This window comes from Tumidithrix elongata BACA0141 (genome assembly GCF_036349135.1).
GTDB lineage: Bacteria > Cyanobacteriota > Cyanobacteriia > Pseudanabaenales > Pseudanabaenaceae > Tumidithrix > Tumidithrix elongata.
The window spans coordinates 1-44,598 of the sequence record NZ_JAZBJZ010000034.1; the positions used below are offsets into that span (position 1 = coordinate 1).

44 protein-coding genes are annotated in these 44,598 nt (G+C 45.0%); 14 read left to right on the forward strand and 30 right to left on the reverse strand.

Annotation, left to right across the window (positions count from 1 at the left end; all coding sequences use genetic code 11):
- Positions 1 to 307: 307 nt before the first annotated feature.
- The gene (locus tag V2H45_RS10415; RefSeq protein ID WP_330483576.1) at positions 308 to 1,096 is read right to left on the reverse strand and encodes a transporter substrate-binding domain-containing protein; all 789 of its coding nucleotides are present in this window, start codon (positions 1,094 to 1,096) and stop codon (positions 308 to 310) included.
- 96 nt (positions 1,097 to 1,192) lie between these two features.
- Between V2H45_RS10415 and V2H45_RS10420 the strand changes: the two genes are divergently transcribed.
- Entirely contained in the window at positions 1,193 to 1,630 is a 438-nt protein-coding gene (locus V2H45_RS10420) for a hypothetical protein (protein ID WP_330483577.1), read from the forward strand.
- 71 nt (positions 1,631 to 1,701) lie between these two features.
- Here the strand turns inward: V2H45_RS10420 and rplT are convergent, their stop codons facing one another.
- The 6 genes from rplT to V2H45_RS10450 all read right to left on the reverse strand — a co-directional run bounded on the left by rplT (position 1,702) and on the right by V2H45_RS10450 (position 8,798).
- Positions 1,702 to 2,055, reverse strand: a complete 354-nt coding sequence (rplT, locus tag V2H45_RS10425) for a 50S ribosomal protein L20 (RefSeq protein ID WP_330483578.1) — start codon at positions 2,053 to 2,055, stop codon at positions 1,702 to 1,704.
- 161 nt (positions 2,056 to 2,216) lie between these two features.
- A complete protein-coding gene (gene rpmI / locus V2H45_RS10430) occupies positions 2,217 to 2,414 on the reverse strand; it encodes a 50S ribosomal protein L35 (RefSeq protein WP_330483579.1) in 198 nt (65 codons plus the stop codon).
- Positions 2,415 to 2,472: 58 nt separating this feature from the next.
- Positions 2,473 to 3,606 (reverse strand): Hpt domain-containing protein, encoded by a 1,134-nt coding sequence (locus V2H45_RS10435; RefSeq protein ID WP_330483580.1) that lies wholly within the window; start codon positions 3,604 to 3,606, stop codon positions 2,473 to 2,475.
- 106 nt (positions 3,607 to 3,712) lie between these two features.
- Positions 3,713 to 4,300: a GUN4 domain-containing protein gene (locus tag V2H45_RS10440; protein ID WP_330483581.1), complete on the reverse strand. Its 588-nt coding sequence runs from the start codon at positions 4,298 to 4,300 to the stop codon at positions 3,713 to 3,715.
- Positions 4,297 to 6,348, reverse strand: a complete 2,052-nt coding sequence (locus V2H45_RS10445) for a chloride channel protein (protein ID WP_330483582.1) — start codon at positions 6,346 to 6,348, stop codon at positions 4,297 to 4,299. The genes V2H45_RS10440 and V2H45_RS10445 overlap by 4 nt, the downstream gene beginning before the upstream one ends.
- Positions 6,349 to 6,479: 131 nt before the next feature.
- The gene (locus V2H45_RS10450; protein WP_330483583.1) at positions 6,480 to 8,798 is read right to left on the reverse strand and encodes a ribonuclease R family protein; all 2,319 of its coding nucleotides are present in this window, start codon (positions 8,796 to 8,798) and stop codon (positions 6,480 to 6,482) included.
- A 941-nt stretch (positions 8,799 to 9,739) separates the two neighbouring features.
- Between V2H45_RS10450 and V2H45_RS10455 the strand changes: the two genes are divergently transcribed.
- Complete coding sequence (locus V2H45_RS10455; RefSeq protein WP_330483584.1) at positions 9,740 to 11,506, forward strand: iron uptake porin; 1,767 nt, start codon at positions 9,740 to 9,742, stop codon at positions 11,504 to 11,506.
- Positions 11,507 to 11,677: 171 nt separating this feature from the next.
- Here the strand turns inward: V2H45_RS10455 and V2H45_RS10460 are convergent, their stop codons facing one another.
- Positions 11,678 to 12,148, reverse strand: coding sequence for a glutathione peroxidase (locus tag V2H45_RS10460; protein WP_330483585.1), 471 nt, complete (start codon positions 12,146 to 12,148; stop codon positions 11,678 to 11,680).
- A gap of 70 nt (positions 12,149 to 12,218) precedes the next feature.
- Between V2H45_RS10460 and V2H45_RS10465 the strand changes: the two genes are divergently transcribed.
- Positions 12,219 to 12,716, forward strand: coding sequence for an AAA family ATPase (locus tag V2H45_RS10465; RefSeq protein WP_330483586.1), 498 nt, complete (start codon positions 12,219 to 12,221; stop codon positions 12,714 to 12,716).
- A 56-nt stretch (positions 12,717 to 12,772) separates the two neighbouring features.
- Positions 12,773 to 13,954 carry an o-succinylbenzoate synthase gene (gene menC / locus V2H45_RS10470; RefSeq protein WP_330483587.1) on the forward strand — a complete coding sequence of 394 codons (1,182 nt, stop codon included), beginning with the start codon at positions 12,773 to 12,775 and terminating at the stop codon, positions 13,952 to 13,954.
- A 94-nt stretch (positions 13,955 to 14,048) separates the two neighbouring features.
- Here menC and petE read toward each other — a convergent pair whose 3' ends face one another.
- The 4 genes from petE to V2H45_RS10490 form a co-directional block, all read right to left on the reverse strand.
- A complete protein-coding gene (petE, locus tag V2H45_RS10475) occupies positions 14,049 to 14,426 on the reverse strand; it encodes a plastocyanin (protein ID WP_330483588.1) in 378 nt (125 codons plus the stop codon).
- Between the two features lie 70 nt (positions 14,427 to 14,496).
- Positions 14,497 to 14,997, reverse strand: coding sequence for a photosystem II cytochrome c-550 (psbV, locus tag V2H45_RS10480; protein WP_330483589.1), 501 nt, complete (start codon positions 14,995 to 14,997; stop codon positions 14,497 to 14,499).
- Between the two features lie 25 nt (positions 14,998 to 15,022).
- Entirely contained in the window at positions 15,023 to 15,202 is a 180-nt protein-coding gene (locus V2H45_RS10485) for a translation initiation factor IF-2 (RefSeq protein ID WP_408648765.1), read from the reverse strand.
- A gap of 141 nt (positions 15,203 to 15,343) precedes the next feature.
- Positions 15,344 to 15,730, reverse strand: a complete 387-nt coding sequence (locus V2H45_RS10490) for a winged helix-turn-helix transcriptional regulator (protein ID WP_330483591.1) — start codon at positions 15,728 to 15,730, stop codon at positions 15,344 to 15,346.
- A 116-nt stretch (positions 15,731 to 15,846) separates the two neighbouring features.
- Between V2H45_RS10490 and V2H45_RS10495 the strand changes: the two genes are divergently transcribed.
- From V2H45_RS10495 to V2H45_RS10520, 6 genes are all read left to right on the forward strand, one after another.
- The gene (locus V2H45_RS10495; RefSeq protein ID WP_330483592.1) at positions 15,847 to 16,083 is read left to right on the forward strand and encodes a CDGSH iron-sulfur domain-containing protein; all 237 of its coding nucleotides are present in this window, start codon (positions 15,847 to 15,849) and stop codon (positions 16,081 to 16,083) included.
- A gap of 99 nt (positions 16,084 to 16,182) precedes the next feature.
- The gene (locus V2H45_RS10500) at positions 16,183 to 16,884 is read left to right on the forward strand and encodes a pirin family protein (protein WP_330483593.1); all 702 of its coding nucleotides are present in this window, start codon (positions 16,183 to 16,185) and stop codon (positions 16,882 to 16,884) included.
- A 193-nt stretch (positions 16,885 to 17,077) separates the two neighbouring features.
- On the forward strand, positions 17,078 to 18,175 hold the full coding sequence (locus tag V2H45_RS10505; RefSeq protein ID WP_330483594.1) for an undecaprenyldiphospho-muramoylpentapeptide beta-N-acetylglucosaminyltransferase: 1,098 nt from the start codon (positions 17,078 to 17,080) through the stop codon (positions 18,173 to 18,175).
- A 94-nt stretch (positions 18,176 to 18,269) separates the two neighbouring features.
- Positions 18,270 to 19,610: a hypothetical protein gene (locus V2H45_RS10510; protein ID WP_330483595.1), complete on the forward strand. Its 1,341-nt coding sequence runs from the start codon at positions 18,270 to 18,272 to the stop codon at positions 19,608 to 19,610.
- Between the two features lie 152 nt (positions 19,611 to 19,762).
- Positions 19,763 to 20,425, forward strand: a complete 663-nt coding sequence (locus V2H45_RS10515) for a pentapeptide repeat-containing protein (protein WP_330483596.1) — start codon at positions 19,763 to 19,765, stop codon at positions 20,423 to 20,425.
- 23 nt (positions 20,426 to 20,448) lie between these two features.
- On the forward strand, positions 20,449 to 21,360 hold the full coding sequence (locus V2H45_RS10520) for an aminoglycoside phosphotransferase family protein (RefSeq protein ID WP_330483597.1): 912 nt from the start codon (positions 20,449 to 20,451) through the stop codon (positions 21,358 to 21,360).
- Between the two features lie 48 nt (positions 21,361 to 21,408).
- Here the strand turns inward: V2H45_RS10520 and V2H45_RS10525 are convergent, their stop codons facing one another.
- Positions 21,409 to 22,668 carry a site-2 protease family protein gene (locus V2H45_RS10525; protein WP_330483598.1) on the reverse strand — a complete coding sequence of 420 codons (1,260 nt, stop codon included), beginning with the start codon at positions 22,666 to 22,668 and terminating at the stop codon, positions 21,409 to 21,411.
- Positions 22,669 to 22,817: 149 nt separating this feature from the next.
- On the opposite strand from V2H45_RS10525, the gene V2H45_RS10530 reads away from it, so the two are divergent.
- Both V2H45_RS10530 and nadA read left to right on the forward strand, forming a co-directional pair.
- Entirely contained in the window at positions 22,818 to 23,639 is an 822-nt protein-coding gene (locus V2H45_RS10530; RefSeq protein WP_330483599.1) for a creatininase family protein, read from the forward strand.
- A gap of 175 nt (positions 23,640 to 23,814) precedes the next feature.
- Positions 23,815 to 24,798, forward strand: coding sequence for a quinolinate synthase NadA (gene nadA, locus V2H45_RS10535; protein ID WP_330483600.1), 984 nt, complete (start codon positions 23,815 to 23,817; stop codon positions 24,796 to 24,798).
- A gap of 36 nt (positions 24,799 to 24,834) precedes the next feature.
- Here the strand turns inward: nadA and V2H45_RS10540 are convergent, their stop codons facing one another.
- The 3 genes from V2H45_RS10540 to V2H45_RS10550 all read right to left on the reverse strand — a co-directional run bounded on the left by V2H45_RS10540 (position 24,835) and on the right by V2H45_RS10550 (position 26,994).
- Positions 24,835 to 25,410, reverse strand: a complete 576-nt coding sequence (locus V2H45_RS10540; protein ID WP_330483601.1) for a PT domain-containing protein — start codon at positions 25,408 to 25,410, stop codon at positions 24,835 to 24,837.
- 129 nt (positions 25,411 to 25,539) lie between these two features.
- Positions 25,540 to 26,421 carry an acetylglutamate kinase gene (gene argB, locus V2H45_RS10545; protein WP_330483602.1) on the reverse strand — a complete coding sequence of 294 codons (882 nt, stop codon included), beginning with the start codon at positions 26,419 to 26,421 and terminating at the stop codon, positions 25,540 to 25,542.
- A gap of 126 nt (positions 26,422 to 26,547) precedes the next feature.
- Complete coding sequence (locus V2H45_RS10550; protein ID WP_330483603.1) at positions 26,548 to 26,994, reverse strand: hypothetical protein; 447 nt, start codon at positions 26,992 to 26,994, stop codon at positions 26,548 to 26,550.
- Positions 26,995 to 27,205: 211 nt separating this feature from the next.
- On the opposite strand from V2H45_RS10550, the gene V2H45_RS10555 reads away from it, so the two are divergent.
- Positions 27,206 to 28,234, forward strand: coding sequence for an RluA family pseudouridine synthase (locus V2H45_RS10555; RefSeq protein ID WP_408648766.1), 1,029 nt, complete (start codon positions 27,206 to 27,208; stop codon positions 28,232 to 28,234).
- 75 nt (positions 28,235 to 28,309) lie between these two features.
- Here the strand turns inward: V2H45_RS10555 and V2H45_RS10560 are convergent, their stop codons facing one another.
- From V2H45_RS10560 to V2H45_RS10625, 14 genes are all read right to left on the reverse strand, one after another.
- The gene (locus V2H45_RS10560; RefSeq protein ID WP_330483605.1) at positions 28,310 to 28,693 is read right to left on the reverse strand and encodes a pentapeptide repeat-containing protein; all 384 of its coding nucleotides are present in this window, start codon (positions 28,691 to 28,693) and stop codon (positions 28,310 to 28,312) included.
- 826 nt (positions 28,694 to 29,519) lie between these two features.
- Positions 29,520 to 30,401 carry a ferritin-like domain-containing protein gene (locus V2H45_RS10565; protein ID WP_330483606.1) on the reverse strand — a complete coding sequence of 294 codons (882 nt, stop codon included), beginning with the start codon at positions 30,399 to 30,401 and terminating at the stop codon, positions 29,520 to 29,522.
- Between the two features lie 132 nt (positions 30,402 to 30,533).
- Positions 30,534 to 31,901: an adenylate/guanylate cyclase domain-containing protein gene (locus V2H45_RS10570; protein WP_330483607.1), complete on the reverse strand. Its 1,368-nt coding sequence runs from the start codon at positions 31,899 to 31,901 to the stop codon at positions 30,534 to 30,536.
- A gap of 85 nt (positions 31,902 to 31,986) precedes the next feature.
- Complete coding sequence (locus V2H45_RS10575) at positions 31,987 to 32,544, reverse strand: hypothetical protein (RefSeq protein WP_330483608.1); 558 nt, start codon at positions 32,542 to 32,544, stop codon at positions 31,987 to 31,989.
- A 286-nt stretch (positions 32,545 to 32,830) separates the two neighbouring features.
- Positions 32,831 to 34,381, reverse strand: a complete 1,551-nt coding sequence (locus V2H45_RS10580; RefSeq protein ID WP_330483609.1) for a GGDEF domain-containing protein — start codon at positions 34,379 to 34,381, stop codon at positions 32,831 to 32,833.
- 52 nt (positions 34,382 to 34,433) lie between these two features.
- Positions 34,434 to 35,819: a helix-hairpin-helix domain-containing protein gene (locus tag V2H45_RS10585; protein WP_330483610.1), complete on the reverse strand. Its 1,386-nt coding sequence runs from the start codon at positions 35,817 to 35,819 to the stop codon at positions 34,434 to 34,436.
- A gap of 129 nt (positions 35,820 to 35,948) precedes the next feature.
- The gene (locus tag V2H45_RS10590; RefSeq protein ID WP_330483611.1) at positions 35,949 to 36,299 is read right to left on the reverse strand and encodes an STAS domain-containing protein; all 351 of its coding nucleotides are present in this window, start codon (positions 36,297 to 36,299) and stop codon (positions 35,949 to 35,951) included.
- Positions 36,296 to 36,748 (reverse strand): ATP-binding protein, encoded by a 453-nt coding sequence (locus V2H45_RS10595; protein ID WP_330483612.1) that lies wholly within the window; start codon positions 36,746 to 36,748, stop codon positions 36,296 to 36,298. Before V2H45_RS10595 ends, V2H45_RS10590 begins: the two co-directional genes overlap by 4 nt.
- 144 nt (positions 36,749 to 36,892) lie before the next feature.
- Positions 36,893 to 37,690 (reverse strand): ABC transporter permease, encoded by a 798-nt coding sequence (locus V2H45_RS10600; RefSeq protein ID WP_330483613.1) that lies wholly within the window; start codon positions 37,688 to 37,690, stop codon positions 36,893 to 36,895.
- Entirely contained in the window at positions 37,683 to 38,573 is an 891-nt protein-coding gene (locus tag V2H45_RS10605) for an ABC transporter permease (protein WP_330483614.1), read from the reverse strand. The genes V2H45_RS10600 and V2H45_RS10605 overlap by 8 nt, the downstream gene beginning before the upstream one ends.
- A gap of 130 nt (positions 38,574 to 38,703) precedes the next feature.
- Positions 38,704 to 39,771, reverse strand: coding sequence for a hypothetical protein (locus V2H45_RS10610; protein ID WP_330483615.1), 1,068 nt, complete (start codon positions 39,769 to 39,771; stop codon positions 38,704 to 38,706).
- Between the two features lie 608 nt (positions 39,772 to 40,379).
- On the reverse strand, positions 40,380 to 40,754 hold the full coding sequence (locus tag V2H45_RS10615; RefSeq protein ID WP_330483616.1) for a DUF1257 domain-containing protein: 375 nt from the start codon (positions 40,752 to 40,754) through the stop codon (positions 40,380 to 40,382).
- A gap of 49 nt (positions 40,755 to 40,803) precedes the next feature.
- Positions 40,804 to 42,414 (reverse strand): AAA family ATPase, encoded by a 1,611-nt coding sequence (locus tag V2H45_RS10620; protein WP_330483617.1) that lies wholly within the window; start codon positions 42,412 to 42,414, stop codon positions 40,804 to 40,806.
- A 37-nt stretch (positions 42,415 to 42,451) separates the two neighbouring features.
- Positions 42,452 to 43,288: a leucine-rich repeat domain-containing protein gene (locus V2H45_RS10625; protein ID WP_330483618.1), complete on the reverse strand. Its 837-nt coding sequence runs from the start codon at positions 43,286 to 43,288 to the stop codon at positions 42,452 to 42,454.
- An 80-nt stretch (positions 43,289 to 43,368) separates the two neighbouring features.
- Between V2H45_RS10625 and V2H45_RS10630 the strand changes: the two genes are divergently transcribed.
- Positions 43,369 to 44,466 carry a S66 peptidase family protein gene (locus tag V2H45_RS10630; protein ID WP_330483619.1) on the forward strand — a complete coding sequence of 366 codons (1,098 nt, stop codon included), beginning with the start codon at positions 43,369 to 43,371 and terminating at the stop codon, positions 44,464 to 44,466.
- Positions 44,467 to 44,598: the final 132 nt, after the last annotated feature.

Below are 44,598 nucleotides of genomic sequence, written 5' to 3' on the forward strand. Positions count from 1 at the left end.
TTACTTTATCAGCTTTGCTGCTTTTGTCAATTTACCTAGGTTGAGCAATTACCATCTCCCATACCTCCCCCACCTAAATGTTTGTCAATGCGATACCGTTTGCGATCGCCGACGGATCGTCCAACCCAAGAATCAGATGGAGAATAGGAGTTCATGGAGCAGATCCTATGTTCTAGATTTTGATGAGATAGAAGCTGTTAAGAAAATTACTCAGCTTGAGTTTTAGTATAACGTTGCGCTCGGTGCGATCGAAAGTTGGTAACAGAGCACTGAGAAAGAAATCGAAAAATCCCCTTAACTTTCTCTGTCAGGGTAAACCCCAGTATGTCGCCCGATCGCGTAACCAGCCATTTTTGCGCCACCGTTCCATTGTTTTTAAAACCCTTTCTCTTAGTTCGATATATTGGAGTCCTTTGGGAAGTGCGATCGCTAGACTATGGTGAGATAGAAATCGATCGATGGACTCATAGTCGGGGTTCTCTTTGAGCCATTGCACGAGGGCACTACTATCACCAGCAAAGGCTTGGACTTTTCCCTCTTTAAGTGCAGCTAAACCCTCCTGATAGGAATTAACCCCAATCAGAGAAATATTTGGAAAGTGATATTGTAAGACTGCGATCGTTGCAGAGTTTTTGATTACCGCAATGCCTTTAGTTTGACTAAAATCCTGTTTGCGAATTCCACGTGCCACCACTAAAGCAGTTCCATCGGTGTAGTAGGGTAGGGTAAAGTCCACCAAACGGGTGCGGTTATGGGTGACTGAGATTTGAGCGATCGCAAGATCTACCCGATCGTTCCATAGCGCAGGTAAGCGATCGCGATTCGTTAAGGGCACAAATTCCACCGATTGTTCGCTGCCCAAAAGCTCTTTTGCGAGTTCCTTGGCAATATCAATCTCAAATCCCTTCCATTGCCCTGAAGCGTCTCGAAAACTCAGGGGAGGTGCGTAATCCTTAACACCAACCAACAATCGTCCTCGCGTTTGTACAGTTGCCCAATCTGAAGCGATCGCCTCAGGTAAAAATATAGTGGGAATTCCTCCCAACAGTAGGGGCAAAGAAACGAACAGCGTGATTAGGCGAGACCTGTTTTTCACGGATGTTGCAAGAATACTTCGCATTTGGATTGTGATTGAGGGATACACTTCCCCATAATACAATACGGGAACAAGCTACATTCTTCTTGAAATAGTATGGCGATCGATAACAAGGACAAGCATCTGCAATGGTTGCGAATTTTCTTGCTGGCAAGCATAATTTCAACCGCAATCCACTACACCGATAACTATGTTTTCATTGCAGATTATCCACAGCCTGATTGGATTACCCTACCTTCAATCTATATTTCATGGATCGTTTTAACTGGGATTGGAATATTAGGCTATTGGCTCTACCAACAAGACAAGTTTTGGCTTGCCTATAGTTGCCTCTCGATCTACTCATTAACGGGTTTAAGTAGTGTTGCCCATTATTTCTACGGTTCTATATCTCAATTTTCTCTAAAAATGCACTTTTTTATTTGGACAGACTGGCTCACAGGTTTCTCTATTTTAGGCTTTACCCTTTGGTCAACATTCCTGGCAAAATCTTGGCTCCGCAAATCGAATGCTGAGCCTAACGAGCAAAGCTGATACCCATAAAACACAAGAGGATAGATATTGTATCTACCCTCTTTAAAACCAAACTTTAGAATATGTTTATATTACTTTGCAGCCTTTGCTACTTCTACAACCTTGTTAAATGCACTAGGGTCGAGAATTGCTAGCTGTGCCAGCATTTTACGGTTAATCCCAATATTGGCTTTTTTGAGCAAGCCAGTGAATTGGCTGTAGCTTATGCCTTGCAGGCGAGATGCAGCATTAATCCGCGTAATCCATAGACGGCGAAAATCACGCTTTTTCTTGCGGCGATCGCGATAGGCATTCCGCAATGCCTTCATCACTTGCTGATTGGCAGTACGGAAAAGTTTGGAATGTGAGCCACGAAAGCCCTTAGCTAGTTTTAATACTTTATTGCGGCGTTTTCTAGCAACATTACCGCGCTTTACTCTGGTCATATCAGTTATGAATTATCAGTTAACGTTTGTCAAACATCAATCGCCAGTTTTTCACTGTTTGCTTTTCATGATTTGAAATCGCAACGACTGACGAAAGACGAAATATAGGAGAAATACAATTTATGTTTTTGAAATACTCTGCGTTAGTTTAGAAAATTAAACTAAGCGTAGGGCATCATGGCTCTGACTCTATCCGTATCGGTTTCGTCAACCACAGCCATTTTGGATAGTCTACTTTTTTGGCAAGTAGTTTTATGCTCTAAAAGGTGATTTTTAGAAGCATGGCGACGCATGATCTTACCACTGCCGGTAACCCTGAATCGCTTAGCGGCAGATTTACGAGTTTTAAGTTTAGGCACAGTTGTTGCTAAAAAATTGACCTTTACAAGAATAGCACAAGCCAAAAGCTTATTTACACTAAATATTACAATCAGATAGTTTGGCAATTAACGCCGCATACTGAGTCTTCAAGTCCTCGCCTTGGCTGCTTTTGGGTTTTTCCCAAGCCGAGAGCCAGATCGGAGCAGGTAGGTGTCCCTCAGGTGCAGCATTGGAAAATTGCAGGGCAGCAGTTGAGATCCAGGCGCCCTGTTTGCGCCATCCTAAGCGATCGCCCAGATTCTGCCATTGTTTTGTGGCTTTATCTTCTACAGGTGGTGCTGTAACCACAGATGGAGCGGCAGCAAAGAAGTCACTGAGATCGTCTACGCTAGGCTCGCTGCGAAGAGGCACTTCAGGGGCAGGAATGAGTTCTCGCAGTTGAGCAGAGATGGCAATTTCCTGCGGACGTTGTCGTAAAACGAGTTCTTGCGCTTGCTTAACTTCTTTAATCACAATTGGCGCAAGCACGCGAAATTGATTATTTGGGTTGCTAACAACCGAACGAACCGCATCGATCATTTCACACCACTTGCTTAATTTAAACTGGTTGCCTGTGTTGATGAGTTGAGTACAAATGGTTTGCAAGTTTTGGCGAGTATTAGGACTGTCTGGTTGTTTAAACAGTTGCAACATATCTCTCAGCTTGACAGGAATATCAGACTGAAATGCAGCTTCCATTGCCTTGAGATCGAGTTTTGGTGTTTCTGGTACTCGAATGCTAGTGTCCGGTACAGTGGTAGTCTGACCGTTCAAAAGGCGCTCAAAATGTGCTTTTAGTTGGGCAAAAATTGGATCGGATTCTTTTACCACAGCTTCTCCAGCATCTTTTGTGAGCCCAAAAGGGCCTTGAAGCAGATCTAACAATTCCTGTAACTTGTCAAAACCTTTGAGAAAAAGGGTCTGCAGCTCTTGATCGACTGAGATTTTAGAGCTTTCTCGCAGTACTTTAAAGTGATCTTCAAGAATGTGAGCGAGGTGCTGAATGCTGGTAAAGCCCAACATAGCAGCGCCACCTTTAATCGAGTGGGCAGCTCGAAAAACCTCATTAATCGTTTCTGGATCTTCGAGCATTGACTCAAGGTCGAGCAGACCTGCCTCAATGGTTTGCAAGTGCTCCTTTGCTTCCTCGATGAAATACATCGTAATCTGCTTCTGCTTCTCTGGATCCATGGCTCAGCCTCTGAAAATGTTTAAAGGGTAATTGATTGCATGCAACTTGATATTGGCTAAATTATCGATCTCAAACGGCGCGTTTCAGATAATTTGCCTGTGACGATTAACCAGATATAGAATCTTTGTAGAGTCGATTTTGAACGCTAAAGCCAAATCTGCCTTGGCTATATTCTTGCCAGAGTCGATCGATCATACTGAAGTCTTGGCAGGGAATTTTATTGATGTCTTCAGGGGATAAGTGGGTTCCCTTTGCCTTATGGAGCGCTTGGCACATAACATTCCATGTTTCTTGGTTTGCTTCTTGCCATTTTCCTGCGGCTAGGAGATGTTGCAAATTGCTATAGTCAACACCAATCTTGGAGATATAATTTGGTGCTTTCTGAGCAACTGGAGCGATTTTTCCCTGATTACCCTTAGCCGATCGCCGAAAGTGTAGCGTCATCATGCCAGTAGTTTGACCACTCAGTAAAACGACTTCTCCTTTTTCAGTGATCTTAACTGACACAGATACTTCATCTAGCTCTAGTTCGCCTGTTTGATCTGGCTCTAGGGCAAATTGCTGCACTAAGTTGGCTAGTTTACGCACATTGGCTTTGATTGCTTGTGCGTCAATTGCTTTAATTTCTGTGCGTGGAATATTCGCAGATCCATCTTGTGCAACGAACTCAATCAAAAATTCTTCACTACTCATGGCGTTTCAGCTAGTTGATGTGGCGATGTTACGTCTTGGGAGGGGACATGGGCGTCAGGTACTTCAACTTCAAGAATGCTAGGCATCTCTGATTGTTTTTTGAGCCGCTCTGAATTGTTAATTACTGGATGAACAATTAAATCTTCTACTTTTTCATTCAGTTTACTCTCTGGTTTATCTAATTTGTTGTCTAATTTATTTGTAGAGGTATTTGCGATTTTATTCGCAGTAATTCTATCAGCGATCGCTTGTTTTGTAAGTGCTGTATTATAAGCCGTTGTAATTGCTTGGCGATCGACCAAACCGATTACCCGCTTGACTGCGTTACGATCCACCACGGGTAGTTGTCGTAGATCTCTCGCCGCCATTCGGCGTAGTGCCTCTGAGAGGGACTCATCTACATAGGTATGGACAACTTCTTTGGTGCAAACTTGCTCGACCGTTAGTTTGTCCAGTTGACTATCGGCATCAGGTAAAGACAAAACTCGTTTCACATCTTGTGTTGTCAGAATTCCGATCAGGTGATTTGCCTCATCTACGACGACAGCACTGTGGTAATAGCCACTTGTAATGATTTGGGCCGCCTGAAGTAAAGACATAGAATATCTTACAGAAGGGGGGTTAAGGGTCATTACCTCCGCAATTTTGATTTTCGCTAATACATCAATGGCTTCCTGCGATTCGCTTAATTGAGCGCTAAAGCTATAGGGTGGAGATGTTTGCATCATTTGCTCGCTCAGCCAAGCACATAACCCTACAGATGCCATGAGCGGTAAAACAATACGATAGTCGCGAGTCATTTCAAACAGCAATAACACCGATGTGAGCGGTGCTTTGACACTGCCTGCTAAAACCGCTGCCATCCCCACAAGAGCATAGGCTGGAGATGCAGCTACGGGGATCGATGCGGGCATAATCGCCGCCATAATTTGACCGTAGGCACTGCCTAGGACTGCCCCTAAAAAAATGGATGGGGCAAAGATGCCACCCACAAAACCACTGCCTAAGCTAATTGCTGTTAACCCTAGTTTGGTAACCAACAAAATCAGTAGGAGCGGTACGGTAAAGGGGGCATCCTGCAAGATCGATTCCACGGTTTCGTAACCAATGCCGATCGCCTCGGGGAAAAATAAGGCAACCAACCCAACTATCAGGCCGCCCAACACGAGTTTGCTTGGCACAGACCAAGCTGCCATAAATTCAAATTTGGCAACTTCACCTGCAAAAATGCGTTTGGCAAATTTGAGGGAACGGGTATAGGCGATCGCGACCAAACTTGCCAATACCCCTAATCCCATATATAGAGGCAGTTCCCAATAACTTCGCACCTCATAAACAGGCAAGCTAAAGGCAGGCTGTTCGCCTAAGCCAATCTGGGCAACCAGCGCCGAGACAACCGCAGCAATAACGACAACACTGATATCTGAGTTAAGGCTTGATTTTGTGCCAAACGAATCGCGTAATAAAACCTCTAGGGCGAAAAATACTCCCGCGATCGGTGCATTAAACCCAGCAGAAAGACCCGCTGCGCCGCCTGCGCTCAAAAGCAAGCGCGTGCGTTCGCTGGAAAATTTTAGGGATTGTCCCAGCATTGAACCAATGTTACTGCCAAGCTCTACACTGGGGCCTTCTGGACCTAGGGAAGCACCTGCACCTAAAGAAAAAGCCGCTGCGATCGTTTTAAGCGGAGCTTGAATGAAGGGCAATTTTCGTGTTTCTTGCTTGGCAGAATGATCGGATTTACTCGCATCTTTATGAGTTTCAGATCCGCCTGCAACCTTTTCCACCTGTTCGAGTTGCAGGCGTAATAAGCTGACAACCAGTGCACCTAAAATAGGCACTAGCACGATCGCAATGGGGCTATAGGCTGAAACAACGACTGCTAAGTCATGCCAGTAGATCTGTTGGGCAAACAAGATCAACTTCCTAAATAATGTTACGCCTGTCCCGCTCAAGAGACCTACGACAATCGCCAAGACTAGCATTACCGTTTCGGCAGAGGGCTGAAAACGGTTAAGCAGTAATACCAGTGGGCGAGAGAGTTGCATAAGCGATGAGTTGGGGAGGAGCAGGAAACAAGCGATCGCACCAACTAGGTGATTCTATACAAGCACAGAGCATTCACTGAGATTTATTAGATAAACCTCTACTTATTCGTAGTTCGTTCGCGCAGCAGGTATTATTCTGCCTCAAAGTCATTGAGCGTGGCTGTATAAACATCTTCAAGTTCTTCAGAAATCTCTCCTTGAACTTGATTGTCACCTTCTTGCTCATTCTCGACGCTAACAACTGCGACTAGATCGACTTGCTGACGATAGTAATCTACCCCTTTGACCTGTACTTCAACCCGATCTCCTAAGCTATATTGACGACCACTACGGCGGCCTACCAACATCGTCGAGGCACGACTTTTGCCTCTGCCATTGTTCTGCGGGAATTCGTACCAATCATCCTTGAGCGAGCTGACATGAACGAGTCCTTCAACCAAAAGCGACTCAATCTCTACAAAAAATCCGTAGGACTGCACGCTAGTAATCACACCAAAAAAATTATCCCCAATGCGGACGCGCATGTACTCCGCCTTACGCAAGCCCTCTAAATCAGAGGTTACCTTCTGAAATAAGGCATCATGGGCAGTGAGCTTAGGCAAAATCAGCTCTAAATCCTCTTGCAATTGACGCTCAACTTCGGGAGGGAGTACACTCCAGTTGACCTGACCGTGACAGCTCGAGCTTTTCAAATTAATGCCATCTTTGATTCGACTGCTGCGGCGATCGCGCCCCTCTTGAAAGATCAAGTGCAAAGTGCGCTGTACCAATAGATCGGCATAGCGATGCTGTGGCGATACGGCATGAACATAGGGTGTGGCATCCGTAAATGCTAGTCCAAAATGCGAACTTGGCTTGAGACTATATTCACAGGGCTTAAGCATCGACAAAAGCAAATATCTTAGAATCTCACGGCTTGTCGTCGGTTCTAATCGATCGATTTTATCTAGCAGATCGTGCAAGTCCTTAGGTTGCAATTGTTCGGGATCGGGCAATCCTGCTGTGATGCCCATACTATCTAAAAGCTTCAGCCAGTCAACAATTTTGCTGACATCAGGGGGAGTTTGGAAGCGATAGGGAGTTGGTAGCGAAAAGGCATGTAGATGTGATGCGATCGCCCGATTGGCTAAAATCATGATTTCACTGACCATGCCGCAAATTGGCAAAGATACGGGTATGACAGGAACACCCAAGACCCCCTCATCTGCTTCTTGAGATGGGGTTTGAGGTAAAACCAGGTGAAACCCTTCAGATCGCTGCTGTAGTAACGATCCAAGTTCGGCAATCTGACCTATGAGTGTTTGCAACTCTACATCAACTTCGCGATCGTCCTCCTCATCCCCACTGTCTCCATCCAGAAGACGCTGTGCTTTTTGATAGTTCAAATTTGCTCGAACTGAAACTGCCGATGGCTGAATCTCAAAACTGACCATCGTGCCATTCTTGTCAAGTTTCAGCAAAACTGACATGGTTAGATGTTCGAGCTGATCGAGGACATGCATTTCTGGCAGCATGGGCAACACCACATCTCCCAAGAAAAATGCTCGCACGCGCTTGCGTGCCTCTAGATCCATGGGCGAACCTGGCGAGATATAGGCAGAAACATCAGGAATATGAACGCCTAAGTCCCATCCTGAATCGGTTGCACCGATCGAAATTGCAGGTGTATTCGCAATTTTGACAGCAATCGTCTTACGCAAATCAAGGCGATGTTTGAGATCGGCTTTTCTTACGCCTCTGGGTAAGCTTGCCGCCGCAGACATGGCTTTTGCCCCAAATCGGCGTGGCAGATTATGCTTGCAGCAAACGAGATCGATGTCATCTGTAGACTCAGCATCATCTCCCAATATCTGTGCAATTCTGGCGACAGGTAAATGGCTTCCTAGGGAGTAGCGCACCATTTCTAGGTGAACTAGTTTACCCACAGCCAAACTGAGGTCAGGGGTCTCCTCGTCAGGCACCAACTCAATCTCAAATAAAAGCCGATCGTCAAGGGGTATCGCCCGATAACCTGATTCCGTTAATTTTACGGTTGAAAGTAAGGTTAAATTCGATCGCTCGAGAATGAGACGCACCTCTCCTTCGGGACTGCGGCGACGAATGCCATCTTTGGTCACTCGTACCAACACGCGATCGCCATTCCAAGCATTACTGAGGCGGCTTTCACGGATGTAAATATCTTCAGCCCCTTCTGTATCTTGAATAGCAAAGCAAAACCCTTTACTAGAGCATCGCAGACGACCTTCTACTAAACCATCTTCACCGATACGGCGATATCGCCCTTTATCTTTTTCGAGAATACCCACTTTTTCTAGGGCATCTAGAGCTACCTGAAGCTTACGAATATTCGCATTGTCTTCACTGATACCAAGTTTTTTTTCTATGGCTTTAGGAGCAACGAGTTTATCTTCAGAAAAGTTGTCTAAGAGTTGGGCGATCGAAAATTCCATGAGGTGACAGTATTAAGCGCAAATTGAGCAGTAAATGTACAGTGAAATGAGATGAAAAATGCCATCAAATTGTCTAGGCTGGAACTTGCACAGAAACTCACACAAGTTTTAATTTCAATGGCTTTGAAGCCAACCACAACATTTGAGTATTTTTGCTTACGCGGTTGCCTTGACTTGCAAATTGCAAATATGTTAGTTCGCATACGCAGTAAACAGAAGTGTTGAGAGATTCCTCTATTTACCGTTATTCAGTGTACCTTTTAGAACCGTGAATACCTTTACAAAACACATTCACAGCGTTTGGAACATTGACCCCACCAATGGCTTAGAGATTATCGTCCTTAGAGGTAGCGCAGCATATTGCAGTGCTTGTCCGTACAGCATTTATCACCAATATGATTTTAGCTTAATCACTGCAAAGTTATCTCTTTAGCTAGAAGTCAAATCATTTAAACCAATGTTGACAGAACTCTATATAAATAGACAAGAAAGTAAGGCATGATTTTCAAGACTTTGTATTAAAGATCCATCTTTGTGTATAGTCCCCCCAAAAGAGCTATAAAAATCTATAGTAAACATGAACTATCTACTCTAGGTTTTTGGGAGCTTATCCAAAGCCAAAACGTACTTGATATCTGTGCTACAGGTTGGTTTACAAATCGAGACGAATTGCTCAGTACTTATAGTGTAATTAGTCTCAAGCATGGTTATGCTGACCCAGAATCATGGCTTTACACACAACACTTTCAGCTTTAATCAGTTTATTTCCCTATAAGATTTTGTGGATTTTGAAGGTAAAATTACGTGAGGGAAGCATTCCTCAAAACGCATCTTTACCTACGGCTTGTATACTAGGACACTTAACTTTTTACTGTTTGTGTTGGTACATTTAGGCGAGTTGCGTGTAGAATCATAACCAGTGTGAGGATGAAAGTATAAAAATGACTAAACAAACTAAGACCAATCTTAAGTTGCCCGTTAGCCAGCTTGCTGTAATGGCTGCAATGGCTGCATCTACAATGATGGTGAGCGCTGCTGGTGCAGAAGTTAACACCAAAACATCTCAGCCCGTTAAGACCGATGCTACTGCTCTAACAGTTGAAACCCGCTTACAAGTAGCAGTACCACAACAAGTTGCACAGACTGTTCCTACTGAGTCATCTGTAATTCGCAAAATTGGTACTGACCCAATTGTCCGCTCTGGCGATGCAAGAACTGCTCAAAATGTTACCTCAGTCTCTCAGTTAAGTGATGTTCGTCCTACAGACTGGGCGTTTACCGCATTGCAATCCTTGGTCGAACGTTACGGTTGTATCGCAGGCTATCCCGATCGCACCTACCGCGGTCAACGCGCCCTCAGCCGTTATGAGTTTGCCGCAGGCTTGAATGCTTGTTTAGACAAGATCAACGAAATTATCTCTGCTGGTCTTGCTGACAAAGTTAGCAAGGAAGACCTCGCAGCCGTACAAAAACTCCAAGAAGAGTTTGCAGCTGAGTTGGCAACCCTACGCGGTCGTGTCGATGCTCTAGAAGCTAAGACCACCAAGCTAGAAGCACAACAGTTCTCTACAACCACCAAGCTAAACGGTGAAGTAATTTTCGCTTTTGCTGGTGCAACTGATGGTAATGCGAACAATGCTGGAGCTCCTACACCCAACGACAAATCGAACGTGATCTTTGGTTATCGCGCTCGCTTAAACTTTGATACCAGTTTCACTGGCAAAGACCTATTAAGAACTCGCCTACAAGCTAGTTCCTTACCTAGTAGCACTTTCCCTGGTGCACTCGGTTCTGGTAACTCGTCCCGTCTGTCTTTTGATGGCTTTGTCAACGGAGCTACAACCTCAGGTGGTTTTGAGCTAGGTAAGTTGTTCTATCGCTTCCCTATTGGTGACAATACTAGAGTTACGTTGGGACCTGTTGTTGCACTAGATGATGTGCTCGATACACTCAGCCCTAGCTGGAGCGACGGTCAAGGATTTATTTCTCGCTTTGCTCGTTATAGCCCTCTATTGCGTATTACCAATCCTCAGGCGATCGCTGCCATTGATTTTAAAGTAGGTCAAGGCAACATTCAACTGTTTTATGGAGCTAACGATCCTGCTAACCCTGTGGGAACTGTTGCGGGCGGAGCCGGTTCTAGTGGTTTATTTGGTGGCTCAACAACCGCAGGTATTCAATTGGTCTGGAGACCAGCCGAAGCACTTGACCTAGGTATTGGCTACTCTAATAGCTATCTCCAAACCAATAGCTTGGGGACTGGCTTGAACGCGGACTCTATTTCAGGAATTGGTGCACTTCAACCAATTAGAGCTAATACTGTTGCTGGTAACTTGGTATGGCGTCTCAGCAAGAATATTGCTTTCAACACATGGGGTGCTTTGGTATTTACCGATGCAGTGAATACAAATGCTTCTACCACCTTTACTAGCTGGTTGGCAGCTTTCTCCTTTAAGGATCTTTTCTCTAGTGGAGATACTGCCGCGATCGCTTTTGGTCAACCTCTCTACCGTAACTCCGTTGGCGGTGGTGCAAACCAAGGTGCTGGTAACGTTACAACCCCTTACCACTTAGAAGCTTTTTACAACTTCTATGTGTCTAAAAATATCAGCATTACTCCTGGTGTGTTCTTTGTATTCAACCCCAACAGTGACAGTAACAATGGGACTGCTACCGTCGGTGTAGTCCGTACAACCTTCAGATTCTAAGGTTTATCTTTAACAGATAAATTTGGGCTCATGTAATAAGAAAGGCTGAGATTATCTCAGCCTTTCTTATTTGCTTTGTACTAGAAATTAGATTTTCGGTCTTTCTCGTTGTAGAGGCAATTTATAAATTGCCTCTACAACAAGGAGAACGTAAAGAGGAAAAATCCAAACTTACAAAAGCGATTCGATATCTTTTTTAAGTTCTGCGCTCTCAGGGGAGACGTTAGAAGGGTAGTACTTAACGACTTTGCCCTCTTTATCGACCAAAAACTTGTTGAAGTTCCATTGCACCTCGTTACCTGTCGTTTCAGTTAGGTATTTGTAGATGTCAACCTTTTCAGCCCCTTTAACTTTGACTTTGGTAAACATATCAAACGTGACTTCGTAGCGCAGAGAGCAAAACTCTTTGATCTGTGACTCTGTACCAGGTTCTTGAGCGCCAAAATCGTTACTCGGAAATCCTAGAATCTCAAAACCTTTGTCTTTATAGTCGCGATATAAAGCTTCTAGACCTTTGTATTGCGGGGTATAACCGCATTGAGAGGCAACATTGACGATCAAGCAAACCTTGCCTTTATATTGAGAGAGGTTCGTGGTCAGACCGTCAATATTTTTAATTGTGAAATCGTGCAGGGTTGGCATATATTCTAAGTCTACCTATGATTAAAATCCTGTAAGGGATATTTTGTTGTTTCTATGGTTGTGCGATTTGATGGCTGGAGCAATCTTACTGATCGGTGTACCAGGAAGTGGTAAGTCTACGTTGATAAAAGAATTACTTCGATCGCAGCGATCTGAAACTTCTCCGACTCAAGTAATTTCTCCCGATCTGATCCGAGAAAGTCTCTATGGTTCAGCCAGCGAGCAAGGTCGATGGGAAGAAATCTGGGCACAGGTACAGCAAGAATTCATCCAAGCCGCAAAATTGCAACATTCTGTAATATATGATGCCACAAATTACAAACGCCAATATCGTCAAGAAGCGATCGCATTGGCTCGAAGTCATGGCTTTAAACCAATTACAGGATTATGGCTCAATGTCCCCTTGTGGATTTGCCTAAATCGCAACCAAGCCCGCGATCGCCAAGTTCCTGAAGACATCATTGTGGAAATGTACCGATGTCTCACGTTCAATCCCCCCAGTCTAGAAGATGGCTTCGATCACTTGATGTACAAAGAGGAAAAGCGAGAAAACGAGTGGATTGATTGAGGTGGGATTTAGCGATTAGCGGTTAGCTGGTTTTGAAATCCTTTTGTGGCTTAGGAATGGATACTCAACCAATCATCATTCGGGAAATTAGGCTACAGCCTTACTGTTTACCCTTTCGGCAACCCTTTCAAACTGCTTACGGGGTTTGGCGCGATCGCCGAGGTATTGTCATTCAAATTATTGACGACCGAGGAAGGCAAGGGCTAGGGGAGGCTGCGCCACTGACTGGATTTGGTATGGAGACGCTTGCAGAAGCACAAACAACCCTCGAGCAAATGCGCGATCTGTTTGTAGGAATCCATCTAAGCAACCTCAAGGATTTGTGGAATTTATTACAGGATTACTGCCATACTCCTGCGGCAAAACATGGAATGGAGTTAGCATTGCTCGATCTCCTTGCCCAATCTCATTTATCTCCTCTTGCTCAGTATCTGAATTTCGAGTTACCCCCATTCCCAACCTCCCCGTCGATCCAAGAAGAAGAACGTAAAACGCTCAATCGAGGAATTGCCCCTACAGCTTGTTGGAAGGATGTACCTGTTAACGCCACAGTTGGCGCGATGTCCTTAGAGGCAACCGAACGTAAGGTTCTGGAGTTACTGGGGCAAGGATATCGATGTCTCAAACTAAAAGTAGGCTTGGGGGATTTTGAGCAAGACTGGCAAAGGCTCAAGGCAGTTCGGGCGATCGCAGGAGAACAAATTCAAATTCGCATTGATGCCAACCAAGCTTGGTCGGTCGAACAAGCGATCGCAAATCTCACCCGCTTAGAATCTTTACACCTAGAATATGTCGAGCAACCCGTGACCGCTACCGATTTAGCAGGAATGGCAAGGGTGAGGCATTGTGTTGATATCGCGATCGCTGCCGATGAATCCGTAACATCCCTTCAGCAACTCGAACAAATCATTGCTCTTCAGGCTGCCGATCTCGTTGTTTTAAAGCCCATGGCAATGGGCGGAATTTTGGCAACCCTGCAAGCTGCCCATAGGGCATTTGAGTATGGTCTCGATGTGGTGGTGACAACAACGCTAGACGGGGCGATCGCAAGGCAGGGCGCATTACATCTAGCAGCATCGCTACAATTCAGCCGACGATTAAACCGAGCCTGTGGTCTAGCCACAGGCAATCTGCTTGAGAGCGATCTTTGTGCAGAATTCCCCCAGCCTCAATCTGGCTTGCTATTGCTTTCGGAAACCTATGGCTTAGGGATTGAGAAGTTAAGAAATTTTCCTTAAAAAATCGAAAAACAAAGATCGAAAAACAAAGTAGGGGCAATTCATGAATTGCCCCTACTTTGTTCTAACAAGTTTAAAAGCGATCGCTAATTAACTAACCAGACACGACGATTTTGCCAACCATGCCAGCACCACGGTGAGGAGAGCAATAGTAGCTATATTCACCGGCCTCGTTAAAAGTAGACTCTACTTCTTGGCTAGGCTTTTGCAGTAGTTTTTTGTGGGAAAGATCGGCTTGCCCTTCAACAATCACATTATGAGGATAAGCCTTGTTATTGACCCACTTCACCGTATCACCAGCCTTAATGTTTAGAACTTTAGGCTCAAAAATAAGCTGTCCGCTGCTAGAACCCATTTTGACGGTGAAGGTTTCAGCAGATGCTGGAGCAGCTGACATAAACAGCGTACCAACAACCAATAGCAGACCAATGCAGATAGCGCTTAGACGCTTGACAATTGAAAACTTTTTCATGACTTGACTCGACAATATTCTTGAAAGTACTTAAGATGCTTGGAACAAAGAAAGGTAGCAATATACTTGATTAATAGTATATTTTGCCACCGCCCCAGCCAATTCCTCTAACATTGGGTTGTTGAAGAATATAACCTGCAATGAGTTTCAAATCTTTGTCAGTTAGCCCGCGCATTGTTGGGAAGATATCTGTGCTTCTCATACTGGGGTGTACGTCATAGATTTCTTCCACACCATCAAAGGTCGTGGGATTTTTCATAAAGTCAACAAGCCCTGCGATCGTGTTGCGTGCTGGGGTCGCTAAAGCCAAAGTTTCGGGGTCAAGACCAACGTTAGGGTTGGTGAAGGTCGCTCCACCTACATGACAGGTGGCGCAAGCATTTTGAAATAGCTTCTTGCCCTTGGCAATTTCTTTACTAGACAATACAACTTTTTCCTTGTCATTGAGTTGTACAGTACGAGTCGCCTCGTCAGTAGTTTCTGCTGCCATAACGCTACTGGTAAAAAATTGCCAAACCAGCATCACAGTAGCGATCGCAAGCAAAAGGTATTTATATTTATTTCTGCTCATAATTACGCTGAATAATAAATTGATTCTAAGTTGATTTCTTTTGATTCTGAGCTGCAAGAATTATGGCTTTAGCATCTTCTAGTGCTAGTTTGGTTTGGACATCTTGATAACGAATACCAAGCTGTTCGCAAAGTTGACAGACAATTTCAACCTTTAGCTTATAGTCTTCGGCTATCTCAGCAAGGGATAAATCTGCAAAGCCCATAACACATTCTTCCTTAGTTAATTCTAGATATGTTTGTGCCATTTTCTCATCTAAAAAACTGACCAAACCCAAACAACCCAGACAGTTATGATATCGAATATCTGGCCTATAAAGGTAGTTAAGCGTGAATTGCTCGGTGAATCAAGATCGCGTCAAATATTTTGTACTCCAATCATGGAGAGAATTTAGAACGGGTTCGAGCGTTTTGCCGAGAGGGGTGAGCGAATATTCGACCTTGGGCGGAACTTGCATATAAACATGGCGATCGACCAAGCCATCCCGTTCTAGCTCTCGCAACTGCTGGGTCAGCATCTTTTGGGTAATGCCATGAAGCGCGCGATGCAATTGCCCAAACCGCTTAATGCCACCAAATAGCTCCCGTAAAATTAACACCTTCCAGCGCCCACCAATCACTTTTAGCGCTGCCTCAACTGGGCAACTACTGCGCTTAGCGTTTTCATCGTCTGGTTCTAAATTTTTATGGTCAAGGCTTAAGCTTTCTTGATGAATTTCCTCTAGAAATTTCATAGTATCTTTTTGGGTAGTATCTTACAAAAAAGTACATACTTTACGAAAGTATTGTAAGGCATATACAGTATCTATAAGCAATAAAAAATTCACTAGTTTTACTAGGAGCATCAGAGATGAGTGAACCCCATATCGCTGCTAAGAGACCTGCTGTACTTGAGCTAGAGGCTAACACCTATTATTGGTGCAGTTGCGGGCAGTCAAAAAATCAACCCTTTTGCGATGGAGGGCATCAAGGCAGTGAGTTTACGCCCTTGGCGTTTGAGATTGACAAAACCAAGCGTGTTGCCCTTTGCCAATGCAAATATACAGAGAGCCCTCCTTTTTGTGACGGGGCTCATTCCAAGCTTTAGACAGAGGGGCTTTGGATCAAGAAGCTAAGACCAGTTCCAAATTATAATCTGTCAGAAATTCAATTAAATTTGCGAGAAGAAAAGGAGGAAATTTAAACAATGTTAACTGTGCGCAAGTCGGAGGACAGGGGACATGCCAATCATGGTTGGCTAGATAGTTATCACACCTTCTCCTTCGCGAATTATTACGACCCAAGCCATATGGGGTTTAGAGATCTGCGCGTGATTAATGAAGATTACGTGTTGGGAGGTAAAGGGTTTGGTACGCACCCCCATAAAGATATGGAGATCGTTACCTATGTGCTAGATGGTGCTTTAGAGCATAAAGACAGCATGGGCAATGGTTCGGTGATTTTGCCTGGGGATGTGCAACGCCTTACGGCTGGTACTGGAATTACCCACAGCGAATACAACCATTCTCCCAGCGATCTCGTGCATCTGTTGCAAATTTGGATTTTGCCAAACCAAACGGGCGTTAAGCCAGGCTACGAGCAAAAGATGTTTAGCCCTGCCGAGAAGCATAACCAGTTGTGTTTGATTGTTTCATCCAACGGCGAAAACGGCTCGGTTATGGTGCATCAAGATGTCAAGGTCTATGCCACGATCCTAGATCGGGATGCAACGGTGACGCATGTGGTTCCGCCCGATCGCTATGCTTGGGTACAGGTTGCTAGAGGTGCGATCGCCCTCAATGGTGAAGTCCTCCATGCTGGGGATGCTGCGGCGGTAAGCGAAGCAGGCGAATTGCATTTAGTTGGTCAAGACGATAAAGCTGAAGTCTTGGTATTCGATCTAGTTTAATGAGAAATTCTTGTGGGATAGGTAGTTTGTCCGATCGCGGATCGCCGACTATCCCACAGGCATTCATACAGGAAATCAGCTTTAGACGAAGATCGTCCGACTATAACTTTTTGCTAACCGCTAAGCTCGAATTCCTAGCTGCGAAGCGTAACAAACATAGATAAAATGGGGTGAGTCACCAATCCCGAATCCCATGTCAAGTCAACAGCCATCCCAATTGCGAGAATCTAAAAAAATTATTCTCACAGGGGGAGGTACGGCAGGGCATGTGACGCCCAATATTGCTCTCTTGCCAAAGCTCAAAGCATCTGGCTGGCAGGTTGAATACATTGGCTCAGCCAACGGCATTGAAAAGCAGCTAATTACCGACCTTGGGATTCCCTATCATGGCATTGCCTCTGGCAAACTCAGACGATATTTCGATCTCAAGAACTTTACCGATCCCTTTAAGGTGATTAAAGGGATTTTTGATGCTTATTGCGCCCTTAAACGCCTAAAGCCCCAAGTTGTCTTTTCTAAGGGTGGGTTTGTGACCGTGCCCGTAATTTTGGCAAGTTGGCTGCAACGAATTCCCGTTATCGTCCATGAGTCTGACATTACCCCAGGATTGGCTAACAAAATTTCGCTCCCTTTAGCCACACAGATCTGCGTCACCTTTCCCGAGACGCTGAAACACCTACGGAAGTATTCCAATCGGACAATATGTACGGGGCTCCCGATTCGGCAGGAAATTCTCAAAGGGAATCCTGAAATCGGTAGGCAACTCTGCGGGTTTAATACGGGGCTACCCGTTTTGTTTGTGGTAGGTGGTAGCACGGGTTCGGGCAAGATTAATCAAGCGATTTGGTCAGTTTTAGGCGTACTTACCCAGAAATTTCAAGTCGTGCATGTATGTGGGAAGAATAATCTCAATCCAGCATTCGATGCCTATAAACACTACAAACAATTTGAATATTTGGGTAGCGAACTGGCGGATGTTTTAGCGATCGCGGATGTAATTGTTTCTAGGGCAGGTGCTAACTCAATTTTTGAATGGCTAGCCCTCAAAAAGCCCCATTTACTCATTCCTCTATCAAAAGCTGCCAGTCGAGGCGACCAAATTCTCAACGCTCAATCTTTCCAGAAACAGGGATATAGTGCTGTTTTGCCTGAAGAGGATCTAAATCCAGAAAACTTATTACAATCTCTTGACAATTTGTTTGAAAATAGGCAAGGCTACGTTGATAAGATGACCGAGAGTCTTGTGGGGGACAGTATCAGTCAAATCATGATTTTGATCGACAAAGTTTAGGGTAGGCTGGTTTCCGTGCCCATTATGCAAGGGCTTTTCATTGAAATCTAGAGATGCGCCGTAAGAGCAAATTACAGTCGTTCTGGTAAAGAATATGACACAGCAGTTAAGCATTTTAGAGCTGGCTAAGCAGGGGGATGCCGCTGCGATCGCTGCATTAATCAACCGCTCTCTACAACCAAAGGGGATTGTTGCCCAAGCCAGCATGGAGCGGGACTGCCTTCGGGTTGTTTTACTGTCAGCCCAAGTTCCCAATCAAAAGTCAGTTGTGGAACTGATCCATCGGGGTATGGTGATTTTACAAGTTGAATCAGTCAAAAAGGTGCGAATCTCTGCACGTAAGGCAGAGAATAACGCCTTGGTCTGGGAGAGTGAGTTTTCTCTAGTCTCGCCCGCAGTCAGTTCTCTATCAATTCCTGCCGAGAACACCACAACCCTACTCGGTCAGCCTCAAAATCAGAAAGGTCTCATTCTCGTGCAGAAACTCTCTCAACTAAAGCGCAATCAGCAAGAATATCAAGACATCATTATTCGCTTTATCGATGAACGTGCGGGAACAGTGAGATGTCTAGCCACACTTTCGGAACTGATGCAGGCAATCAACAAATCTAACTTTTCGTTCTCTTCGGTTGCAACGAACCCAAATCTTAGGAATCTTTTGGATACCATCTCCGAATATAGCAGCACTGATGAGAAAGGCGATCAAATTATCACCAATGTTTCGGTTTTACAGCCAGGACAACCCTGGCAAAAGGTCAAAATTCGGCTAGTAACGCAGGTATATTTTGAGCCTGCTCAGGAGGACGAAGAGCCCACACCAAGCCAGCATGGCGGTATTACCTTGGACGTTGATGATATGCCCATCAATTCACAAATTGCTCCTGTTGCAGTAGAGGATGTCGCCCAAAAAGATTTGGGCACAAATGTGAAAGCAGGAGGATTCGCTACGGTCTCTGAGAATCTGTTGGATGATTTGATTCAAGATTTAGAACCGAATCTTCGCAGTCAAGGCTCTAAACAAGCGATCGCGGTCAGTCAAGCATCCCTGTCAGACATAACAGGCGAACCATCTTTGACTGTAGGTGATTTTCTAGATGATTTTGGCTCCGAGGGAAAGGTTGCTTCTGGTTTGCGAGATACTTCTCAACCAAACATTCAACCGAACTTGAAGTCAGACGCTAAACCTATGGCAAACTGGAAATCACAAGAGCGTTCAGTTGAGATTGAAAGTAATGAAAAAAATAATGAGTCGATTGACTCCCTATTTGACGAGTTCGATCTCGCGTCTGAACCTAATCTCAATCAAGTTGCGACAAAAAGCAAAGAATCGAATTTAGATGCAAGTATTTCTGAAATATTGAAATCTCAACAAAACTCTACGAAATACGATGATTCCGATCGGAAGGAAATGATTACCCTTGATAATTTTTTGTAATTTCTAATCTTAAACACCAAAAGTAATTGAGTTCAATCACTGGTCAAATTAACGGAAAGATGCTTTTCTAACTTCTTACCTAACGTCAGCTCTCATTAATACAGTCAGCATAGGTGATTTAGAAGTATGGTAACAGTCTAATTTCTCTACTTATGTTCAACAATCTTAGTTACGCAGAGCAGGATTTAAGAAATCGCTCCTTTAAGGGCAGAAAACTTGCAGGTCATGACTTTTCTCATTCAGATCTGCGCGGTTGTGATTTTAGTGATGCGGACTTGACTGGAGCAAATTTCTTTGGTGTTAAAACTGGAAAAACTTGGCAACAGACCCCGATCTCCATTTTGCTAAATATTTTAGTTGGACTCCTACTCCTAATATTCTTGGCAGTGGTTTCCTTCATGAGTCAGTCTCCGATCGCAGTAAAAGATGTGGGAACAGATGGTAAAGAAAAACACCATGTACGAGAGCTTGAAATTGCGTATCTTTTCATAATAGGTTTTATGGTTGCTTTAGCCATGACAATTTACGCATTTTCTCAGGCATTTCAGTTAATGGGTATTATTTTGGGTGGATTTGCCCTTTGGATGCTTCTATTATCAATTCCTCGATTTGTTATCGGGCTTGAAATTATCAAAAGCCCCTCTGGAACTCTATTTAAGGGTGCAAATTTAACGGACGCCAACTTTTCGAGTGCGGTTTTGGCAAACTGCGATTTTTCTGAGGCAGTTCTTATGAAGGTTAACTGGCATGGCGCTAGGTTTCATCGTTGTAAGTTTCCCACAGATTATGAAGTGAAGATGCAGGAACAAGTTTGATTTGAAATTCGTAGGGTCGTCCCATGCAGGTACAGAAGAACTTAAGTTCGAGTGGAATGCCAGTCTCTGAACTTCAAATAGATGCGGATCTCGTCCGTAGCCTATTGGAAGTTCAGCATCCCGATCTGGCACACCTGCCGATTCATCTCATGGATTCTGGTTGGGATAATGTGATGTTTCGACTGGGGGATGAATTGGTGGTAAGACTGCCACGCCGAAAAATAGCAGCCACTCCGATCGCAAACGAGCAAACTTGGCTTCCACGCTTGGCAGATCGGCTTCCTATCCCTGTCCCTAAACCCTTTAGGATAGGCAAGTCCGCTAAAAATTATCCTTGGCGATGGAGCGTGTTGCCCTGGATATCAGGTAAAACGGCCGATCGCGAGGAACCTCATCCAAATCAGGCAAAACATTTTGCAGCATTTCTGCGATCGCTGCATATACCCGCACCCTTTGATGCCCCCTCTAATCCATTTCGCGGCGTTCCTTTGATGCAAAGGGCAGCTTCTGTAGAAGAGCGGATGCAACGGCTGGAGGCAAGCAATTATCCACTCCCTCAAGCGATCGGGCATATTTGGGAAACCGCTTTAAACGCACCCATTGACGTTGAAGCAAAATGGCTGCATGGCGACTTGCACCCACGCAATATTCTTGTGGAGAAGGGAGCGATCTCAGGCATCATCGATTGGGGTGATATGACGTCAGGTGATATTGCCACAGATCTCGCTGCGATATGGATGCTTTTCGGCGATCGCCATACTCGTCAGCAAGCGATCGCTGCCTATGATGTAAATATTTCTGAGGCAACCCTGCAACGGGCTAAGGGATGGGCGATTTTTTTTGGAGTCGTACTATTAGAAACAGGATTGGTGGATAATCCAAGGCACGAAGCGATCGGCGAGAAGACCTTGCATCGCGTTGCTGAGGATGGATAGAAGATTTGGAGTAAACTTGCAAAATCGATTTTCTGAAACTCGCGATCGCTAGGGGATCTGGGCAGAAATATCTGCAAGGGGAAGTTCGGGTGGGAACTTCCCTTCTTTTTTGATGTTTTGGATATAGGCTTCAGGAATTTTCCAGTTAAATTTGCGAGATAAAGCCCGAATCACATCGCCGCGATCGACAATGCCAGCAACGGAACCGACTTGAGAAAGAACAGGCAAATAGCGAGCCTTCTTTTCTTCTAGCAAATTAATCACCGATGGAATTTTGGTCTTTAGCTCTACCGAGTCAATCGATGGTAGGGGTTTAACGATACTATGTAGGGTTTTGTTTTCCCATTCACTGCGATCGACATGGCGAATTTCTTCAGCTAAAATGATGCCGCGATCGCGACCATTTGAGGAAGCAAAATAGACTGGATCGGCGTTCTTATCTTCCATGAGTAAAAACTCGTCGGCAAACCTGCGTAGGGTCATATCGGCATCCACAATGCGAAAGTCCCTGGTCATGGCTTCTTCGGCAGTGAGTTCCTGTAATGCCTGCTGAAGGTTGGTGATTTGAAGGTGGCGCAAGGCTTGATTCATCACAAACCATCCCAGTAGCATCAGAAAGAAGCCGTCAAACAGACGTTGACTCGCAATCAACAGGACACCTTGAAGCATTGCCACAATCCCTAAAATCTGCCCCGATCTCGCTGCCCAACGAATACCTGTCGTGCGATCGCCCGTAATTTGCCACACTGCGGCTTTGAGTACCTGTCCCCCATCCAGAGGCAACCCCGGAATTAGGTTAAACACGCCTAGGATAATGTTGATGTAAGCTATATTCAAAGCCATAAAGCCCCAAATAGTCCTGAGCGAGCCTATAATAGCAACCAGACTATTTGGGGCTTGGGGACTAGTGATAAAGATACTGTCACCACCAATAGTCCAAGCTAAACTAATTAGCAGCATTCCTAAAATGAGATTGACTAAAGGTCCAGCGATCGAAACGCTAAATAAAATCCAAGGACTTTTAAATTCGCGATCGAAAGAAGATGTGCCACCAAAGGGGTACAGGGTAATAGAAGTAACTTCAATGCCTTGAGCTTTAGCAGTAAGACTATGACCTAGCTCGTGCAGGAGTACAGATAAAAACAGCAACAAAGCGTTCAACAAACCGTATGCCCATGAAAAATTGGGGGACAACTTGGCATAGTATGCGCTAAACCAAAAAGCCATTAACCCCACGATTAAAAACCACGATGGATCGAGATGTAGGGGAATGCCAAAGATTTTGCCGATGCGGATGCCGCCTTTCATGATGATTTTCCTGAGCGTTCTGGGTGTTTTCGCAAGCTTATAACGAATGCTACGAGTTTTAGGTGGTAACCACAAAAACTGCTTTGAATCTTACTACTACAATCATACGCAAGTTACAGTTGTTTTTACTGGTTATGGGTTGAGCGCATATGATTCACTCTTTTATTCCGCCCGATCGCTTTTTTGCCTACCTGACTTGGCAAGAGATTGCGGCGATGCCTAACAAGGCGAATGTGGCGATCGTGCAACCGATGGGGGCGATCGAACAACATGGCGCGCATTTGCCCCTTGTAGTTGATTCAGCCATTAGTATGGGGGTATTAGGTAAAGCACTCGAGAAACTAGAACCAGAAATTCCCGCCTATAGCTTGCCACCACTTTACTATGGCAAATCTAGCGAACACGATGATTTTGCGGGCACGATTACGCTGACCACTCAAACCATGCTGGCTGTCTTAACGGATGTAGCCGAGAGCATTTATCGAGCAGGATTTCGCAAATTGGTATTGATGAACTCCCACGGCGGACAACCCCAAATTTTAGAATTGGTCGCGAGAGACATCCATCAGAAATATCCAGACTTTATGGTGTTTCCTCTATTTACATGGCGAGTTCCTCATGTCGCCGCTGAATTCCTAACTGCGAAGGAAATGGAATTGGGAATTCACGGGGGAGATGCCGAAACCAGTCTCATGCTATCGCTTTTACCCGATCGCGTGCATATGGACAAAGCCATTACAGAATATCCCCATGGGTTGCCGCAGCATAGTTTGCTATCTATGGAAGGAGCCAATCCCTTTGCTTGGGTCACCAGAGATTTGAGTAAGAGTGGCGTTTTGGGCGATCCGACTGTAGCGACCAAAGAGAAAGGCGATCGCCTTCTAGATTCTCTCGCCGATAGCTGGGCGCAGTTAATTAGAGATATTTATCATTTCCAACAACCTCAAGCTTGGCGAGAAGCAAGCCATTAGGTGATTGCTTTGGAATGGGTGCAAGAGCCCCGACCTTTAAAAGTTTAGGCTCTGAATTCCTGCAAAATCTATCTATCGGAGTAGTATATTTTGGTAATTAGTACTATAATTATTTATATCTTAAAGATGATAAGCAATATAAACTCCTTCACTAACTCACCAGCCGAGGCAAGCCGTGTTTCTTACCTTACCCAAAAGCGATCGACAACAACAAGCGACAGCATTTTCTCAAATCCCCCACGATCTGTTTGAGGCGATCGCCGAACTCAAGCAGCAACTCAATGCTGTAATTCTTGCCCACTATTATCAAGAGCCAGATCTACAGGACGTTGCAGACTATATCGGCGATTCGTTGGGTCTCTCTCAAACTGCCGCCAACTGTCAAGCCGATGTCATCGTATTTTTAGGCGTTCATTTCATGGCAGAAACAGCCAAAATTTTTAACCCCAACAAACAGGTTCTCTTACCAGATTTAAACGCAGGTTGTTCTCTCGCAGACAGTTGCCCTCCCGCACAATTTGCCGAATTTAAAGCCAAACATCCCGATCATTTAGTGATTTCCTACATAAATTGCTCGGCGGCGATTAAAGCGATGAGCGATATTATCTGTACGAGTGCCAATGCTGTGGCGATCGTCAATCAAATTCCTAAGGATCGGCCGATTATCTTCGCGCCCGATCGCAACTTGGGTCGCTATGTTGCCGAACAGACAGGTCGAGATTTGGTGCTGTGGCAGGGTGCTTGCATCGTGCATGAGATCTTTTCAGAACGCAAATTGGTGGAACTCAAACAAGAGCATCCCCATGCTGAAATTATTGCCCATCCTGAATGCGAACCCAATGTCCTGAGACATGCTGACTATATTGGCTCAACTACGGGGCTTTTAAAATACGTGCAAACTAGTTCCAGCCAAGCATTCATCGTTGTTACGGAAGAAGGTGTGATTCATCAGATGCAAAAGATGGCACCCGACAAACTCTTGATTCCTGCGCCACCTGATAATGGTTGCGCTTGCAATCAATGCCCTCACATGCGTCTAAACACCTTAGAAAAGCTCTATCTTGCCATGAAGCATCGCACCCCTGAAGTGACCTTAGATGAGTCAATTCGTTTGGCGGCGCTGCGCCCCATGCAACGGATGTTAGACATGTCAAAGTGAATCACTTAGAAGGAGTTCGCTCGAAATTTCGGAACGTCAACTCTGGAACCAAACGGTTAACCAAGCGATCGCTAAGCCAAGCAGACAAACCATGCTCAATATAATTATTGTGGTTACGCGACTAAAGGATGCTCCGATCATTTTTTCAACGGTTATCGGAATTGCAATAATTCCCATCCAAATAATTGCCGCAATAATCAAAGTGACAGCCGAAGCCTTTGCCCAAAAAATTAAAGCTGCAAAAATTACCACCCCGCTCAAAACATAGCCCCAAGCCGTCAAGGAATAGTCCGTTAAGGTTGTAATGGTTGGTAGTAATAGCAAGATCGCAATTCCCGCGATCGCCAGATATCGCTGGTAAACCATCAACAAAACCAACAGGGTATTAATTAAGGAACTACAAAGCAGCAAAATTGCCAGCCATAGCCAAATTGGAGAAGTGATTTTCCCGTTAGGTTTTAACTTAAACCTTGGTGTAAACCTTGATATAAAACTCTGTTTAGAACTTGGTTGAGGAATAGGCTTGTCCGTTGGTTGGTCAGTAGATTTAGCACTGGGTTGAGCAGTGGGTTTAGAACCAGAATCATCAGATTTGGGCGGCTGACCAGACACTTTGGTAATGAATTCTTAAAGAATAGTGGGAGCGAAGCATTCGCATCAGTAGATCTGCGATCGCGGAAAAGACTGCTTTGCAAATGCTTTGCCCTTGAGGATTTGATATTTGTCAGAAATTAACCAATCTTAGATAATTTCACCATTTGCTGGATCGGAGGCAACTAACATCGAACCCACACCACTATTGGTAAATACCTCTAGCAACAGAGAATGAGGCACACGCCCATCCACGATATGAGCCGCCTTGACCCCCTGAGCGAGCGATCGCACGCAACATTGTACTTTAGGGATCATGCCCCCACTGACCACACCTCTCTCGATCAGCTCTCTCGCCTGTTGAATACTCAAACTGTGAATTAGACTACTTGGATCCTTGTAATCTTCTAAAATTCCTGAGATATCCGTGAGGAGTACGAGTTTTTCAGCACCCAGAGCCGCTGCCAACTCACCCGCCACCGTATCTGCATTGATATTGTAAGCCTGACCTGTCTCATCGCAAGCAACACTGGAAACCACTGGAATATGACCAGCCTTGAGCAGGGTATCGAGTAACCTGATGTCAATACTACTAACTTCGCCGACAAACCCGATCGCTTCGTCACCTTGAGGTCTAGCACGGATCAAATTGCCGTCTTTACCACACAAACCTACAGCAGAGCCCCCTTCAAGATTGATCAGCTCCACAATCTGTTTATTTACGCGCCCAACCAATACCATTTCTACGACTTCCATCGTGGGCGCATCGGTAACGCGCAAGCCATTTATAAATTGAGGCTGAATATTTAATTTAGTCAGCCATGTATTGATCTCAGGGCCTCCTCCATGGACTAAAACTGGACGAAGCCCCATAAATGACATCGTGACGACATCACGCATCACGCCCTGTCGTAAGTGTTCTTCTTTCATCGCCGCGCCACCATATTTGACGACAATGGTTCGCCCTGCAAACTTTTGCATATAGGGCAAAGCTTCGCTGAGCACCTGGACGCGATCGTTATCTGTTAGCATTTAACCCCTCAAAAAACCTACGTTGGATTTATTGTATCGCTCAGCACTGAGCTATCCGCTATCAGGATTACATTTTAGGGAAAAAGGTAATCGGTATTCAAAACTGAAAACTGACGAATCTAAACACTAATGTTGCCGCGTCAGAACGGCTTCCATCGTACTTTCTAGGTTTTGCCCGCCCACAATGCCGCTAGACAAAAGATAGCGATCGGCATCTTGTTTATAGAGGGTTTGAAAACCCGTACGCATTTTTTTGTCACCCATCACCCAATAGCGTTGCACGATCGAATCAGGGGCGACTAAGCCTTCGCCCTCAACTCTACCCATCTCGCTATGCTCCAATACAAACGTAAATCTACGTTCATCCGCATCGATGCGGCCCCGATAGGTTAAGGTAACTTTGGCGCGATCGCTGTCAGGAAAGGTGAGTTCGGTCACCATCGTGAACCAAAAGTTATCTTTAGACCACCCGACTAAAGTTCTTCCCTTTACAGGAATCGCTAGAGCTTCGCGGTCTAGCCAACTGCCTTCAAACGACCACCTGCCCGGTTGCATCAAAAAAGTATGAGCCACGATAGTTTTTGTTTGGTAACTTTTGTGTATGCCACGAATAACTAACCATTATGACAAATATGCTACACAAAACTTGTCACATCTAGAAATCCTCCTTTCGAGCCTACTGTAGACATAGGCTGTAGGTGGAAAACGGCTAAATCTCAAAGCTCATGATAAATCTATGGCTATGCTTTCTTCGGCTCCGTTAGATATCCCCAATACCCATTTAATGATTGCTGTACCACCCGATCTGGTTGGGGATCGGATCGATCGCTTTCTGACTCAACAACTCCCAGATATGTCGCGATCGCGTTTGCAAAAACTAATCGAATCTGGCTTGGTCTGCCTAAATGACCGTGTTTGCGACGATAAGAAAACCTTGGTAAAAAGTGGCGATCGCCTGACAATTGAAATTCCTGCAACGAAGCCTCTTGACCTAATCGCACAGTCGATTCCGCTAGATATTCTTTACGAAGACGAACATCTGTTGGTCATTAATAAACCCGCAGGCTTGGTCGTCCACCCCGCCCCAGGTCATGAAGACGGAACTTTAGTGAATGCGCTATTAGCCCATTGCCAAATTTTAGAGGGGCAAATTGTAGAAGGGCAAAATTTAGAGGCTCAAACTTCAGCGTTTGACGAATTAGAAGAAGAGCCGAACCTCCTCCTAGGTAGTAACGGATCAGGCAGCAGTTTATCGGGAATTAATGGCGTTCAGCGTCCGGGCATTGTGCATCGCCTAGACAAAGACACGAGTGGCGCGATCGTAGTTGCCAAGACTGACCAAGCACATCAACATTTACAGGCACAGATCCAAGCTAAAACAGCGCGACGAGAATATTTGGGTATCGTGCATGGCATCCCCAAAATAAATTCTGGCACGATTGAGGCGGCAATTGGTCGGCATAGGAACGATCGCAAAAAGATGGCAGTGGTGGCAGATGGTAGACCTGCGATTACCCATTGGCAAGTCCAAGAGGTATTGCGCAATTTCTCCCTATTAAAATTCGATTTAGAAACTGGGCGCACCCATCAAATTCGCGTACATGCAGCGCATATGGGGCACGCGATCGCCAACGATCCTGTGTACAGCCTCAATGCCAAGGCAATGGCAAAGCAATTCGCGAAATATCTAACAGGACAGGCATTACATGCTTGGCGTTTGACCTTTATCCATCCTATCAGTGGCGAGGCGATTGAAGCGATCGCGCCTTTACCCGAAGGATTTGAACGGTTGCTAAAGCATTTACGCAATTAATCCCAAGTTCAGTTGAATAGAACCTCTCTTCAGAAATTCTCTAGTTGATGCCTAACGATAATTTATAGTTTTACATTATTCATGGACAGAACCGTCGGGCATGATTGCTCCACTGATTTTGGTATGGTCGAGTTTAGACAAACTGAGATCGGCTTTAAGTAGATTTGCTCCTTGTAAATTGGCACGACTGAGATCGGTTCGTGTGAGAATTGCTCCCCGCAGATCGGCTTTTTCAAGATTGGCGCGGCTGAGATCTGCCCATCCCAGATCGGCACCTCGTAGGTCTGCACCGCTAAAGTTGACATGGGTAAGAATAGACTCGCTTAGGTCAATACCGTGCAGTGCCACGCCTTGCATATCGACGTCATGTAAATGAGTTTGCTCGAAATTACGTTCTCCTTTAGCGTAGCGATCGAGCAGTTCTTGTTTGGTTAAGGCAGCATGAGGCGGCAGGGTCATAGGGTGAAACTCTCTGAACAATTTTATAAATTTAGCGATGTTTAGCGGCAACTTTACAAAGGTAGGAATTGATAGCGATCGCATTCACGCTGAATTTCGTACCACCTACAGGCATTCTAATGCCCGAACACACTTGCCATTCTAGCTTTTGAACCTTGACATAGCAATCCTATGCGATCGGATGCAATGATTTGTCATACTCCGATAGCATTTCTCTCTCACTCCATTTAGGATCGTGGATTTATTAAGGTGCTGTTCTTTAGAAATAATGGGCATTCTAAAATAATGACTCTACACCATTAGAATTGCAGGTAATTTAGTTCACGATCCTTAGTAGATCTAAAACCCTATCCAGAAAAGCATTACAAGGATTCCAAAACCATATTTTACGAATTACTAAGGTCGATCTCCTTTCATGGTTCGAGGAGTAGAATTAGGTATAAATACTTCCTAGGAGGTTCTTATGGTTTCCTACAAATGCCCAGATCAAATCCGCGAAAATTACTGCAAACACCCTGGTCAATGTTCTCGTGAATGCCTAGTACAGCGTTGTCTAACTGTTCTCAATGAAAGTAAAACCAATCCTGCCTATGCGAATTGGGCGAACCAAATGCTCAAACTCATTACAAATAAGAATGCCACTACTGCCTATCTTTGATGTTGTGTCTAATAAATATCCCTTCAAGATCCCCCTCAATTTCCCTTAAAAAGGGGAAGAATCAAGAAGAACCTCTTCTCCCTTTTTTTAAGGGGGCTGGGGCATTGGAACCTTTGCTGTGAAGGAACTGATTCGCAATATCCAAAAATCCTTAGCCCGAACTCAAGGTTAATTGCTCTCTGCTTTTTGAGTAGCTTTGAGATTTGCACTAAAAAACATTGGAATGAACTTCTCAACAAACTGAATGGGATCGCGTTCCCAAGCCTTTTGGACGAGATCTATACGGGTTTTTTGTAGTTTGGGAGAGAAAAGCGTTTGAGGTAGATGTTCCATCAGATATTGGGGACGTTGCCACAATGGAAGGGTATCGACAACCTTCATCAAGTTGTTTACGCGACGAAGTTCAGCTCCTGCCAGCACATCCATACCAGACTCAAAGGCTGCCTGCTCGATCGCTGTATATTTGCGCTTCGCATTCTCTACCCTTTCCCGATGCTGAGGACTCTTTTTGGCAATTTCGGCTAACTTAGCATTGCCCCAACGAACGTGCGCCGCTTCTTCGGGCATAATCATTTCTATGGTTTCCCTAATTTTGTCATTTTCAGGGCTTGGTAGTGCTTTGAGTGCCTTGATATGCGCCGAGAAATATTCGCAACCACGCTTTTCGGTGACATTGATCGCTGCCAAAGCATCAATCAATATATCTTCGGGATTCTCATGCACGCTCCGATCGAGCAACCGCTCAAATTCATCAACATAAGAAGTTCCTGGTGGCGTACCAATGGGCTCGTTTAGTTCGTAGAGCAGATCGGTAAGCCAATAGGCATGACGCGCTTCATCAGAGACGTGATGGGATAGTTCTTTACAGAGTTGACGAGGCTCTCCATTCAAACGTTCGATCACATCTGTTAGATCTTTACAACTGCGCTGTTCGCTAAAGCGATACCGATTGAGCGTTACCATGTGAATTTCACGATTTAAAACAACTTGATTTAAGATGTCTTGAGCGCTGAGCTGATCTCGAAACTTACGGGGGTATGTGACTGTCATAGCAACGTTTATTTTTTAATTTTAGATTTGATGATTAAAGAAGGTAATCGGAATTTTACATCAGATTGGTGGAATTGTAAAGAAATGTAAACTAGGCTCGGGCTTTCCTGTTGATCTCTTTAAATTAATTCCCTACTGTTTGTGGTGCTTTCCTTGCAACAGATAGGTTGTCATCGTGCCTTTCCCCTTGATGTCAATCCCCTCGCGAAGTTGAAACTCATATTTCCCTTTGAGATGGGCATAGGTGGTCTCAGACACTTGAATGCAATTCGGTAAACCATGAGATTCCATGCGACTGGCTGTATTTACCGTATCTCCCCAGAGATCGTAGGCAAATTTTTTAATCCCAATCACCCCTGCCACCACAGGACCGCTACTGATTCCAATCCGAATTTGCAAGGTAGATGCGCTCTCATGATTAAAGCGATTGACTTCCTCTCGCATCCCCAAAGCCATTTCTGCGATCGCTTCCGCGTGGTTGGTAAGGGGAAGGGGTAGCCCCGCTACCACCATATAGGCATCGCCAATCGTCTTGATTTTCTCTAGGTGTTTGCCTTCTGCCAAGCGATCGAATCGAGAAAAAATTTGATTGAGAAGTTCCACAAGTTGACTGGGCGGAATTTGCGCAGAGAGTTGCGTAAAACCAACAATATCAGCGAATAGAACGGTCACATCCGCAAAACTATCGACGATCAGGGATCGATCCTTTAAGCGTTCAGCAATAGACTGGGGCAAAATATTGAGGAGAAGCTGTTCCGATCGCTCTTTTTGAAACGTTAACTCTTGATAGGCTTTGTTGAGCTGCGATCGCGCCATAAATTCGCTCTTTTGTAAGCGCTCGTAGAGAAACACAGAAAGATTCTCCATGATGCAAACCCAAATTAGCAATAAAAAGATGATGGTTGATGGAATCGCGCGATCGCCTAAAGTGATTGTAAGTACATGGGCAATGTCTTCTCCAAAAGCTCTGATAATTGCAAAATAGCCCAAAAAAGAGGCGATCTGCAAGGTTAAGTGTAACTGCCAACGAACGGGAACTAGGGTGGCATTCCCTAAAAAAATTAAAACCCAAGCGACAAAAGCAGGGCTGTAGATACCACCAAGACCAACGATAACTTGACTAGATAAAATCGTTGAGAGCGAAGGAACTAAGAGAAAATAGCCAATATAGTGCTTGTTAAAAAAGAATCTCAAAAAAAGAATACAAGCAATAAAAATTGCCACATTTAGAACTTGTATGCCCAAAATAACGAAATGACCAGAGGGTCCAATATTCTCTGGCAGAATCCTCAGCGTAAGCGTCCAAACAATAAAACTGAGGTTGCAAATTAAGCCGACCCAAGCCAGCAAATAAAGCCGCGATCGCATAAATTGCGTTCGCCATTCGTAGTAATCAGGAGTAGAACTGGGCGAGGGCGTTGGCAGAGACAAAAATCGGAAAACCGAATTGAATAGATTCTGACTCCGAGGTGAAGTTTTGTCTGACGCTTTTACAGCCATGTTCAAAAATCCCCCTAAGTATTTGTCGTGCCCCAACAAAATTGCGATACTGACCTAAGAGAATTTTAATACTGTTTAGGGGTATCTACACCCTTACGATTCGTCCCCCTTGCAGTTTATATTTCACAATTTTTGTACCTGTTTGCTCTCGATTTAGTATGGTCACAGCAATCTCACCTGATTTTAGAAGCGCAATTTTCTTGACCTTAATCCGATCGTCCAAATACAGAGTATCTATATTCACTGGTGTGCCTTGCTGATTCATGACGATAGCTAAAAACTTATAGTTATTTGGAGCGCCAGGACTGACATTCAAAACTACGACTGCGTCTTTAGCCCCATCTTTGTCTAGATCTACGATCGCCGTATAGGTCTCAAGTTTGATCGATGTTTTTTGAGATGCCCCTGTTTTGTAGACATATTGACCGTTGACCAGTCTAAATTTGCCGTAGTCAGGGACTTGATATTCAGCATTGAGAAGCGCTTCTTTGGTCAGTCTGGAATCGCTTGCAACGCTCATTTGAGCGATCGCACCCTGATTTACAGTCGTTTCACCTAGTGTTGCCGTAAAAGCTTTAGGCATAAATGAACTCGAAATACCTAAAACCAGCCCTGCGATCGCCATTTTTTGCCATAGTTTCATGAATGCAACCCCATATTTTTTATAATTTATACCAATTTCCTAAATATTTGCGACAGATCAGGTTTTAGATTCCGCGCTGAGCGCGATTTTTTCAAAAAAAGATGCAACGCATCTTTTTTTGAAAATGGTATTAGATCTAAAACTGTCACTTTATAGCTAGCATTTCACACCTTTACTCTATTCAGCAGTCTATAAAATCAGCAATTTCTTGAAGCTCTAAGCCTTACAGTCACTTGTCTATTCTTTCTAAACAGACCGACCTCATCAACAGTTTGTTCCATATAGTTTACGGAACATCTTGAGTTGAGAAAACGACTTGATTTCTCCCTAATTCCTTTGCCCGATATAACTTCTTGTCACTTTGCTCGATCAAGGTCTCTGGCGAAGTTACTGGATTGGGAATCACGGTCGAAATCCCCAAACTGACTGAAATATAAGGACAGGCGGTTGAGGTGCTATGCTCGATCTGAAGATTTCGCACCTGCTCTTGAATGGCGATCGCAACGCGTAAACCTCCCTCATCATTGGTATTAGGCAAGATCGCAGCAAACTCCTCCCCGCCATAGCGAGCCACTAAATCGCCCGATCGTTGCAAGGCATGACGAATTGCCTGAGCCACTTGGCGCAGACACTCATCGCCAGCCTGATGTCCGTAAGTATCGTTGAATCGCTTGAAGTAATCGACATCGCACAAAATCAGCGTGATAGGCCACTGCTCTCGGATGGCGCGTTCCCACTCTTGGTGTAGGTAGCGATCGAAACATCGACGATTGGCAATCTGCGTTAAGCCATCGAGATCGGCAAGCTTTTGCAATTCTTGATTTGCCGCCTGAAGCGCAGCTTCGGAAATTTTTAGTAACTGCTGGTTCCGAATCGATTTATCCAATAGCAAGCTGATGATAATACCCAGAGAAATTCCAACGAGGAAAAGCACTCCTGTTAACTGATTAAGCATTTCCTCTCCCTGCTGATATTCAAGTAGGGGGGCGCGTACAACGATGGTTTGAATCGGCTGGCGATCGCTGTTGAGTAGATCGATCTCGCCGACAATCCAGCGCTCCTCCTTGATGTGGGTGTTTTGGGAAACCTTAAGAATCGCTAAGGCATCAGACGCAGTCATAGATAAATCTGGGACAGGGTTTTGTCGAGTGCCAGACTGAATGCTTGCTTGTGGGGGCAATGGCACAGGCGCGATCGAATCTAGTTGTAAGGGAATTTCGCTTTGCTTTTCTAACTGGGTTAAAAATTCTCGATTGATAAATATCCCCATCAATAAGGTTCCTCGGTACGATCCTTTACCATTACTGCGTAGAATCGGGCGAGAGGCTAACAACAGAAGGTCATTTGTGGTTTTGACCGCAGCCACATTTCGACTATTTTCTAAGGCTGGGTCATTATCTGCGGGAAATTCGGTCAACCGTTTCTCTTTGAGCAGATCGGCACGAAGGCGATCGGGTAGTGCTTTTATTTGTCGCGATTTTCGGTCTACCCAGTCGAGGTGAATGAAATTATCCTCACGATCCAATATGCCCAGTACATCTAGAGATAAATTTGAGAGCCCCTCAAATGAGTAATTTTTGTGATAAAAAGCTGGATCGCGCTTGCGAATATACTCGTACATCTCCGTCCAAGTCGCTTCTTGATGGGCATTGGTGTCGAGCTTTTCTACCTGTTGAATCAATGTGGATGCAATGTGCTCTAGTCTCTTTTGCATGAGCGTTTGCTCCAATAGCGCAAACCGCTGCAAAATCGGATGGCGTATGCCCAAGGCAATTCCTAGTAACAAGATTGCAAGGCTTGCATTACTAAGCAGTAGTGTCTTGAGACGCAAATTCAAGGGTTTAACTGAAAAGGGACATATTCGTCTGGACTGATCCCATGTGAATGAACTATTGCGTAATCAGAGCATCAGGGGTGGCTTTAAACCCTGCTTTGGTGAGAGCCTCGACTGTAGAAATATCGTCTTTAACCCAAAACTGATTACCAAACCGAACTAGCTTGGAATAGTACTCTACTGAAGCGATCACGGGGACTTTTCCAGTTTGAGTTTCACTCTGGCGATCGCTATTCCTATAGCCATTCTGTTTGACAGGCTGTTGCACATTTTGCGCCCCCACCTGTTCGCTCAACACTTGACGCAACCGATTTAAAGCTTGAATATCCATTGCCTGTTCGTGGCTTAGTTCTACCCGCACCATTCGCACGGCTTCGATCGCTTGGATATCCTCAATAATCAATTGCGCCCGCTCGTCTTTGCGATCGACTTTGCCCCACACCATCAAGCGGCGATCTAGCTGAACGTGCGATCGCACCTTGGCATAAACTTTCGGGAAAATTACGGCTTCGGCACTGCCCGTGAGATCTTCTAGTTGCACGATCGCCATCGGATCGCCTTTTTTCGTAATAATTTCTTTGATTTCCAGAATTAGCGCGATCGCTGTGACCGTGCGATTCTCTGCACTCTCTTGCAGATCGCCTAAATTGATCGGAGCCATCAGTTTTGCAGACTTACTTACCCCTTTGAGCGGGTGATCGGAGAGATAAAACCCTAAAAGTTCTTTTTCTAAGCGCAACTTTTCTTGCGGCGGAAAATCCTCGACCATAGGTCCATGGGGTTCTCGCTCGAAACCTGAATCGGCGTTGCTACTACCTAATAAATCGAATAAATTACCTTGACCTGAGGCTCGATCTTTAGCATTCCGAGAAGCCCACTCTAACGTAACTTCTAGATCGCTAATCAACTGGTGGCGGTTGGGCTGAATCGTATCCAACGCACCTGTTTGAATCAGTGCTTCTAAGGCTTTTTTATTGAGAGCGCGGGAGTCAATGCGGCTACAGAGGTCAGATAGGGATTTAAATGCCCCACCTTTATCTCGGGCGGCAAGAACGACTTCGATCGCGCCAGTGCCTAAATTTTTAATTGCGGCTAAGCCAAATAAAATCTGCCGCCCGCGTGGGGTAAAATCCACACCCGAACTATTCACATCTGGGGGCAAAACCTCAATCCCCATGCTATGGCAACTCGCAATATACCTTTGGACTTTATCTTGGTCGCCACTGACCGATGACAACAAGGCTGCCATGTACTCGACAGGATAGTTAGCCTTAAGATAGGCAGTCTGATAAGTTACATAGCCATAGGCAACGCTATGAGATTTGTTAAAGCAGTTTGAAGCAACACAACCATTGTTAAGAATAAAGTTGTGATCCTGTTTTAGCCCAATGTCAAAGACAGCTTGGTTACCTAGAGACTTACGACTGACAATCTTTACCACATTACCTACCAGTCATGCGAACAGTTATCAGGAAAAAACAAATTAGCCTTCAGCCAAGAGCCAAATGCTAATTGTCAATTATCGTCAATCGTGAAATCGGAAAAATCGATCTCGCAAAATCCTATGGTGCTATGGCTCGAAGCCCTCTAGTTCAGGTACTTCAGCAACGAGATGTACGCCTTGAATGTAAAGCGATCGCCCATATTTGCCAACATTTTCTAAACGCAGTTTTCCACCTTGCTTTTTGGCTTGGACTGCCATATCAATGGCGGCACCCACGCCTCGGCTGACGATTTTAGTAACACCTTCAAAGTCAAGCACAATAGCAGTAAGATTTCGCTCTAAATAGGGCTGCACTGCTTGCCTAAAGTAGGGCACAGTGGTTACGCTCAGAGCACCATTCAGCTTAAGAATGACTTGCTCTCCATCGATGTGCTCAGATATTTTTAGTTCATCTTGTAAAAAAGAGGAATGAGTCATGATTGTGGTGTCAGAGAATGTGCGTCAGGACTAGTTAAAAATTTACTCATACGAATGATGGTTCCTTGGTCTGAGGACTCGATCTCAACTTTGTCAACCAATGCTTTGATCATATGTAAACCAAAACCACCGTTTTCAACCCCTATTTCAGTCATAAGGTCAAAATCTGGGGCAGGGACGCCATCTGGATTAAAGCCGGGACCGCGATCGCGAACCTCCAAAACTAGGCTGTTGTATGTAGCAAAGACCGCAATCTCTACATCCATTTCAGAGGTACTGTAAAGAATGGCATTCACGCAGGCCTCAGTCAGAGCTTGAACAATGTCTTGGACATTATTCGGCTCAAACCCCATTTTAGTAGCTAGTACCTCAATTGCTGCTATGGGAATATCCTCAATCCCTTCTACTGGAGGGATCGATATTCGCAGCTTCAGTGACTTGTCGCTCATGCGGAGTCTTAGTTAGCTTTGCCAAGAGTAATATAACATAGGTTTTCTTGCTGATTAGGCGTACCTAATTTGAGAACAGCCATGCCATATACAAAGGAAGTTTACAATACTTAGGATACATAAGTGCAGACCTACGTGCTTACATTATTTATCTTTTCCCCAATTCCTCACATATTCGGCAATGAGTGCCATGGTTGCTGATGCCACAATTAGTAAAACACTAAGGGCGTTCAACTCAGGCGTAACGCCTGTTCTGAGGGAAGTAAAGATAGCGATTGGTAAGGTGGTTGCACCTACGCCAGCCGTAAAGTAAGCAATCACAAAATCATCCATACTGAGAATAAATGCCAGCAAACATCCAGATAAAATCCCCGGTAGCAGTTGCGGCAATAGCACTTTGATAAAAGCTTGAACTGGGGTAGCACCTAAATCTAAAGCAGCTTCTTCGATACGGGGATCTAGTCCAGCCAAACGACTGGAAACGACTACAGTCACATAGGCCATACAAAAGACAATGTGAGCCATAATAATTGTGCCTAGACTCAGTGGCAGTTGCACTGCGCCAAAAAACACCAGCGTTGCTACTGCGATCGCAATATCGGGAATGACCAAAGGCAGAAAAGTCACACCTCGATAGAGGCTTTTGCCAGGAAAGTAATAGCGCGATAGACCTACGGCGGTAAGCGTACCAAGCACCGCTGAAACGCTGACTGCCGTACATGCCACCGTTAAGCTACTTCCTAGAGCAGATAACAGGGTGGGGTTATTAAAAAACTTGGTGTACCAATTTAAGGTAAAACCCGTCCAACGCGATGTGGAAGAAGAGGCGTTGAAACTAAAGACTGCCAACACAGTAATTGGCAGGTACATGTAGATAAATGCTAATCCTGTGTACCAAGTCTGCCAACTTTTTAATTTTGAGGGGGTTATGACGCTAGCCATCGCTGACAACACTCCTATCCCCATACTTGAGTACTAGGGCAATCACAATACTCACAGCTAAAATTAGCACCATACTGATCGCCGAACCAAAGCCCCAATCACGGCTCGCTCCCAGAAACTGCAATTCAATCAGAGAAGAGATCATGCTACTTGCAGGGCCACCCAGAAGGTGGGGGTTGATATAGTCACTAAAACTGGAAATCAGAACGAGGGACGAACCCGCGACAATTCCGGGAGCAACTTGGGGCACAGTTACTTTAAAAAAGGTCTGCACTGAACTTGCGCCTAGATCCGCTGCTGCCTCTAATAAACGTAGATCTAATTTTTCTAAAGACGTATATAGAACCAAGACCATGTAGGGCAAAAAAGTATAAACCATGCCAATAATCACCCCTTCTGCCTTGTTGAGCAAATTAATGCCAGGAATGCCCAGTAAACCCAAAAAGCTGTTGAGCAGACCCGTGGGGCGCAAAATTGTAATCCAAGCGTATGAACGCAGGAGCGAAGATGTCCACAAGGGCAAAACAAACATCACCAACAGCAAACTTTGCCATCGTTTGGGGGCAATCACGGCAAGCCAGTAAGCCACTGGGAAGCCTATGAGCAAACAAAAGAATGTGGTGATTCCAGCATAGCCAAGCGATCGCGCTACCACGGTTAGGTAGATAAAATTGCCACCAATCGTCTCAAATACGCGTTGATAATTTTCGATACCAAAGCCTTGTTTTCCCAAAGGGACAAGACTTTTAACAAAGATCAAGAACGTGGGAATCAAAAGAAACCCTATAAGCCAGAACGCCCCCGGAAATAGCAAGCCGAGTGGCTCTAACCATTTAGGTGGGCGCTTTTGACGCAGGGCAGTATCTGGGTTGCTTGCTGCCATAAAGTTTTCAGTAAAGAAGTCTTCAGTTTTCAGTAAAGAAGTCTTCAGTTAAAAGTTATTAACCAATCAGGATACAGAATAAATCCACGAACTGATAACCGATAACCGATAACTGATGACCGATAACTACTTAGAAGTATATAACTCTGGCATCGATTCCACGCGATCGCAAAAAGTGAGATAAAGACTCAGCATTATCGCGACTAGCATAGCCTCCTGCATAGACATAGCTTCCTCGCCCAGAGTTGGCAAGATAGGCACTAGGAATATATTGACGTACCTTCGCCAACTGACTAGCACCGTTACCAGCAGCAGGAACCGCTGTCACGTAGCGATTTGCTGGGTTAGCTTGGCTCAGACTGCTTGTCGTATCTCCCCCTATAGTAGAAGGGTTGCTATAAGCGATCGGAGTCATGTTGCCCATTGTGGCAGAACAATCAACCTGAGGACAGGAAGATTGCACCATTTGCGTCTGTGGAATCGCCTGTGATGTTATCTGTGTTTGGGGCACATACTGGGCTTGTTGCACGATCTGTGTCTGCGGTACATATTGGGTAACCGTTTGGGGTACTACCTGAGTCTGGGGCACATACTGCGTTTGTGGCACCAGTTGCGTAACCGTTTGGGGTACTAGTTGGGTTTGCTGTACATACTGCGTTTGCGGCACATATTGAGTAACCGTTTGGGGTACCAATTGTGTGATTGTCTGTGGTGCAACCTGCGGCAGATATTGGGTAGAAACCTGCTGTGGCACTTGAGGTTGAGGGTAATACTGCTGAGAAATCTGCTGTGTATCAGATATCGTGGTGTACTGAACTGGATCGGCAACAGGGGTAACTTGAGTCGGCTGAGGTACAACCGCCTGTGTCGATTGAGTTTCAGGGAATGGCGTTTGAACTACAGGTTCTTTGCCTCCGCCCGATCTAAAAAACTTTTGAGCGGGTAAACCTGCTTGCTGCAATGTACGCACCAAGCTATCTGCACCACTTTCGTTATTAAAAATTCCTGCTTGAACTGCTGACTGCCCTTGAACGACAGTTGAGAAAGCAGATGGCGCAATGCTACGCACAGACTGTAAAGTTGTTGGACTGTTACTTGGTACAAACACTACATAGCGAGCATGTGCAACACCAGAAAGTAATGCCCAAGTCGTCAAAAATCCCGAACCGAAAAAGCAAATCTGTTGAACCCCTTTCACGTTAGTCTAGCCCCACTACCATAAATGCACATCAGTGTAGCGTAAGCGGTTCAAAAACTACAGATCGACTTCTAAAAACTTAAATTTGAAAACTGTCATAAGAAGTACATCTCTAACCAAGTAATCTTAAATTGTTACGTTCGGAATTGATTTTTTTAACAACAGTCATAAATTCATAAATAAGGACTTAAATTTTGTGATCGAAAAACTTAAGGGCATTCTCAATATTGTGATTTTTGTCTTTCTTGCCACATTTATTGGCTTTGAAATATGGACATTGATTGCTTACCTGCTCAAATCCCAAGTCTAGAATGAATCAACTCTAGAATTAATATAGCGATTCTGGGGATGGGCAAGATCTCAAGCACTCCACCAACAATGGATGGTAAGGGATGGCAAGGGATGGCAAGACAAAAACTGACTTAAAATGTGAGCATATCTCATAATTCTCAAGATCGGACTATCGGATTGCCATCTCTGTCTAGATCGATACTTAAAGCCCACAAGCTTTTACTAGTCTGTTGGCGCAACACTAACCAACTTAAGCCAAGAGAATAAGCCAAGAGAAACGGAGGATTGCCTTTTTCGCCAAAATCGTCAATCTTGCCTTAAGACCATCGTCCTACAACGACTCGTACTGTACCGTCTGCAAGTGTTGACTGCTCTTCAACGGTAAAGCCCTGTGCTTGCACTGTTGCCAACAAGGATTTATGGGCATATCTCTGGGTTACCGTGTTGATAAAGGACTCAGCATTAATATTTGCGCCCCAAAAATCGGCTACCAGCTCATAGCTGTCCCCCTGAAGGCGAAAGCCCAGATCGTAGCCATTAATTTGACGAACCACATAGTCGGCATGGGTCTTACCACCTGCATAGCCTCGCACCATGGTGTCTTTTTCGACGGGAAAGCCCAACTCTTGTAGGGTTTGTTGCAAAATCTGGCCGTCTTTAATTTGAACTTTGATGGTAGTGAAGTGGGACATGGCAGTAACTCCATTAACTGTCTTACATTTTACCCTTGATTTTTAATTTCTAGACTGGATCGGTTGGATCGATGCCCCGTTGGCTGGCAAATCTTCGCAACTCCTCTAGCAGCCCTTCATCATTAGAAGCCGTTCTTGCCCCAGCCTCGGCTGCCCAGTATTTTAGCGCTTCGATCTGATCGCGGGCGATCGCTGCCAGTGGAACCGTCTCTTCGATCGCGCGCAAAATATCCTCTGTAGTAAAATCTTCGCGCTTGCCCGTACTGCCACGCCCAAAGGCACGATGAATGCCATCGATAATCACCTGTTCGATTTCCGCACCGCTAAAATTTCGAGATTGACGTGCCAGAATCGATAGATCGAAATCTCTCATTTTGCTAGGGCGCAACTTTTGTAGATGGACTTTAAAGATTTCCCGCCGTTCCACTTCCGTTGGTAAATTTAAAAAGAAGATTTCATCAAATCGACCTTTGCGTAACAGTTCCGCAGGCAAAATCTGGACGTTATTCGCAGTTGCCACCATAAATACGGGGGCAGTTTTTTCTTGCATCCAAGTGATCAGCGAACCAAATACCCGCCGACTTGTGCCCGAATCCCCATCAGCACCACTGGCGAGATTGCCAAAAGCCTTATCAATTTCATCGATCCACAGCACGCAGGGGGCACTGGCTTCCGAGAGGTGAATCATCTGACGCACGCGACTTTCGCTTTCACCGACAATGCCCCCAAACAGTCTTCCCGCATCCAGTCGCAGCAGTGGCAGTCGCCATTCGTTTGCGATCGTTTTGGCGGAGAGTGACTTACCCGTTCCCTGAATTCCCACTAACAAAACCCCCTTGGGTGTGGGAATGCCATAGTTCTTTGCCTCTTCCGTAAAGGCATCGCGTCGAATTCTCACCCATTGTTTGAGGTTCTCTAATCCACCTACATTTTTGAGCGATTCCGAACCCGTAAAAAATTCTAGAATGCCTGTCTGACGGATTGCCTGCTGTTTTTCTGCTAGGATCGCATCAATATCTGATTCGTCAACCTGCTCTTTTGCCGCGATCGCTTTTGCCAAGACCCGTTGCACCCTAATGCGACTTAACCCCTGACAGGCTTTGACCATCTGTTCCCATGCTAGACCTGAAATTTTTAGCTTGTCGGGTGCGACCTTTTGCTTGATGAGTGCGGCAATCTCTTTGATCGTTGGTAATGGGAAGTCAATCACGGTAACTTCTTCCATTAACTCTGGTGGAATCTCTAGGGTATAGCTGGTGAGAATGAGCATGCGGCGATCGCTTTTTAAATCGCGTGCCAGATTTTTTAACTCTCTAATTACAGGAAGATTTCGCTCGTGGCCGGGATTTCCGAGAATGGCATGAAGATCGCGCAGGACAAAAATCACATTGTCTTGATCCTTCGCGCCAGGATTATCGAGCCTACCTACACGCATCAGGGCTGCCATAATCGAGCCCTTGTCAGAGCCATTATCGCTCCAGCCACGCACAATATCCCAGTAGAGGAGTTTGCGTTTAGGTGTAGCTTGTGTAGCAACCTGTTGTAAGACCTCCTCAATCGGTTCCTCCTCTGCTGCCACGATATAGAGTAAGGGGAATTTAGCCCGAATCACCAGATCGATCTGGTCGATCAGTTTTGTATGAATATCTGTTGGACGCATAGATTCGGATTGTTGAGTGCCGATCGCACCACATAAATTATGCTTGGATTTTTAACAGTGCCTGAAGGTATGTGAGAATTGATTTTGCATCGCGATCGCGAATATCCATGGGCATATCTGTCAAAGGGTTGCCACCAATTTCTAGCCTAGTTAAGTTGGTGAGTTTACCAATCTCAGGTGGGAGCGCCGTAAGCTGATTGTTGGCTAGATCTAGCTCGGTTAAATTGGTGAGATTTCCGATTTCAGGGGGTAGCGAAGTCAGTTGATTGTTGCCTAAATAGAGTTCAGTTAAATTGGTGAGATTTCCAATTTCAGAGGGTAACGAAGTCAGTTGATTATTTCTCAAATCTAGTTCTGTTAATTTTGTGAGTTTCCCAATTTCAGAGGGCAAGGCTGTGAGTTGGTTATCGCAAAGATCGAACCATTTTAGTCTTTCTAATTTACCGATTTCAGGTGGCAAGGATTGTAGCCTATTTTCATTGAGATCGAGTCGCGTCAGCTTCTTGAAATTGCCAACTTGAGAGGGAATCGTTGTGATTTGATTGGCGCTCAACATCAGCACCGTAAGAGTAGCAATTTGGGTTAGGGCGATCGGCAGTGCGGTTAGATAATTTGTACTCAAATGCAACCACATGAGTTTTTCCAGTTGCCCAATTTCATCGGGCAGGTCAGTAAGTTCGTTCTCGCTGAGATAAAGCCATGTAAGACCGTGAACCGTTCCAATTTCAGGGGGTAGTACCTTAATCTGATTATCGTTAAGATAAAGAGATATTTCCATCTCGGTTGCAGCCTTTTCAATCACTTGTAAAAGTTCTTGATCGTTCATGGGGTAGTCTATATAGAGATTTACTGGGATAGGATAAAACTTACACATCGTGACTTGGTAAGCTTGAATCAAAATTTCGTACTAGAAATTTCACTTCTTTTTAAGTATATTCGCTCAATTTGCCAATAATGCAACAGGATTTGTCTACAAGGCGACATTTTTTAAACCATGTTTCCATGGCGATCGCAACCGCAGGAGCCATTGGGGTCTGGCAAGAGGGGCTGCAAAACACCCTTGCGGCTACCCCCGATCGCGATATGCCTGCAACTATTAAACCACCCATGCTGCGATCGGGCGATCGCGTTGGGATGGTCGCCCCTGCTAGTAATGCCTACGAGCCTGAGGAGATTCAAATTGCCAAGGAGACCATGGAGCAGTATGGTTTCAAGGTAGAACTCGCGCCCCATATTGCTGCCCAAAACGGTTATATGGCAGGGCAAGATCGAGACCGAGCCAGCGATATTAATGAGATGTTTCGCCGCCCAGATATTCGGGGCATTGTGACATTTTCGGGGGGATATGGCTGTAGTCGATTGCTGCCCTTTTTAGACTACGACCTGATTCGGCAAAACCCTAAGGTGATTGTCGGACATAGCGACATTACTGCCTTGCTCTTGGGCATTCATCGCCAAACGGGGTTGATTACATTTCATGGGTCTTCGGGACTGACGGGGGTGGGGGACTATGCGATCGAGCATTTTCGCCGCACGATCATGTCCAACCAGCGGATTGGGGAAATTGCCAAGCCACCCAAGTATCAAGGTCGAGAAGTTCAAAGAGAGAATCGTTTGATTACGATCGCAGGGGGACGTGCAACGGGGCAACTGGTGGGCGGCAATTTAACCTTGGTGACAAATCTGTTAGGGACGCCCTATGAGCCTGATACGAGGGGAAAAATCTTTTTTCTTGAGGATATTGGGGAGGAACCCTATCGCATCGATCGCATGTTGACACAGCTATGGTTGGCAGGAAAGTTTCAGCAGGCGGCGGGGATTGCCTTGGGGCATTTTAAAGACTGCGTTCCTAAAGACTATCAACCTTCCTTTTGGCAAACAATTAGTTTAGAGAATGTCCTTCGCGATCGCTTTGGCGATCTAGGGAAACCTACGCTCTATAACCTGATGTTCGGGCATGTCACTGAGAATGCAGTTTTACCCATTGGTGCGATCGCCACGCTCGATGCCACAGCCAAAACACTAATTGTCAATGAGAGTGCTGTCATTTAGTTCCCATAAATATGGCATAAGGGCATCTCTAAAAATACAAACAAGAGTAGGAAGGGATTTGAGGAAAATGAGGTAAAATGCTAAGTACAGGACAAAAGATTGAGAGCATTAGAAAAGGCATCAGCGTTGAGT

Coding starts and splice junctions, on each gene's coding strand:
- V2H45_RS10420 (WP_330483577.1), top strand. CDS start 1,193: ATGGCGATCGATAACAAGGACAAGCATCTGCAATGGTTGCGAATTTTC.
- rplT (WP_330483578.1), bottom strand. CDS start 2,055: ATGACCAGAGTAAAGCGCGGTAATGTTGCTAGAAAACGCCGCAATAAA.
- V2H45_RS10435 (WP_330483580.1), bottom strand. CDS start 3,606: ATGGATCCAGAGAAGCAGAAGCAGATTACGATGTATTTCATCGAGGAA.
- V2H45_RS10440 (WP_330483581.1), bottom strand. CDS start 4,300: ATGAGTAGTGAAGAATTTTTGATTGAGTTCGTTGCACAAGATGGATCT.
- V2H45_RS10445 (WP_330483582.1), bottom strand. CDS start 6,348: ATGCAACTCTCTCGCCCACTGGTATTACTGCTTAACCGTTTTCAGCCC.
- V2H45_RS10450 (WP_330483583.1), bottom strand. CDS start 8,798: ATGGAATTTTCGATCGCCCAACTCTTAGACAACTTTTCTGAAGATAAA.
- V2H45_RS10455 (WP_330483584.1), top strand. CDS start 9,740: ATGACTAAACAAACTAAGACCAATCTTAAGTTGCCCGTTAGCCAGCTT.
- V2H45_RS10460 (WP_330483585.1), bottom strand. CDS start 12,148: ATGCCAACCCTGCACGATTTCACAATTAAAAATATTGACGGTCTGACC.
- V2H45_RS10465 (WP_330483586.1), top strand. CDS start 12,219: ATGGCTGGAGCAATCTTACTGATCGGTGTACCAGGAAGTGGTAAGTCT.
- menC (WP_330483587.1), top strand. CDS start 12,773: ATGGATACTCAACCAATCATCATTCGGGAAATTAGGCTACAGCCTTAC.
- petE (WP_330483588.1), bottom strand. CDS start 14,426: ATGAAAAAGTTTTCAATTGTCAAGCGTCTAAGCGCTATCTGCATTGGT.
- psbV (WP_330483589.1), bottom strand. CDS start 14,997: ATGAGCAGAAATAAATATAAATACCTTTTGCTTGCGATCGCTACTGTG.
- V2H45_RS10485 (WP_408648765.1), bottom strand. CDS start 15,202: ATGGGCTTTGCAGATTTATCCCTTGCTGAGATAGCCGAAGACTATAAG.
- V2H45_RS10490 (WP_330483591.1), bottom strand. CDS start 15,730: ATGAAATTTCTAGAGGAAATTCATCAAGAAAGCTTAAGCCTTGACCAT.
- V2H45_RS10495 (WP_330483592.1), top strand. CDS start 15,847: ATGAGTGAACCCCATATCGCTGCTAAGAGACCTGCTGTACTTGAGCTA.
- V2H45_RS10500 (WP_330483593.1), top strand. CDS start 16,183: ATGTTAACTGTGCGCAAGTCGGAGGACAGGGGACATGCCAATCATGGT.
- V2H45_RS10505 (WP_330483594.1), top strand. CDS start 17,078: ATGTCAAGTCAACAGCCATCCCAATTGCGAGAATCTAAAAAAATTATT.
- V2H45_RS10510 (WP_330483595.1), top strand. CDS start 18,270: ATGACACAGCAGTTAAGCATTTTAGAGCTGGCTAAGCAGGGGGATGCC.
- V2H45_RS10515 (WP_330483596.1), top strand. CDS start 19,763: ATGTTCAACAATCTTAGTTACGCAGAGCAGGATTTAAGAAATCGCTCC.
- V2H45_RS10520 (WP_330483597.1), top strand. CDS start 20,449: ATGCAGGTACAGAAGAACTTAAGTTCGAGTGGAATGCCAGTCTCTGAA.
- V2H45_RS10525 (WP_330483598.1), bottom strand. CDS start 22,668: ATGAAAGGCGGCATCCGCATCGGCAAAATCTTTGGCATTCCCCTACAT.
- V2H45_RS10530 (WP_330483599.1), top strand. CDS start 22,818: ATGATTCACTCTTTTATTCCGCCCGATCGCTTTTTTGCCTACCTGACT.
- argB (WP_330483602.1), bottom strand. CDS start 26,421: ATGCTAACAGATAACGATCGCGTCCAGGTGCTCAGCGAAGCTTTGCCC.
- V2H45_RS10555 (WP_408648766.1), top strand. CDS start 27,206: ATGATTGCTGTACCACCCGATCTGGTTGGGGATCGGATCGATCGCTTT.
- V2H45_RS10560 (WP_330483605.1), bottom strand. CDS start 28,693: ATGACCCTGCCGCCTCATGCTGCCTTAACCAAACAAGAACTGCTCGAT.
- V2H45_RS10565 (WP_330483606.1), bottom strand. CDS start 30,401: ATGACAGTCACATACCCCCGTAAGTTTCGAGATCAGCTCAGCGCTCAA.
- V2H45_RS10570 (WP_330483607.1), bottom strand. CDS start 31,901: ATGGCTGTAAAAGCGTCAGACAAAACTTCACCTCGGAGTCAGAATCTA.
- V2H45_RS10575 (WP_330483608.1), bottom strand. CDS start 32,544: ATGAAACTATGGCAAAAAATGGCGATCGCAGGGCTGGTTTTAGGTATT.
- V2H45_RS10590 (WP_330483611.1), bottom strand. CDS start 36,299: ATGACTCATTCCTCTTTTTTACAAGATGAACTAAAAATATCTGAGCAC.
- V2H45_RS10595 (WP_330483612.1), bottom strand. CDS start 36,748: ATGAGCGACAAGTCACTGAAGCTGCGAATATCGATCCCTCCAGTAGAA.
- V2H45_RS10600 (WP_330483613.1), bottom strand. CDS start 37,690: ATGGCTAGCGTCATAACCCCCTCAAAATTAAAAAGTTGGCAGACTTGG.
- V2H45_RS10605 (WP_330483614.1), bottom strand. CDS start 38,573: ATGGCAGCAAGCAACCCAGATACTGCCCTGCGTCAAAAGCGCCCACCT.
- V2H45_RS10615 (WP_330483616.1), bottom strand. CDS start 40,754: ATGTCCCACTTCACTACCATCAAAGTTCAAATTAAAGACGGCCAGATT.
- V2H45_RS10620 (WP_330483617.1), bottom strand. CDS start 42,414: ATGCGTCCAACAGATATTCATACAAAACTGATCGACCAGATCGATCTG.
- V2H45_RS10625 (WP_330483618.1), bottom strand. CDS start 43,288: ATGTGTAAGTTTTATCCTATCCCAGTAAATCTCTATATAGACTACCCC.
- V2H45_RS10630 (WP_330483619.1), top strand. CDS start 43,369: ATGCAACAGGATTTGTCTACAAGGCGACATTTTTTAAACCATGTTTCC.